This is a genomic window from Gordonia sp. OPL2, assembly GCF_003797825.1.
Taxonomy (GTDB): Bacteria; Actinomycetota; Actinomycetes; order Mycobacteriales; family Mycobacteriaceae; genus Gordonia.
On sequence record NZ_RKME01000014.1, the window covers coordinates 57,672 to 115,342 of the forward strand.

A 57,671-nucleotide genomic window follows, 5' to 3' on the forward strand; every position below is an offset into this window, starting at 1 on the left:
GAGGCCGCCCTCGACTGGGCCGTTGTCGGCGAGCGCGCCGAGATCGACGCGGCCGTCGCCGTCGGCTTCGATCTGGCCACGCAGTGCCCGATCCGGGTGCGGTTGTTCTCCGGTCCCGACGAGACGCACGTACTCGCCGTCGTGGTGCATCACATCGCCGCGGACGGCGAGTCGATCGCACCCCTCGTCCGCGACGTCATGACGGCCTATGGGGCCCGCACCCGCGGGCAGGACCCCGCGCTGCCCGACCTCGCCGTGCAGGTCGCCGACCACGCGCTGTGGCAGCGCCGCGAACTCGGCTCGCCCGACGACCCGACGTCGGTGATCGGCCGGCAGCTCGACTTCTGGGACACCGAACTCGCCGGGCTGCCCGACGTGCTGGAGATCCCCGCCGACCGTTCCCGTCCCGCGGTGGCGAGTGGGCGAGGTGCGTTGACGCGCTTCGAGATTCCCGAATCGGTGGCCGCGCGCACGGCGGGGCTCGCCCGTAGGCATTCCGCCACGCCGTTCATGGTGGTGCACGCCGCCCTGGCCACCCTGCTCGCCCGGCTGTCGGCGACCGACGACATCGTCATCGGCACACCGGTCGCGGGTCGCGGACAGCGCGCTCTCGACGACGTCGTCGGCATGTTCGTCAACACCGTGGTGCTGCGGACCCCCGTCGACACCGCCGCGCCGGTGGGGGATGTGCTGGAGACGGTCCGCACGGCCGATCTCGCGGCATTCGATCATTCCGATGTGCCGTTCGAGGCCGTCGTCGAGCGGCTCAACCCGGTGCGGTCCGAATCGTTCGCCCCGCTGTTCCAGGTGTCACTCAGCTTCGAGGCGTCCACCGTGCCGGACGTCGCCGCGTCGACGCTGACCGGCGGGGACGTCGACGGTGTCCGCATCACGCCGCTCGCGCCGCCCGCGGTGTCGGCCAAGGTCGACCTCACGGTGACCGTGTCCGCCACCGACGACGGTCCCTGGCACGGGTCGATCATCTACGCCACCGACATCTTCGACGAACCGACGGTCGAGGACCTCGGTCGGCGACTGATCGAGGTGCTGGACACGATGACCCGGACCCCGGAGGTCGTCGTCGGCGACATCGACCTGCTCGACGACGACGAGTACCGACGTCTCGTCCCGGTCGCCGGCGCGCCGTCGGCGACACCGCTGCTGCTGTCGGATCTGTTTGATCGCACGGCGCGGGAGCGACCCGACGCGGTCGCCGTCGTCGATGCCGACGGCCGGACGGCGACCTACGCGGAACTGGATCGTCGCTCGAATCGGTGGGCCCGGCAGCTGATCTCGGCGGGTGCAGGACCCGACCGTCCCGTAGCGGTGGCGATCGGCCGGTCGGTCGATCTGTTGACGGCGATCTGGGCGGTCACCCGCGCCGGCGGCGCCTTCGTGACCGTCGATCCGGACTATCCCGCTGACCGCGTGGAGATGATGATCGCCGACAGCGGCGCGGACATCGGGCTGACGAACGCCGACGCCGAGGGCGCACTCGACGCACACCCCGACGACTCCGGGCGACCGGCGGCCGGTATCGACTGGCTCCGGATCGATGACGCCGAGGTCGTTGCCGCACAACCGGATACCCTGCTGCGGCCGGATGAGCTCCGTGGTGTGACCCGGATCGACAACCTCGCCTACGTCATCTACACCTCCGGGTCCACGGGTCGTCCGAAGGGCGTCGCGGTGACACATCGCGGCCTGCACGACTTCGTGTCGACGTCCAACGGGCTGATGGGGATCGGCCCGGACGCACGGGTTCTCGGCTTCGCCTCCCCGAGTTTCGACGTGTCCGTCTCCGAGATGGTGTCGGCGATGGCGGCCGGTGCCACCCTCGTCTACCGGCCGCGCGACGCCGTCGGCGGCGACGAACTACACCGATACATGACCGGCCAACGGATCACGCACGCCATGCTGACGACCAGCGTGTTGGCGACGGTGCCGTCCCACGGCCTGCCCGATCTCGCCGCTCTCACCACCGGCGGCGAGGTCGTCGGGCAGGCACTGGCCGACGAATGGGCCGGTCGCACACCGACACTGAACGGATACGGCCCCACCGAGGCGACGATCGCCGCGACCCTGTCGGAGCCCATGGTGCCCGGCGCACCCGTGCGCATCGGTGATCCCCTGAGCGGGGTCCGGCTCGTCGTGCTCGACGACCGGCTGCGTCCCGTGCCCGTGGGCACGCTCGGCGAACTCCACATCATGGGTCCGTCGCTGGCCCGCGGCTACCTCGGCCGCCCCGCACAGACGGCGAGCAGTTTCGTCGCCGCACCGTTCGGGGCCCCCGGGGAGCTGATGTATCGCACCGGCGACGTCGCGCGGTGGACGATCTCCGGCACCGGCGATCTGGGTCTGGAGATCGACGGCCGCAGCGACGACCAGGTCAAGCTCCGCGGTCTGCGCATCGAGCTCGGCGAGATCGAGACGGTGCTCGCCGAACATCCCGAGGTGCGTCGGGCGGTGGTCCTCGGAGTCGGTGATCCGGTGTCGTCGCTGACGGCCTACATCGTCGGCGACGCCGACACCGATGTGGACGAGCTGCGCGCACACCTGGGACGCCATCTCCCACGGCACATGATCCCAACGTCGTTCACGGTGCTCGACACGCTGCCGGTGACCCCCGTCGGCAAGCTCGACAAGCGTGCGCTGCCGGCGCCGACCATCACCATCACCTCGCACGTGGAACCGGCGACGGACTCCGAGCGGCTCGTCGCCGAGACCTTCGCCGATGTCCTCGGACTCGACCGGGTCGGCGCGACGGACAGCTTCTTCGACGTCGGCGGCAACTCGCTGTCGGCGACCCGGGTGCTGGCCCGGCTCCGCGAGCGATCCGTCGAGATCGAACTCGCCTGGCTGTTCAGCGATCCCACGGTCCGCGGGATCGCGGCACGCATCGACGGTGATGAGACGGGTGCGGTCGTCGGGGACGTGGTGGTGCCGCTGCGGCGCGACGGCACGCGCGCACCACTGTTCTGCATCCACCCGGCCGGTGGTCTGGCCTGGTTCTATGGCGGACTGGCACCGCACCTGGCGGACCGGCCGATCTACGGGGTGCAGGATCCCCACGTGGTCACCGGTGAGCCGGCCGCCGAGTCGATCGAGGAACTCGCGCTGCGCTACGTCAAGGAGATCCGGCAGATCCGGCCGGAAGGGCCGTACCACCTGCTCGGGTGGTCACTCGGCGGCCAGATCGCCCACGCCATGGCGGTGATGCTGCAGCACGACGGCGACGAGGTCGCGTTCCTGGGCATCATGGACGCCGTCGCGCCGGCGATGTCATCGTCGGCCGACGGCGGGCCGTCCGCTGCCGGCGATGACCGGAGTCGTCTCGAATCCGCGGAGCCGAGCGGAGAGCAGGCGGGTGCACTGGCGAACGACCTGCTCGGCGGGTGGCGCGACCTGTTCGATCTCTCCGACGACGTCGCAGCGGCGACCCCCGAGGACGTGGCGGCGATCGTTCGGGAGCAGATCGCCGCGATGGGACTGCTGCGTGCGGACCAGGTCCAGTGGGTGATGGACAGCTTCGACGCGGCGAGCCGGATCGGGGCCGGTTACCGGCCCGATGTGTTCGACGGCCCGCTGTCGGTGGTGACCGCCACGGCCGACAAGATCGACCCGACGGGCGTCCGCACCTCCTGGCGCAGATACGTGACCGGTACGATCACCAATATCGATGTCGACGCCCACCACCTGGGACTGGCCGACGCGGTGGTCCTGGAGACCGTCGGACCGTGGCTCGACAGGCAGTTGGGGGACCGATGAGGATCGGCCGGTCGACGACCGGCAAGGCCACGCCGGTGGCGGCACACGACCGCCACCACCACAGAGAAGAGCGAGAGGAACGACCGAGCACATGACCAACCCGTTCGATGACGAGAACGGACGTTTCTACGTCCTGGTGAACGATGAGAATCAGCATTCGCTGTGGCCGACTTTTGCCGACATCCCAGCGGGGTGGACGAAGGTCTTCGGTGAGGATTCTCGGGCCGCGTGTCTGGAGTATGTGGAGAAGAACTGGACGGATCTGCGTCCGAAGAGCCTGATCGACGCCATGGAGGCCGACAAGGCCGCCTCCGGCGACGCCTGAGACAGCTCACGACCAGGCGGGCCGGTGGAGTTCGGGAATTCCTGATCTCCACTGGCCCGTTGCCGTGACAGCGGCCCCCACATCTGGGACGATTTCTCACACAGGGAGCTCGTAGGGTTCTCGTCGGTAGTCGCCCCGCCGCTCCCATGGATCTTCCGAGAGCGGGACTGACATGGTCGGTGACACCGGGCTATGGGGAAACGGGCCGTGGGGGAGCGGGCGGTTGCTCGCAACACAGCGGGAGGTCCGGCGTCGTGCCGAGATCACCCCCGGGCTCACCGCGGTCCGGTTCGGTGGCGAATCGGCCACCTACGGCGACCTCGCCGAGGCATTCACCGGATATGACACCGTCGCCGAGCGCAACGGACTGGGCATCGGGTCGTCGGTCGTCGCCTCGATCCTGCACTGTCTGCCCCGCATCGGGACGCTCGGTGAGCCGGGCGCCGTGGCCGGCGCGACCGGACAGGTCGTCGACTGGCTCGCCCGGGACATCGACGACGGATACGAGCAGATCGGCATCGTCGGCTGAGTGGGCCGATGGCGTTCACGGTGGTTCGGCTCGCGGTGGTTCGGCTGGCGGTGGTCCGGCTCGCGCGAATCCTTCGAGCCCGCGTGACCCGAGACGACCTGTGACTCAGCGGGCGGTCGCGGCCTTTCGATAGCCGCGCAGCGCCGGGTAGATGCACACCCCGATGATCACGATCGTCCAGATCGCGACTTTGATGGCGTCGTGACCGGCGGGTTCTCCGGTCGCGAGAGAACGCATCGCCTCGATCGTCGGCGTCATCGGCTGGTTCTCCACCACCGGTTGCAGCCACTCCGGATAGGCGTCGATCGGCGAGAAGCCGGAATTGAAGAACATCAGCACGCTCGAGACGAGCGACAGCAGCGGGACGAGGGGTGCCGACGGCTGCGCGCTGACCGCCAATGCCAGGACCAGGGTCGCGTAGGCGACGCCGAACATGAGCGAGACCCCGAAGATCCCGGCGACCGCGCCGACACCGCCGGTGATGTCGAAACCGATGGTCGTGCCGACCGCGATCAGCAGTGCGGTGACCACCACGATCCGGAAGACCTCACTGAGCAGGCGGGAGGTGAGGTCGGCGGCCCGGTTGATCGGCAGGACGTAGAGCCGCGCGAGGAGGCCGGTGCTGCGTTCCTGATTGAGACGGATGCCGGCCGCCACCGACCCGAACATGGCGCTGACAAGAATGACCAGGGGGACCGTGCCGTACGTGCTGTCCTCGCCGGTGGCGCTGCCGATGGCGTCGCCGAGGACCACCTTGAACATGATCAGGGTGAGGATCGGCACGATGATGAGCTGGATGAAGGTGCCCTTGTCGCGCACCATCACCGAGATCTGGCGCCATGCGAGCACCCCGCTCTGCGCCGCCCAGGCCCGGACCGATCGCTCGGCGGGTCCGGATGCCGGGTCGGTACCGGTCACGGTCAGGCTGGTCATCGGATCATCCTCCGCACACCGATGCCGGTGAGGACGATGCCGGCGACGGCCAGGCCGACGCACCACCAGATGGTCGGGGTCAGCACCTCGAGGGTCGCGGTACCGTCGCTGAGCGAACGCATCGAGGTGGCGAACTGCGAGATCGGCTGATTGCGGACGAACGGCTGAATCCAGTCGGGGAACTGACTCTCGGGCACGAATCCCGTCGACAGCATGCCCAGGATCAGGATCGGCAGCGACAGCGCCTGGCTGGTCGCCTCGGGGCTGTTCGACAGCAGGCCGATCGCGTCTGCGAGCACCGCGATCAGGATGCCGACCGCCATCACGACCGCGAACAACCCGACCGTGTCGAGCAGGCTGCCCTCCGGCCGCCATCCCATCACCAGCGACGTGGCCGCCGCGCAGACGACCGAGATCGCCAGCAGCACCGCGTTGGTGCCGAGACGCGCGAGCGTGGGTATCGCGGCGGGCATCGGCATGGTGCGGAAGCGGGTGTTGATCCCCTTCGTGGTGTCGACGGCGGCGCGCATGGCCGCCGACGACGCGACGAAGCTGACCGATTGCAGCGAGATGATCGGCATCAGGAACGCCGCGTAGTCCATCGACGGATCGGAGTCCATGATCGCTCGCAGCGGCAGATAGAAGCAGATCGCGAGCAGGATGGGCGCGACGAACGCGAAGATGATCTCGCCGTTGCGGATCATCGCGGCGAGGCCGCGGCTCGTCAGGGTCCACCACTGGACCGACGCGCGCGTCCTCGGGCGGTCGACGGAGACGGATTGCGTTGTCACGTCGTCGATTCCGGCCCGTCGGCGGCCGGTGCGGAGGTGGTGGCAGCGGTGTCGTCGACCCGCGGGGAGTCTGCCGTGGCGACCTCGGCACGAGCCGGATCGGTCAGTGCGAGGAAGACCTCGTCGAGGCTGGGACGCCGGAGCGCCACGTCCGACAGGCGGATGCCCGCGGTCGTGGTGCGCTGCACGATCTCCACCAGGGTGTCGGCACCGTCGGGGGCGGGCACGGCGACCGATGTCGCGGTGTCCGCCTCGGGACGTTCCGCCGGTCCCTCGGCGATCAGGTCGTCCAGGCAGGCCGTCAGCCGTGTCAGGTCGTGCGGGTCGGCCGGGGTCACCTCGTAGTGCGACGCGCCGGTCGCGGCCTTGAGTTCGTCGGCGGTACCCGAGGCGATCACCCGGCCGCGGTCGATGACCACGATGTGGTCGGACAGCGTGTCGGCCTCTTCGAGGTACTGGGTCGTGAGCAGGGTCGTCACGCCCTGATCGCGCAGTGATTCGACGAGATTCCACACCTCTTGGCGACTGCGCGGGTCGAGGCCGGTGGTGGGTTCGTCGAGGAACACGACCTCGGGTTGGGTGACGAGGCCGCACGCGATGTCGATCCTCCGGCGCATACCGCCGGAGTACTCGCCGACCTTGCGTTTGCCGGCAGCGGTGAGGTCGAAGGACGTCAGCAGTTCGTCCGCGCGGGCCCGGGCCGTCGCCTTCGGCAGCCCCATCAGCCGTCCGAAGAGGATGAGGTTGTCCCGGCCGCTGAGCGCCTCATCCAGTGCGGCGAACTGACCGGTCAGCATGATGGACCGGCGGACGCCTGCTGCATCGGACGCGACGTCGTGACCGGCGACGAGCGCTGTGCCGCCGTCGGGTTTGAGCAGCGTGCAGAGCATGTTGACCGTGGTGGTCTTGCCGGCGCCGTTCGGGCCGAGCAGGGCGAGGATCGACCCTTTGGCGACCGAGAAGCTCACACTGTGGACCGCGACGTGCTCACCGAACCGCTTCTGCAGGTCGACGGCCTGGATGGCGTACTCGGGGCCGGAGCCGTCCGAGCCGGGCACGTCGGCGGGGACGTCCTCGGCCCGATCGGGGGGCGTGTCGTCGGTGGCGGCGGCGGTCCCGGCGACGGTGTCGTCGGTTGCCCGCGATCGGTCGTCGACGACGGTGTCCGAATCGGTGAGCGCGCCGGTGACGGCGTCGGGTTCGGGAGTCATCTGCGCCGCGCGTGTCCTCGGGTCCGCGAGCGGGGCCCTCGGGCCGTGACCTGCATCGATGCCGCTGTCGGGGGACACGATCTGCCATCCGGTGGCCACGCTGGTGGGCGACGCCGGGCCGCCTTCGGGTACGGTCGGCAGAGGAATTGTGGGTGCATCGTCACCCGGCACGGCCGCATGTCGGGGTCGAGCCGGTCGGTCGACGCCCGCATTCTCGGTGGAATCTCTGTTGTGGTCGCGGGCACCGGCATCGTCGGGGCCGATCCGGTCAGGAGCGGGGTCGGGCGCGGCCTCGGAGTGACGGGCGGAAAACCGCGAGGGATCGACAGGAAGGTCGCCGGAGGTGAGCACATCCGGAACTGATGCCGACAGTGCGCTGTCGGCCGGTCCGCCGTGGGCCGGGCGCCGCGACGGCTGCGTGTCGGCGCGACGGCCGGTGGTCGACGCCGGGGTGGATGCGTTCGACCGGAACGTCGTCGTGGGTGCAGTCGTCCCGGATGCAGTCGAATCTCGTGCAGTCGTATCGCGTGCAGCGGTCGTCTCACGGGACTGCTCGGCCATCAACTACTCCTCTCGGGCCACCTCGGTTGCCGGAGCACACGGCCGGACGATCAAGACACGCGTACCTGGGCACCGGCGACGTACGGCCTGGCGTCACACCTCGGACTGGGGGAGAGCGTCCGTGTGGGCCAGGGTACCGAAATCATCGCCGATGTCCTCGCAGGACTGTCGTCGGAGGACACGAAATCATTACGACTGCGATCACAGTGTTCATACGTTTGGTCGACTCGGTCGACCGATCGGTAACGAACCGGGTGGCAGGATCGAATTCCTATCGTGAGCCAGTCCGTGATCAGCGATTTGCGTGGTCACTGAGGCGCACTGCCATTCAATCGAATCATGGTGAAGTTCGTTGTGGAAGGTGGATAATGACGCACACTGTTGCGAGGGAACAGCCTTCCCCCGGAACAGACAGCCCAACACGGTTCCGGTGTCGGTCGAACCGACCGATGCCTGATCGGGCTGGCCGATGACCTGGAAGAGAGAGGCAATGGGGTCAGTCGACAACTTCCACGACGGCACTGAGTCCGAGCTCGTACCTTTGGAGCTCACCGCTGCGCAGCGGGGTATGTGGTTCGCGGAGAATCTGTCGGCAGACTACTCCGTCACCGTTGCGCAATATCTCGATATCCGGGATCAGGATCGCCGATTGGATCGCGAGTTGTTTCGGCGCGCCGTCGTCGACAACGGCCGTGCGCAGGAGTCCGCGTTCACCAGGATCGTCGAGGTCAACGGCATCCCGATGCAGGTCGTCGACCAATCTCTCGACAATGATCTCGAATATCGTGATTTCCGTGGTCATTCCGATCCGGCGGCCGCCGCGATGCAGTGGATGAATGACGATTATCAGCGGCAAATGGATCTGCGAACCGACAAACTCGTCGTTTCCACACTTCTCCAGATCGCCGATGACCGCCATTTATGGTATGTGCGCGCCCACCATATTGCGCTCGACGGATATGCGGGATTGATGGCGGTTCAAGATGTCGTGAATCGATATAATGCCGCGGTCACCGGAACCGAATATTCTCCCAAGCCCGGCGCGTCATTGGCAGAACTCGTCGACGACGACAAGAAATACATCGAGGGCACCCGCCGCGTGTCGGACCGCGACTACTGGGTCGACCGCGTCCGCGACCTGCCCGAGCGGGTCACCCTGGCCGAGAGCTCGGTCGCCGCGGAGTTGTCCCCGCGCAACATCGTCGCGGGGTCCGAGTTGACCGCCACGCAGCAGGCCGACCTCGATCGCGTCGCCGCTGACCTCAACACCTCGGCCGCGGTCCTCCTCACCGCCGGGTTCTCCGCCTACCTCGCGCGGATGGCCGGCACCGACGACGTGGTCCTGAGCCTCCCCGTCACCGGCCGCGCGACCGCGAAGATCAAGCGGGCGAGCGGCATGCTCGCCAACATGCTGCCGGTGCGGGCGCGCGACATCTCGCATCTGTCGATGCGCACCCTCATCGATCAGGTCACCCTCGAGCTGACCGGCGCCCTGCGACACCAGCGGTACCGGTTCGAGGACATCCGCATCGACGCGGGACTGAACGACGCGAACACCGCCTCGTTCGGTCCGATCGTGAACCTCATGTTCTTCGACAAGCCCATCGAGATGGCCGGGGCGAGTGTCGATTACCAGATCCTGACGTCCGGCATCCTCGAGGATCTGCGGCTCAACGTCTACCAGGCGAGCCCCGGGGCGCGTCTGGTCGTCGACTTCCACGGCAACCCGAATCTCTATGCCGAGGACGAGCTCCGCGGACACCTCGAGCGGTTCCTGATCTTCCTCGACCGACTGTTCGCCGACCTCGACGCGCTCGTCGGCGCCGTCGACCTGCTGCGCCCCGACGAGAGTGCCGCGCTGACCCGCCTCGGTGAGGGGCCGGCGCTGGCCGAACCCGTCACCGACACCCATCTGCTCGCGGCCTTCGAGCGCACCGCGCGTGAGCATCCGGACGCGACGGCGGTCGTCTTCGAGGACCAGGTCTGGACCTATGCGCAGTTCGACCGGCTGCGACGCACGCTGGCCGATCACCTCGCGGACGCCGGGGCAGGCCGCGGCGACCACGTGGTGGTCGCGCTCGACCGTGGCGTCGCGCAGGTCGCCGCCATCTACGCCGTCCTGACCGTCGGTGCGGCCTACGTCCCCGTCGACCCGGCGCAGCCCGACGAGCGGCGCGCGCTGATCGTCGACACGGTCTCGGCGCGCGTCGTGCTCGATGCGGCGCGTCTGGCGTCCATCGGTTTCGACGTCCGCGGTGGCGACACCGAACCCGGTGACCATGCGGTCGTCGGCGGCGGAACCGAGGCGGCGTACGTCCTGTTCACCTCCGGCTCGACCGGCACCCCCAAGGGTGTCCAGGTCGCCCACGGGGCGGTCCTCAACCGCCTCGCCTGGATGCAGGAGAACTATCCGCTGACCGCGGGGGATCGGGTGCTGTACAAGACCCCGTTCACCTTCGACGTGTCGGTCTGGGAACTGTTGTGGCCGTTGGCCCGTGGCGCGTCGATGGTCATCGCCCGGCCGGACGGCCACCGCGATCCCGAGTACCTGCTCGACCTGATCACCTCCTGGAAGGTCGACGTCGCGCACTTCGTGCCGTCGATGCTCGACGTGTACACCGAGGTGCTCATCAACGACGGGCACCGGACCCTGCTCCCGCCCTCCGTGCGCCGCGTCTTCACCTCCGGTGAGGCGCTGCCGCGACTGCTGGCCGACCGGGTGCTCGGCGGGTCGTCGGCGGAGCTGGTCAACCTCTACGGCCCGACCGAGGCTGCCATCGACGTCACCGAGTACCGCGTCGTTCCCGGGGACGGCCCGGTCCCGATCGGTCGGCCGGTCGCGAACACCGACGTGCTGATCCTCGATCCGCGGCTGCAGCCGGTACCCGTGGGAGTGGCCGGCGAGCTCTATCTCGCCGGTTGTCAGCTCGCCGACGGGTACGTCGGGCGGGCCGATCTGAGCTCGGACCGGTTCGTCGCGAATCCGGCCGGAGGTCCGGGCGCTCGGATGTACCGCACCGGCGACCTCGTGCGCTGGGCCGACGACGGTCAGATCCACTACCTCGGCCGCACCGACTTCCAGGTCAAGATCCGCGGACAACGGATCGAGCCCGGCGAGATCGAGGCCGTTCTCGACGGCATGCCCGGTGTCGACGCGACCGCCGTGGTCGCTCGCACCGATCTCGGCCCGGGGCCGGTCCTGGTCGCCTACCTGCGCTCCGACGACGACTCCGTCAGCGAGGCCGCTGCACTGGCCTGGTGCCGACGGCACCTCCCGTCGCACATGGTCCCGTCGGCGGCGGTCCTGCTGGAGCAGTTCCCGATCAACGCGACCGGCAAGCTGGATCGCAAGCAGCTGCCGGCCCCGGAGTTGCGGCCCGTGGTGGGCTACGAGGCCCCACGCACCCCGGTCGAGCAGACGCTGGCCATGCTGGTCGGTGAGATGCTCGGCGTCGATCAGGTCGGCTTGCGCGACAACATCTTCAAGCTCGGCGGCGACTCGCTGATGGCGGCGCGTCTGGTCTCTCGCGCGCGCGTGGAGCACGACGTCCGGGTGGATCTGACCGACGTGTTCACCTCGGTGGACGTCGGCGAGATCGCCGAGCGGTCACGCGCCGGTGGCGCCGACGGCCGGCCCGCCCTGACGCGTGTGCACCCGCGCCCGGAGTCGATCCCGTTGTCGCACGCGCAGACCCGGCTGTGGTTCGTGAACCGGATGGATCCGGGTGCCGCGACCTACAACATGCCGGGCGCGGTGCGCCTCGGTCGCGACGTCGACGTCGCCGCTCTGCAGCAGGCACTCGTCGACCTGGTGGAGCGGCACGAGAGCCTGCGTACCCGGTTCGGGTCGCAGGGCGGTGAGCCGGTCCAGGAGATCCTCACGACCGAGGAGGCGGTGGCGTTCCTCGACATCGAGGTGGCCGCCGTCGACGATCGCCTCGACGAGGTCCTCGCGGGCGAGGCCGCCCGCGGCTTCGATCTCGCCCACGACATCCCGTTCCGTGCACGCATCCTGTCCGACCGGGACGGCGTCGTCGTGATGGTGGTGCTGCACCACATCGCCGGCGACGGGTTCTCGCTCATGCCGCTGATCCGGGATCTGTTCGCCGCGTACTCGTCTCGACGCGAGGGGGCGCAGGCCGGGCTCGCACCACTCGACGTGCAGTACGCGGACTTCGCGATGTGGCAGCAGCAGTTGCTCGGCGACACCGACAACCCGACCGGCGTGGCGGCCGAGGGGCTGTCGTTCTGGCAGGACGAACTCGCCGACCTGCCCGGCTTCCTGCCGCTGCCGACCGACCGACCGCGTCCCCATGTGGCAACCGGCGCCGGTGGCTATGTCGACACCGTCATCGACCCCGACCTCGCCGCCGCCGTCCGCACACTCGCGCGCGATCACAACGTCACGCCGTTCTCTGTGCTGCACGCGGCTTTCGCGGTGCTGCTGACCCGCTGGGCCGAGGTCGAGGAGGTCGCGATCGGTACCGCTGTCGCAGGCCGCGACGAGCCCGAGACCGTCGACCTGGTCGGCATGTTCGTCAACACGGTGGTGCTGCGGACCGCGTTGCGTCCCGACGACACGACCGCACAGCTCCTCGACCGCGCCCACACCACCCGGACGCGCGCGATGCGACACGCGTCGATCCCGTTCGAGCGGGTCGTCGAAGCAGTATCGCCGGAACGCTCGGCCGCCCACACCCCGCTGTTTCAGGTGTCGCTGACGATGCATCCGGGCCAGGCGGCCGCCCTCGACGAGTGGGTCGAGTCGGCCGAGTTGCTCGACACCCGCGTCCCTGCCGCCAAGTTCGACCTGTCGGTCACCGTGACCGATCAGGTCGGTGCGTCCGGGTTCGAGGTCGAATTGGCCTACGCATCAGATCTTTTCGATCACCGCACCATCGAACGGGTGGGCGCGCAGCTCATCACCGTGCTGCGGTCGATGATCGACGCACCCCACCGGCCGGTCGGCACCATCGACCTGCTCGACACCGGTGACGTCGCCGAGCTGACCGCGCCGGCCGAGTCCCGGGTGATCCCGGAAACCCTGCGCGACCTGCTGTTCAACGGTCTGGTCCAGTCGAACCCGGCGGCCGTCGCCATCAGCGGCACCTCCACCATCACCTGGTCCACGCTGGAGGCCAACTCGAATCAGCTCGCTCGCGAACTGGTGACGCGCGGGCTCGGCGCAGGCGACGTGGTGGCGATCTGCATCCCGCGGTCGCACCTGTCGGTCACCTCCATGATCGCCGTGGCGAAATCGGGTGCCGCGTTCGTCAGCATCGACCCCGGTCATCCGCCGGCTCGTCTGGCCGAGATCCTCGCGGACAGTGGCGCGTCGATGGGACTGACGTCGGCCGCGGTCCGTGCGCAGGCCCCGGCGGGCGTCGAGTGGCTGGCCGTCGACGACGAGGCGGTCGAACTGCAGCTCGCCGGACACAGCGGTGCGCGCCTGCACAGTGACGAACTCCGTCGTGTCCCGCGCGTCGACGACCTCGCCTATCTGATCTACACCTCCGGTTCGACCGGCCGTCCGAAGGCCGCCGCCGTCAGCCACGCCGGTCTGGCGAACCTGGTCGCCAACCAGAAGAAGATCCTGCGGCTCGATCAGCGCTCGCGCGTCTTGCACGTCGCATCACCGAGTTTCGATGCATCGATCTTCGAGATCCTGATGGCACTGGGTAACGGTGGCGAACTCGTCATCAGCCCGGCCGGTGTGTACGGCGGCGACGAGCTCGCATCGCTGATCGACCGGCAACGGGTGACCCATGCGGTGATGACCCCGTCGGCGCTGGGCACCCTGGAACCCGCCGCGGTCCCCAGTCTCGGACGCGTCATCAGCGTGGGCGAGGCATGCCCGCCGGATCTGATGCGCCGCTGGGCACGGGCAGGCCGGGCGTTCTTCAACCTGTATGGGCCCACCGAGGTCACCATCTGGGCCACCGCGGCGGGCCCCATGCACGAGGGCGACGAGGTCACCGTCGGCCGCGCAGTCCCGGGTGTCGGTGCGCTCGTCCTCGACCAGACGCTGCGCCCGGTTCCCGAGGGTGTCCCGGGTGAGCTGTATCTGTCGGGTATCCAGCTGGCACGCGCCTACCACCGCCGAAGCGACCTGACCGCAACACGATTCGTGGCCAGCCCGTTCGGTGACGGACAACGGATGTACCGGACCGGAGACCGCGTGGTGCGCACTGCCACCGGCAATCTGCGCTATGTGGGCCGGACCGACTTCCAATTGAAGATCCGCGGCCTGCGGATCGAGCCGGGCGAGGTCGACGCCGCGATCCTGCATCACCCCTTGGTCACCGAGGTCGTGAGTCTCGGGGTCCCCGGCCCGGGCGGTGAGGACGTCCTCGTCGCCTACGCGAAACTCGTCGACGGCGCCCCGGCCGAGCCCAAGCGCATCCTCGAGCAGGCGGCCACCCATCTGCCGGGATACATGGTTCCGCACGCCCTGGTGGTGGTGAAGGAGTTCCGCCTCACGACGTCCGGCAAGATCGATCGGAAATCCCTTCCGCCGGTGGACTTCACCGCATCGTTGCCCTATCGGGCGCCGAGTTCGCAGATGGAGGCGGTCGTCGCCGGGATCTTCGGTCAGGTGCTCGGTCAGGACCGGGTGAGCGCCGACGCGGATTTCTTCGACCTCGGCGGGAGTTCGCTGTCGGCCACGAAGGTGACGTCGCGGCTGTCGGCGTTGCTGGACCGTCAGGTCCCGGTGAAGCTGCTGTTCGAGCGGCCGACCGTGGCCACCCTCGCGCAGGCGCTGGCCGGCGGCCCGACCGGGCAGAGTGCCCCGCCGCTGCTGGCCCGTAGCCGTGCGGAACTGGTGCACGTCTCGGAGATGCAGCGCGGATTGTGGCTGGTCAATCGCGCCGATCCCGATTCGGCCGCCTACAACGTGGCGATGGCGTTGCGCCTCACCGGAGACCTGGACGTGGCCGCATTGCAGCTGGCCACCGCGGACATCGTGCGTCGCCACGAGTCGCTGCGCACCACCTACCCGATGATCAACGGCGAGCCGATCCAGGTGATCATGCCCGCCGACGTCGTCGAGAGCGATCTCACCGTCGAATTGCGCGAGGTGACAACGTCTCTCGAGGCCGCCATCGCGGAAGTCACGGGTGCGGGCTTCGACATCGCCTCCCGTCCGCCCGTACGGGCGGTGCTGCTGCGGGTCGCCTCCGACGAACACATCCTCGTCTTCGTGGTGCACCACATCAGTGCGGACGGCGCGTCGATGTCGCCGCTCGCGCGCGATCTGATGACCGCCTACGCCGCCCGCAGCAACGGTGCCGAGCCGGCGTGGAAGCCGCTGCCGGTCCAGTACGCCGACTTCAGTCTCTGGGTCTCCGAGCGGCTGGCCGTGCTCGACGCCGACGGCGTCACCGAGGGCGAGCGTCAGCTCGCCTACTGGGACGAGCGACTGGCCGGCGTTCCGGAGCGACTGGAACTGCCGCTGGACCACCCGCGGCCGAAGTCACCGAGCTTCGCCGGTGACGCGGTGAACTTCGAGATCCCCGCCGCGCTCGTCGGTCTGCTCGAGAACGTTGCCCGGCAACACCACACGACGCTGTTCATGGTCGTCCACGCCGCGTTCGCGGTCCTGCTCAACCGGATGTCGGGTCGCGACGACCTCGTCATCGGCACACCGTTCGCGGGCCGTGGTGAGCAGAGCCTCGACGACGTCGTCGGCATGTTCGTCAACACGCTGGCGCTGCGTACCCGGGTCAACCCCGGTGAGCAGTTCGTCGACCTCCTCGAACGTGTGCGCAACGACGACCTGGCCGACATGTCGCACACCGACGTGGCGTTCGACAACATCGTGTCGCGCACGCTGCCGAAGCCGCCGACCTCGTACAACCCGATCTATCAGGTGATGCTGGCGTTCCAGGACGTCGATTTCCCGACGTTGCAGTTCGATCGTCTGACGGTCGCACCGGTGCACGAGGAGCTGACGTCGGCGAAGGTCGATCTGCAGCTGACGTTGTTCCCCAACGACCCCGACCGGGACGAGCGCGGGGGAGCGATGCGGGCTCAGTTCCTCTTCGCCACAGATCTTTTCGAGCGCACCACGATCGAACGGCTGTCCGCACGCTACCTGCAGGTGCTCGAGACCGTCGCCGCCGATCCCGAACATGTCGTCGGCGACGTCAGCATCCGGCTGTCCGACGAGATCATGTCCGCGGCGCCGGAGTCCGACGCGGTCGAGGTCAGCCTGGCCGACCTCGTGTCGCAGGCGTCGGCGGCCGATCCCACCGCCATGGCCGTCAGCGGTGCCGCGACGTTGACCTTCGGTGACGTCGACATCATGGCGCAGGCGATGGGACCCACTGCGCCCGATGCGGATTCGGCGCTGACGATGGCACTGATGACCCTTGTGCCCGGCCTGGCCGAGGCTGGGCCGGAAGGCTTCGACGGTCTGCTCGGCGAGCTGCGGGACCGGGCCCGAAGCGTGGTGACACAGAACGAACATTCGACGGATTCGGTTGAGTCGGAAGGCAGCGAGCGAACGTGACGGAGATCGGCTTGGACGCAGTAGACATTTCTACGGGATGGGGGCGGCGTCCGCCGACGCGAGACCTGATCACCATTGCGGCCCAGCTCGAACCGGGGACTGTTGCGCTGCCCGGGGCGGCCTCGCCGGTGACATTCGCCGAACTCAACGGCCGCGTCGCTCCCACGGCATCGGTGTTCGCCTCGCGTGGCCTGGACACCGAGGCTGCCGTCAGCGCGATCGTGACCGCGTTGATCCCCAAGGACGGGCTCGATCCGGCAGGTATCGCCGCGGAGATCCAGACCGCGATCGACGACATCCGCGAACGCGCGTACGCCGTGGCCGGCACGTCCGACTGGGGTTCGCTGCCCGGCATCTTCCGATCGGCGGTGCACCGCTTCGCCGACCGGGTCGCGATCACCGACCTGTCGGGCGGCGCGCTCACCTACCGTGAGCTCGACGACCGCTCGGATGCCGTGGCCACCGGGCTTCTCGCCTCCGGGGTCACCACGGGCAGCGTCGTCGGTCTGGCCACCCCGCGCACCGTCGACGTGATGGTCGCGATCCTGGGCATCCTCAAAGCCGGCGCCACCTACCTGCCGCTGGACACCTCGCATCCTGCGGATCGACTCTCCTTCGTCGTCTCCGACGCCGACCCGGTTCTCGTCATCACCGACCACGACGGGCGCGAGGCACTGGGGTTCCTGGATGTCGAACGGCGCACGATCTCCGAGCTCCTCGCCGACGCCGACGGAGCGACCGTGTCGCTGCCGACGTCGGTCGACGCGCGCGGCGCCGCGTACATGATCTTCACCTCCGGGTCCACCGGACGCCCCAAAGGTGTTGTCGTCGAACACCGTAGCGTCGTGGCGCTGATGGCGGCGGCGCAGCAGCACTATGCGTTCACCGAGCACGACGTGTGGACGATGTTCCACTCCTACGCGTTCGACGTGTCGGTGTTCGAGATGTGGGGACCGCTGCTGTTCGGTGGCCGCCTCGTGGTCGTCGACTTCCTGACGACCCGGAGTCCCGACGAGTTCGCCGAGTTGCTCGCCGCCGAGCAGGCCACCGTCGTCTCCCAGACCCCGTCGGCCTACTACCAGCTGGCCGCCGCAGTCCGTCCGGCCACCCGCAACCGTCTCGCGGGCAGCGTCCGCTACATGGTCTTCGCCGGTGAGGCACTCGACTTCGCCCAGGTTCGGCGGTGGTACGAGGACCGGTTCGAGGCCGAGGGTGCGGTCGGGCCGGTACTGGTCAACATGTACGGCATCACCGAGACCACCGTGCACTCGACCTTCCGTGCTCTCGACCCCGACTTCGTGGCGTCCGCCAAGGGATCCGATGTCGGCCACGGTCTGCCCGATCTGACCATCCACCTGCTCGACGACCGCCTACGTCCCGTCCCGGACGGTGTGCCGGGTGAGATCTACGTGAGCGGAACCCAGGTCACCCGTGGATATCTCGGCCGCCCCGGCCTGTCGTCGAGCCGCTTCGTCGCGGACCCGTTCGCCGGCGATGGCCGCCGGATGTACCGCAGCGGTGACCTCGCGATCGCACGCGAGGGGAGTCTGGAATACCTCGGTCGCGGCGACGCACAGGTCAAGTTGCGTGGCTTCCGTATCGAACTGGGTGAGGTGGAGACCGCCCTGCTGGCCACCCCCGGGGTGGATGCGGCGGCCACCGCGGTCAAGCAGCGCGACGGCGGCGACGAGTTGCTCGTGGGTTACGTGGTGCTCGAAGAGGGGGCCGAGGTCAGTCCCTCGGATGTCCGCATCGCCGCCGCGGGCGCGCTGCCCGGGTACATGGTCCCCGACGTGGTCATGCTGATCGACGCGCTGCCGCTGACGGTCAACGGCAAACTCGACCGCCGCGGACTACCCGATCCCGAGATCGTCGGGGCCGCAGAGTATGTGGCACCGAGCACGGAGACCGAGAAGATCCTCGCCGAGATCGTCGCGGACGTCCTCGGGATCGAACGGATCAGCGTCGCCGAGTCGGTCTTCGACCTCGGCGGCAACTCACTGGCGGCGGCCCGCATCGTCGGCCGCGCCGGGGAGACCTTCAACGTCGACCTCTCGGTGCGCGATGTCTTCGATGCGCCGACGGTGCGAGGACTGGCCGGGGTCATCGGTGGCCGCGGCGTCGGTGTCGCGCCGGTCGTCGCGCTACCGACCCGTCCGGACCGGATCCCGCTGTCCTTCGCGCAGATGCGCATGTGGTTCATCAACCAGTTCGACACGTCCGCGTCGACCTACAACATCCCGGTCCTGCTGCGCCTCGCGGGTCCGCTGGATGTCGCGGCGTTGCGCGCTGCGCTGGCCGATGTCGTCGTTCGGCACGAGGTCCTGAGGACCGTGTTCCCGTCGGTCGACGGCTCCCCGGTCCAGGTCGTTTACCCGGCGGAAGATGTTGTCGCACAGCTCGACTGGGGGACCGTCGATTCGGAGTCGGAGTTCGCCGCCGCCGTCACCGCCGGTTTCGACGTCACCGCGCAGTGGCCGGTCCGTGCCCGCCTGTGGCCCCTCGGCACCGACGAGTACGTCTTCGGTCTCGTCGCCCACCACATCGCGGCCGACGGCGAGTCGATGGCACCGCTGGTGGCCGACATCGTCACCGCCTATGCGGCCCGCGTCGCCGGCACCGAACCCGAATTCGCGCCGCTGGACGTGCAGTTCGCCGACTTCGCCATCTGGCAGCACGAGGTGCTCGGATCGGCGGGCGACCCGGGCTCGATCGTCGGCCGACAGCTTGCGTACTGGTCGACGCAGTTGTCCGGACTCCCCGATGTCCTGGAGCTCCCCACCGACCGTGCTCGTCCGGCGGTCGCCTCCCAGCGTGGTGCCGAGGTCACCTTCGAGGTGCCGGCCTGGGTCGTGGACCGGATCGGGGTGGTCTCCCGTGAGCGCGGGGTCACCCCGTTCATGGTGGTGCACGCCGGACTCGCCGTGCTGCTCGCGCGGCTCTCGGCGACCGACGACATCTCCGTGGGTACGCCCATCGCGGGTCGTGGACAGCGAGTGCTGGATCCGCTGGTCGGCATGTTCGTCAACACCCTGGTCCTGCGGACCGGGGTCGATCCGGACATGACCTTCGACGATCTGCTCGACCGGGTGCGTGTCACCGACCTCGAGGCCTTCGCGCACGCCGATGTGCCGTTCGAGACCGTCGTCGAGCACCTCGACCCGGTGCGGTCCGAGGCATTCGCGCCGCTGACCCAGGTCCTGCTGTCCTTCGATCAGTCGGTGCTCGCCGAGTTCTCCGGAGGCGGTGTGCTGGCCGAGGATGTGGCCGGCGTCCACGTGAGTTCTGTTGCCGTCGAGGAGATCCCGGCCAAGGTCGACCTGACGGTCGGCATCACCGACGCGGGGGACCGCTGGTCGGGTTCGCTCATCTTCGCGACCGACATCTTCGACGCGCCGACCGCCGAACACATGGCGGCACAGCTGGTCCGGTTGCTCGATCAGTTGACCGCCGAGCCGGCCCGGCCGGTCGGGGATGCACACCTGCTCGACGACGAGGACGCGGCCGCACTGTTGCCGGTGTCGGGCCGGCCCGGTGCCGGCGCGCGTCTGCTCGCAGATGTGTTCACCGACGTCGCGGCAGCACACCCGGATCACATCGCCGTCTCGGACGGCGCCGGAGCCGTGCTGTCCTATGCCGAAGTGGACAAGCGGTCCAATCGGCTCGCGCGTTGGCTGATCTCGCAGGGTATCGGGACCGAATCCCTGGTCGCGCTGGCCATCGGACGCTCGGCCGACCTCCTCGTCGCGATGTGGGCGGTCGCCAAGACAGGAGCCGGCTATCTGCCGATCGATCCCGACTACCCGTCGGAGCGCATCGAGCACATGGTCACCGATTCCGGTGTGCGCGTGGGCCTCACCACGCGGGCACGGATCGCAGCGCTGCCGGCCGGGGTCGACTGGAGCGCCGTCGAGGACGTGGCCTCGCCCGATGCACTCGAGAGTTTCGACGGCGCGGCGGTGCGCGACGCCGACCTGCGCACCCCGCGGCACCTCGATGCCACCGCGTACGTGATCTACACATCCGGGTCGACCGGCACCCCCAAGGGCGTCTCGGTGACCTATCGCGGCATCCACAACTTCGCCGCCGCGGAGATCGATCGTTTCGGCGTCGACGAGAACGCACGGGTGCTGGGCTTCGCCTCCCCGAGCTTCGACGCCTCGATCCTGGAGTGGCTCCTGGCGTCGGGCAGCGGCGCCGCGCTGGTCTACCGTCCGGACGGGGTGCTCGGTGGAGACATGCTCGCGGACTTCGTCTCTGAACAGGAACTGACCCACGTCTTCCTCACCCCCACGGTGCTGGCCACGCTCGAACCGTCGTCGATCCCCGATGTGCGCGTGTTGATCTCGGGTGGCGAGGCCGTCTCCCAGACGCTCGTCGACCGCTGGGCGCCCGCGCTGCGGTTCTTCAACGCCTACGGACCCACCGAGGCCTCGGTCGCGGTGGCGATGAGTCACGCGCTGACACCCGGCGTCGGTGTCCACATCGGTGGCCCGGTCGACGGTGTGGGGCTGCTCGTCCTCGACGCGCGTCTGCACCCGGTCCCGGTCGGGGTGCCCGGAGACCTCTACGCGGCCGGGGTCGCCCTGGCCCGCGGATATCTCGATCGTCGCGGCCTGACGTCCGAGCGGTTCGTCGCCGACCCGTACGGTGTGCCGGGCGCGCGGATGTATCGCACGGGCGACGTCGTGCGCTGGCGCCGCGCTGAATCCGGGGACCTCGTCCTCGAATACGTGGGCCGCAGCGACGATCAGGTCAAGCTGCGCGGCCTGCGCATCGAACTCGGCGAGATCGAGGCGGCGCTGGAATCGCATCCGGCGGTGTCGTCGGCGGTGGTGATCGGGGTCGGTGGCTCGGTGGCCACGGCCCTCGCCGGATACGTGGTGGCCGAGGAGTCGACCGACGTCACGGCGCTGCGCGACTTCATCGCCGAACGGCTGCCGTCGCACATGGTCCCGGCCAGCCTGCAGGTTCTCGACGTGTTGCCGCTGACGCCGGCGGGCAAGCTGGATCGCCGCGCGCTGCCGGCACCGGTGATCGAGACGGAGACAACCGATCACGTCGATCCGACGTCGTCGACCGAACTCGCCCTGGCACAGGTCGTGGCAGGCGTCCTCGGCGTCGAGCGGGTGAGCGTGACCGAGTCGTTCTTCGCGCTCGGCGGGGACTCGATCAGTTCGATCCAGCTCTCGTCGGCCGCGCGCGCGGTGGGATTGTCTCTGACACCTCGCGACATCTTCGAGCACAAGACCGTGCGCGCGATGGCCCAGGCCGTCTCCTCCGGCGGCGAGAGGCTCCCGCTGCTCGACGACCCGTCCGGCGGCACGGGCGAGGTGGCGATCTCGCCGGTCGTGTCGTGGATGCTTGAATCCTCGGACACCGCAGCCGATTTCGCCGACTTCTCGCAGGCCGTGGCGCTGATCGCGCCGGACGGTCTCACCGCGGACGACCTCGCGCAGGTGCTCGGGGTGGTCGTCGATGCCCATCCGATGCTGTCGGCGCGGATCGCCGACGTCGACGGGCACCCGGTCCTGACCGCCGGCGTCGGGTCACGCCCCGTCGTCCGTGAGGTCTCGACCGACGCGGCCTCGGGGACGACCGAGTTCGCCGCCGCGATCTCCTCGGCGCATGCGGATGCGCTGGCCCGTCTCGATCCATCGGCCGGCGTACTCGTCTCCGCGGTGATCGTCCGCGGCGCCGACGCCGCACGCGTCGTCATGGCCGTACACCACCTCGGTGTGGACGCCGTCTCGTGGCCGATCCTGATCGAGGACGTCATCACGGTGTGGGGCCAGGTGCAGTCCGGGCAGGAGCCCCGGGTGCGTCCGGAGGTCACCTCCGCCCAGGCGTGGCACGGCGCGATCGTGGAGCAGACCGCGCACCATGCCGGCGAGGTCGCCCACTGGGATGCGCGCCTGGGGGAACCGACCGGTTTCGGAACGCCGTTCGACCGTGCTCGCGACCGTTTCTCGACTCTCGGCACGGTCCGGCACCGGGTCGGCGCCGACATCACCGAGGCGTTGGTCACGGTCGTCCCCGAGGCATTCGCCGGCCATGTCAACGACGCGTTGCTCGCCGCGCTGGCCCGTGCCGTGCGGTCGTGGCAACGGGCGAACGGGATCGCCGACGAGTCCCCGGTGGGGGTGCTCCTCGAGGGGCACGGCCGGTACGAGGAACTCGTCGCGTCCGGCCTGGACCCGCGACGCGCGGACCTGTCGCGCACCGTCGGGTGGTTCACCACGATCGCACCGATGAGTCTGGATCCGTCCGATGACGCGGTCCATGCCGTGAAGGCGGCCAAGGAGGAACGCCTCGGACAGCCCCACCGAGGCGTCGGATTCGGTCTGCTGCGCTTCGGTGGCGACGACCGGCTGGCCGGCCGGGCGCTGCCGTCGATCGGTTTCAACTTCTTCGGTGCCGGCGGTCGTGCCGCCTCCGACGACGATCTCGTGGTGCCGTTCATGGTCGATCCCGACGCCCCCGTCCTCCCGGCCACCGTGTCCGGAGCGATGGCGGCGATGAACGTCTTGACCGTCAACGTCGGCACCCGGCCGACGGCTGCGGGTCGCGAACTCTCCGCGGACTTCCTGTTCGCCGAGGGCATCCTCACCGTCGAGGACGTCGAGGGGATCGCCGACAGGTGGTCGGCCGAGTTGGCCGCGATCGTCGACGTCGTCGCGCACGGTGTCGTCGGACCGTCGCCGTCCGATGTGCCGGGAACCGGTGTGACACAGGCGGATCTGGATCGGATCGCCGCGGAGGCGCCGGGCGCGGCGATCTGGCCGCTGTCCCCGCTGCAGAACGGCCTGTACCTGCAGTCCGCGCTCGCCGGAGCCGACGCCGTCGACGTCTACGTGAGCCAGGCGGTGCTGCGTCTGCGCGGCGACGTCGACGAGTCACGCCTGAGGTCGGCGGTCGACGCGCTCGTCGCGCACCATCGGGTGTTGCGGTCGGGGTTCTCCCAGACCGAGAGCGGCGCGGTGGTCGCCGTGGTCCGCGACGAGGTCGACGTGCCCTGGCGGACGGTCGATCTGGGATCGGTGGCCGACGACGAACGCCGCACGCGTGTCGAGGAGATCACCGCCGCACAGCGCGTCGAGCCGTTCGACCTGGCGTCACCGCCGCTGCTGCGCGTGGTCCTGGTGCGCGACGACGCGGGTGTGAGTGTCGTGATCACGAACCACCACATCCTCTTCGACGGATGGTCCGGCCCGCTCGTCCTGGCCGACCTGCTCGCGCTGTATGCGTCCGGAGCGACCTACACCGCTCAGATCGCAACCGGCAGCGGTGATTTCGAGGACTACCTTCGACACATCGCGACCGCCGACGACGCCGCGGGACTCGCCGCGTGGCGGGAGGTGCTCGCGCCGGTGGAGGGCCCCACCCTGGTGGCCCCGGGGGTCGAGGCGACGCTGGATGCGTTGCCGCGCAACCACGCCGTCGTCGTCGACGCCGAGCTGACCGCGGCCATCGACTCGCTCGCGCGCGCCGAGGGCGCCACCGTGGCCACCGTCCTGCAGTTCGCCTGGGCGGTGCTGGTGTCACGTCTGACGGGCAACCGGGTCGTCACCTTCGGTGAGACGGTGTCCGGCCGTCCGGCCGATCTCGAGGGTGTCGAGTCGATGGTGGGCCTGTTCATCAACACGCTGCCCGCCGTGGTGGACGTCGACCCGAAGGCCTCGGTCGCCGAAGTGCTGCGTGCCCTGCAGGCGGCGAAGGTGTCGGTTCTCGACCACCAGCATCTGGGCCTGCCCGACCTGACCGCGCTCACGAACGTCCCGAGTCTGTTCGACACGCTGACCGTGCACGAGTCCTATCCGGTCGACACCGAGTCGCTCGCGACCACCGACGCCGCACTCACCGGTGGCCTCGACATCGCCGAGGCCGTCGTCAGCGACTCGACGCACTACCCGCTGAACATGATCACCTCGCCGATGGGCGACGAGCTGTCGATCACGCTGAAGTACCTGCCGGAGGCGTTCACCGACGAGCAGATCCGCGTGTTCGCGGACGCGGTGGTCGAGATCCTGCGTGCCGCGGCATCGGCGCCCGGGACACTTGTCGCCGACGTACCGCTGCTCACCGCCGACGCCCGAGCGGTGATCGCCGATCGCTCGGTCGGCGACGATGTCGCCGTGCCCGCCGGGTCGGTAGCCGATGCCGTTGCCGCACAGATTCTCCGGACGCCGGACGACGACGCGGTGCTGTTCGAGGGCCGAACCCTGACCTATCGCGAGTTCGGCGCGCGCATCTCCACACTGGCCCGAGAGCTCATCGGGGCCGGCGTCGCACCGGGAGTGGCCGTGGGTGTGTCGATGGACCGCTCGGTGGAACTCGTCGTTGCGATCCACGCGATCGTCGCCGCCGGCGGCCAGTATGTGCCGATCGATCCGACCGTGCCGGCCGATCGCGTGCAGTACATGGTCGAGACCGCGGATGTCGGTGTGGTGCTGGTCCGTTCGGGCGTGGTGCCGTCGTCGGTGGCCGACCTCGGTGACACGGTCCGGATCGTCGACGTCGACACCTCGGGTGACGTCGAGGAGTCGGCCGGTCCGGTGACCGACGCCGAACGTCTCGCGCCGCTGCGTCCGCAGGACGCCGTGTACACGCTGTTCACGTCCGGTTCGACGGGACGGCCGAAGGGCGTGACGGTGTCGCACGCGTCGGTGGCCAACCGGCTCTGGTGGGGCCTCGATCAGTACCCGTGGTCATCGGGTGATCGGGTCGTGCTCAAGACCCCGTTCACCTTCGACGTGTCGGTGCCGGAGCTGTTCGCGCCGGTGATGGCCGGCGCGACCATCGTCGTGGCGCGCGCGGGTGGTCACGCCGACCCCGTGTACATCGCCGATCTCGTGGCGTCCGAACGCGCGACGTCGGTGCACTTCGTGCCGTCGATGCTGTCGGTGTTCCTCGATGTCGTCCCGGCGGAGAAGATCTCGGCGCTGGATTCGGTGCGGTGGCTGTTCTGTTCGGGTGAGGCGCTGCCGCCGTCGGTCGTCGCGCATGCACACGAGTTGTTGCCGCAGGCGTCCATCGTCAACCTGTTCGGGCCGACGGAGGCGGCGGTCGAGGTGGCCTACGTCGATGTGACCGAGGCGGCCGACGTGGTGCCGATCGGTGTGCCGGTGTGGAACACGTCGACCTTTGTGCTCGATGCGCGACTGCGGCTCGTGCCGCCGGGCGTACCGGGTGAGTTGTACCTGGGCGGCGTGCAGGTGGCGCGTGGCTATGCCTCCCGGCCGGGCCTGACCGCCGAACGCTTCGTCGCGGATCCCTACGGCTCCGATGGGTCACGGTTGTACCGGACGGGTGATCTCGTCCGGTGGGACACCTCGGGATGGATCGAGTATCTCGGACGGACGGACTTTCAGGTCAAGCTACGCGGTCAGCGTATCGAGCTGGGTGAGATCGAGTCGGTCGTCGCGTCGGCGCCCGGTGTCGTGCACGCGGCCTGCACCGTCATCGAGACCCCCGGTGGGGGACAGCATCTGGTCGCCTACGTGGCGCCGTCGACGGTCGACGAGCAGGCCGTACGGGCCGCCGTCGCGGAGTCGTTGCCGGAGTACATGCGTCCGTCGGTGTGGATGTTGCTCGACGACATCGCCCTCAACAGTGCGGGCAAGCTCGACCGGCGGGCTTTGCCGGCCCCGGTCTTCGAGGCGGCGGAGTATGTCGCGCCGTCGACCGATGCGCAGGCGCGGGTGGCGGCGGTGGTCGCCGACGTGCTCGGTGTTGAGCGGGTCAGCGTGACGGAATCGTTCTTCGACATCGGCGGGAACTCGTTGTCGGCGATGCGCGTCGCCGCGCGGGTCGGCGAGGAGTTCGGTGCCGACGTGTCGGTGCGGGACATCTTCGGAGCGCCGACCGTGCGCGATCTGGCGGCCGTGGTCGTCGGACGTGAGGCGGGACTGCCGCCGCTCGTGGCGGTCTCACCGCGACCGGCGCCGATCCCGTTGTCGTTCGCGCAGACCCGGATGTGGTTCATCAACCGATTCGAGCCAGGGACGGCGACCTACAACATCCCGGTCGTCCTGCGCTTGAGCGGCGCACTCGATGTCGACGCCCTGCGGCAGGCGGTCGCGGACACGGTTGTGCGGCACGAGGTGCTGCGCACGACCTTCCCCGCCGTCGACGGGAGCCCGGTACAGGTGATCAGTCCGGCCGAGGACGTCGCCGATCAGCTGGACTGGGCGGTCGTCGGTGAGCCGGGAGAGCTGGAATCGGCCCTGACGACCGGCTTCGACGTCACCGCGCAGTGGCCGTTGCGGGTGCGACTGCTGCGCGAGTCCGACGGCGAACACCTGCTCGCCGTCGTCGCGCATCACATCGCGTCCGACGGTGAGTCGATGCTGCCGCTCGTCACCGACATGGTCGCCGCCTATCAGGCGCGCTCGGTTGGTGAGGAGCCGCAGTTCGCCCCGCTGGCAGTGCAATTCGCCGACTACGCGCTGTGGCAGCACACCGCACTCGGTTCGCCTGATGCGGCGGAGTCTGTGCTCGGGCGTCAGGTGGCGTACTGGCGGCAGCAGCTCGCCGGGGTCCCGGACGTGCTCGAGTTGCCCGCCGACCGGGAGCGACCGGCGGTCGCGTCGCACCAGGGTGCCCGCGTCCGGTTCACCCTTCCGGCAGAGCTCGGTGAGCGTGTGGGGGAGGTGGCCCGGCAGTACGGGGTCACCCCGTTCATGGTGGTGCACGCCGGACTCTCGGTGCTGCTCGCGCGCCTCTCGGCCACCGACGACATCACGATCGCCACCCCGATCGCCGGACGTGGCTCGGCAGCGCTCGACCCGCTCGTCGGCATGTTCGTCAACACCCTGGTCCTGCGGACCGGGGTCGCGCCGTCGACCAGCTTCGCCGAGGTGCTCGACGATGTCCGAGTGACCGATCTCGACGCCTTCGCCCACGCCGACATCCCGTTCGAGACGGTGGTCGAGGCGGTCAACCCGACACGGTCGGAGGGTTTCGCGCCGCTGGCGCAGGTCATGCTGTCGTTCGACCCGGCGGCATCCGCGGAGGACGCCGACATCGCGGTCGCCGGACTGTCCGTCCGGTCGATCGAACCGTCGTGGGTCCCCGCGCAACTCGACCTCTCGGTGACCGTCGGTTCCGCGCCCGCCGGCGAGGACTGGGCGTGTTCGATCGTGTACGCCACGGACCTGTTCGACGAGGCGACCGTCGAGACGCTCTCCGGCCGGTTCGTCACGCTCATGACGGACCTCGTGGCGAACCCGGCTGATCCGGTCGGGGACGCGGTACTCATCTCCGACGCCGAACGGGGCGTCGTCGACGGCTGGTCGACCGGAGCGGTTGTCGAGGTGCCCGAAGATCTCGTCCCCGATGTCGTCGTCGCGCAGGCGGCGCGGACGCCGGAGGAGGCCGCCCTGGTGTACGAGGGGCGCACCGTCTCCTATGCCGAGTTCGCCGCACGCATGTCGGCGCTGGCGACCCAGCTGATCGGTGCCGGAGTGGGTCCGGGTGTGGCCGTGGCCGTCTCGCTGGACCGCTCGGTGGAGATGGTGCTCGCGATCAACGCGGTGCTGGCTGCCGGTGCCCAGTACGTTCCCATCGATCCGGACACACCGCTCGACCGGGTCGAGTACATGCTCGAGACCGCCGACGTCGGCGTGGTGCTCATCGGGGCCGGACGCGCCGCGGTGGCCGCCACCGTCGACGGTGTCACGGTGATCGAGGTCGACTCGACCGGCACCGTCGACCTGTCGGTGCCGCCGGTGACCGACGCGACGCGCCGGACCCCGCTGCGTCTCGACGACGCCGCGTACACGTTGTTCACGTCGGGTTCGACGGGACGGCCGAAGGGTGTGACGGTGTCGCACCGGTCGCTGCTCAACCGGATGCGCTGGTGCGTCATCGAATTCGAGTGGGGCGTTGGCCAACGGGTCGTCCTGAAGACGCCCGTCACCTTCGACGTCTCGGTACCGGAACTGTTCGGTCCGCTGATGTGCGGCGCGACGATGGTCGTCGCCCGTGCGGGCGGACACATGGAGCCCGACTACATCGCCGACCTCCTCGCGCGGGAGGAGGCGACGTCCGTGCACTTCGTCCCGTCGATGCTCTCGGTCTTCCTCGATGTCGTGCCCGCCGAGAAGCTCGCGCGCCTCGACCGTCTGCGGTGGCTGCTCACCTCGGGTGAGGCTCTGCCGACGCCGATCGCCGCGCGGACGCACGAGGCGTTGCCGCACACCGAGATCATCAACCTCTACGGACCGACCGAGGCGACGGTCGACGTCACCTCCGTCAACGTGACCGGTACGGACAAGGTCACCATCGGCACACCGGAGTGGAACACCACGAGCTACGTCCTGGACGCGCGCCTGCGCCCGGTGCCGCCGGGCGTGCCCGGTGAGCTCTACCTCGGCGGCGTGCAGCTGGCGCGGGGCTACGCCTCGCGTTCGGCACTCACGGCCGAGCGGTTCGTCGCGGATCCGTTCGGGAGCGACGGTGCCCGGTTGTACCGCACGGGCGATCTGGTGCGGTGGGACCACCGTGGCGAGATCGATTACCTGGGCCGCACGGATTTCCAGGTGAAGCTGCGTGGTCAGCGCATCGAACTCGGCGAGATCGAGGCGGTGATCGCGTCCGCACCGGGCGTGGTGCACGTGGCGTGCACGGTTGCCGATTCACCGACCGGCGGACAGCATCTCATCGCCTATGTCGCGCCGGCGTCCGTCGACGAGTCCGCCGTCCGGGCGGTCGTCGCGGAGGCGTTGCCGGAATACATGCGTCCGTCGGTGTGGATGCTGCTCGACGACATCGAGCTCAACAGCTCCGGCAAGCTGAACCGGAAGGCGTTGCCGGCGCCGGTGTTCGAGATCGGGGACTACGTGGCCCCCGCGTCGGACGACGAGTTCGCGGTCGCCGCGGTGGTCGCCGACGTGCTGGGACTCGAGCAGGTCAGTGTCACCGAGTCGTTCTTCGACATCGGTGGTAACTCCCTGTCCGCCATGCGTGTTGCGGCACGGGTCGCCGAGGCTCTGGGTGTCGACGTGTCGGTGCGCGATCTGTTCGAGTCGCCGTCGGTGCGCGATCTGGTCGCGGCGGTGACCGGACGAGAGCAGACGGTGGCTCCGCTGGTCGCCTCTTCTCGCCCCGAGCGGCTGCCGTTGTCCATGGCGCAGGCCCGGATGTGGTTCATCAACCGTTTCGATCCGGCGTCGCCGGCCTACAACATCCCGATGGCGCTGCGGCTCACCGGGTCCCTCGATCTCGAGGCCCTTGCCCATGCGGTGGGCGACGTCGTGGCCCGTCACGAGGTGCTGCGCACCGTCTATCCGCTCGACACCGACGGACCCACGCAACGCATCCTCGATGCCGATGAGGCACGTGGTCTGCTGGATTGGCAGGTCGTCGACGACGAGACCGAACTGGCCGCCTCGGCGTCCCGCGGTTTCGACGTGACCGTCGACCTTCCGCTGCGCGGACGGGTCCGACGATCCGACGCCGACGCCGTTGACCTCGTCCTGACGGCCCATCACATCGCGTTCGACGGCTCGTCGACATCCGTGTTCGTCCGGGACCTGTTGAGCGCCTACATGGCTCGCGTCGACGATGCGGTACCGTCGGCGCCGGCGCTCGATGTGCAGTACGCCGATTATGCACTCTGGCAACGGGCCACGCTGGGCGCGGCCGACGATCCGACCAGCCGCATGGCGGCGCAGCTCGGTTACTGGCGTGAGCATCTGCGCTCGTTGCCGTCGGTGACCGACCTGCCGATGGACCGCGCGCGCCCGGCGGTCATGGAGACCACCGCCGGGGTGGTGTCGATGCCCGTCGACGACGGATTGGCCCGCCGGCTGGAGGAGTTCGCCCGCGCTCAGGGCGTCACCCCGTTCATGGCATCCCATGCCGCGCTGGCCATCCTGGTCTCGCGGCTGGCGTCGACGACAGACGTCGTGATCGGCACCCCGATCGCCGGACGGACCGATGCCGCACTGGGTGATCTCGTGGGCATGTTCGTCAACACCCTCGTATTGCGTACGCAGGTGGAGCCGTCGACGTCGGTGGCCGACTTCCTCGCCCGGGTGCGCGGCGAGGATCTCGAGGCGTTCGCTCATGCCGATGTGCAGTTCGAGGAGCTGATCGACGAACTCGCGCCCACGCGGTCGACGGCCTTCCCGCCGCTCGCGCAGATCGCCTTCACCCATGTGGACGGCGACCCGGGGGCCGCGGTGCTCGAGGCGGCCGGTCTCGTCGCACAGCCGCTCGATCTGCCCGACCAGGTGGCCAAGTTCGAGCTGTCGGTCGCGGTGACCGATCGGAGCGAGACCGCACCGATGACCGTCGACTTCGTCTACGCCCGTTCGCTGTTCGATGAGACGACCGTGCAGGGCTTCGTCCGGGCGTGGCTCCGCGTCGTCGAGTCGATGGTGGACGACCCGTCGGTGGCGGTCGGCGACATCGACCTGCTGACCTCGCAGGACGCGGCCGAACTGGCGCCCGTCCGGGGCGTTCCCGGCCGGCCGCCAAGCGTCCTGCGCGACATGTTCGCGGCGGTCGTCGACCGTCACGCCGAGGCGACGGCCGTCGTCGACGCGTCCGGTACCTCACTCACCTACGCCGAACTCGACGCGCGGTCGAACCGTCTGGCGCGGTGGCTGATCTCGCAGGGCGTCGGCGTGGAATCGTTGGTGGCACTGGCCATCGGCCGTTCCGCCGAGCTGTTGACCGCCATCTGGGCGGTCGCGAAGACCGGGGCCGGGTACCTGCCCGTCGACCCGGCCTATCCGGCCGAACGCATCGCCCACATGCTCACGGATTCGGGAGTCCGCGTCGGATTGACGACCCGGGCACACCGGCAGGAGTTCGGCCCCGAGGTGGACTGGACCGTCGTCGACTCCGACGGGTTCGCGTCGTACCTGGACGGTGTCGACGCCTCGCCCGTGCTCGCCGGCGAGCTGATCGGCGTTCCGTATCCGGACGCGGTGGCCTACGTGATCTACACCTCCGGGTCGACCGGCACACCGAAGGGTGTGCAGGTCACCGCGCGCGGACTGGAGAACTTCGCCGTCGCAGAGGTCGAGCGTTTCGCGGTGTCGCCGGGATCGCGGGTGCTCGGGTTCGCATCGCCGAGCTTCGATGCGTCGCTGTTGGAATGGCTGATGGCCGTCCGGGCCGGGGCCGCGCTGGTCTACCGTCCGGAGGACGCGCTCGGTGGCGAACCGTTGTCCGGGTTCCTGCGCGCGTCCCGGATCACCCACGCATTCCTCACCCCCACCGTGCTCGCGACCCTCGAACCGGAGACGCTGCCCGACCTCGAGGTGCTCGCCTCCGGCGGTGAGGCCGTACCCCCGTCGATGGTCGACCGGTGGGGTGCACGCGTGGCCTTCCACGACATGTACGGCCCGACCGAGACGTCCATCGTCGTCGCGATGAGTGGGGCGCTGCGACCGGGGACACCACCGACGCTGGGCGGACCGATCCCGGGAGTCGGCCTGCTGGTGCTGGATTCGCGCCTGCGGGTGGTGCCGGTCGGGGTCGCGGGCGAACTGTATGTGACCGGCGATGCGCTCGCCCGCGGATACGTCCGCCGCGCCGGACTGACCGCGGAACGGTTCGTCGCCGACCCCTTCGGCGACGACGGGGCCAGGCTGTACCGGACCGGTGACGTCGTCCGGTGGCGCCGCGGATCGACCGATGAGCTGTCCCTGGAGTACGTGGGACGCAGCGACGATCAGGTGAAGCTGCGCGGGCTGCGCATCGAGTTGGGTGAGATCGAGGCGGTCCTGGCCTCGCATCCGTCGGTGGAGTCGGCGGTCGTCGTCGGAGTCGGCGGATCGGTCGCCACCGCGCTGGCCGGGTACGTCGTCCTGCGCGACGACGTGGAGCCCGGCGCACTGCGGACATTCGTGGGGCAACGGTTGCCGTCGCACATGGTGCCGGCGAGTATCGCCGTGCTGGAGTCACTTCCGCTGACCCCGGTCGGCAAACTGGACAAGCAGGCGCTTCCCGAACCGGTCGTCGACCTCGCCGCCGAGTTCGTCGCCCCCGACACCGAGGCCGAGGAATCGGTCGCGCGTGTGTTCGGCGAGGTGCTCGGAGTCGAGCAGGTCAGCGTCGTCGACAGCTTCTTCGAGGTCGGCGGCAACTCGTTGTCGGCGACACGTGTCGCCGCCCGGGTGGCCGAGGTGTTCGGTGTGGACGTGTCCGTCCGCGACGTGTTCGAGGCGCCGTCCGTGCGTGCTCTCGCCGCGGCGGTGGCGGGCCGCGGAGCCGGCCTGGAGCCGGTGACGGCGGTCGTGCCCCGACCGGACCGGACGCCGGTCTCGTTCGCGCAGTTGCGGATGTGGTTCATCAACCAGTTCGACCCGTCGGCCTCCACCTACAACGTCCCGGTGCTCCTGCGCCTCGACGGAGACCTCGACGTGGCCGCGCTGCGTGCCGCTCTCGTCGACGTCGTTGTCCGCCATGAGGTCCTGCGCACGACGTTCCCGGCGGTCGACGGGACCCCGGTCCAGGTGATCGCCCCGGCCGCCGCGGTCGAGGAGACCCTCGACTGGGCCGAGGTCGACTCGTCGGCGGGCCTCGAGGGAGCGGTGACCGCGGGGTTCGACGTGACCGATCAGTGGCCGGTGCGCGCCCGCCTGTGGCGGGTCGCCGACGGTGAGTTCGTGTTCGCCATCGTCGCGCACCACATCGCCGCCGACGGCGAGTCCATGGCCCCGCTCGTCGCCGACCTCATGGCCGCCTACGCGGCCCGGTCGGCCGGGACCGAGCCGGCGTTCGCGCCGCTCGAGGTCCAGTTCGCCGACTTCGCTCTCTGGCAACACCGGGTGCTGGGCTCCGCCGCGGACGCCGATTCGGTGGTCGGACAGCAACTCTCGTACTGGTCGTCGGCGCTGCGTGGCCTGCCGGATGTGCTGGAGCTCCCGAGCGATCGCGCGCGACCGGTCGTCGCGTCCCAGCGTGGCGATCAGGTGGCGTTCGAGATCCCCGCCGAGGTCGTCGACGGGATCGCCGCGGTCGCCGCGGCGCGTGGGGTGACCCCGTTCATGGTGGTGCACGCCGCTCTGTCGGTGCTGCTCGCCCGACTGTCGGCCACCGACGACATCGCGATCGGTACACCGATCGCGGGCCGCGGCCGTCGCGAACTCGATGCCCTCGTCGGCATGTTCGTCAACACGCTGGTGCTCCGCGCCGACGTCGCTCCGGGAATGTCGTTCGCGGACATGCTCGATCAGGTGCGGGTGACCGACCTGGACGCCTTCGCACACGCCGACGTCCCGTTCGAGACGTTGGTGGAGCACCTGGATCCGGTGCGGTCGGAGGCGTTCGCCCCGCTGACGCAGATCCTGCTCACGTTCCATCAGTCGACGCTGCCCGAGTTCTCGACGGCGCTGGGGGAGTCCGCGGCGGGTGCGACGACCACCGTCGGCGGACTGTCGATCACGCCGGTCGAGGCGCCCGAGACGCCGGCGAAGGTGGATCTCACGTTCGCCGTCGCCGGCGGGACGAGCGGACAGGCGTGGCCGGCGCAGATCGTCTACGCAACCGACCTGTTCGACGAGGCGACGATCGTGGCGATGGCCCAGCGATTCGTCCGGGTGCTGACCGCGCTCGTCGACGAGCCGACGGCGCCGGTCGGCGATGTCGAGCTGCTCTCCACCACGGAGTCGAGTGATCTGGCGGCGCTGCCCGCGCCGGTGACGACGACGGCGAACACCGATCGCACCCTGCTCGATCTGTTCTCGGCGACCGTGGCCCGTCACGCAGCCCGCACTGCGGTCACGGCCGAGGGGACATCGCTGAGCTACCGCGATCTCGATGCGCGGTCGGATGCGGTGGCCGCGGGCCTGTATGCCCGCGGGGTCCGTACCGGTGACCTCGTGGGGATCGCGACCGCCCGGTCGGTGGATCTGGCGGTGTCGATCCTGGCGGTCCTCAAGGCCGGTGCCGGTTACCTCCCGCTGGACACCACGAATCCGGCGGATCGGTTGGCGTTCATCGTGTCCGATGCGTCGGTCGGCGTGGTGATCACCGATGCCGCCACCTCGGGACACGAACTGTTCGACTCACTGCCGGAGTCCGTGACCGCCGTCGACGTCGACGACCTGGCGACGACCGGTGCGGGTGCGGACGCACCGACACCGGCCGTGCGCCCGTCGTCGCGTGCCTACGTGATCTACACGTCCGGCTCGACCGGGCTGCCGAAGGGTGTGGAGATCACCCATCGCGATGTCATCACCCTGATGGACACCGCAGCAGGCGATTTCGACTTCGTCGAAACCGACGTGTGGACGATGTTCCACTCCTACGCCTTCGACTTCTCGGTGTGGGAGCTGTGGGGACCGTTCCTGTCCGGTGCACGGCTGGTCATCGTCGATCGCGGTCTCGCCCGCGATCCGGACGCCTTTGTCGAACTGCTGGCCGCCGAGGGCGTGACGGTCCTCAACCAGACGCCGTCCGCCTTCTATCAGCTGATCGACGCGCGCCGACGCAACACCGTCGCGTTGCCGTTGCGCTACATCGTGTTCGGCGGTGAGGCACTGGGCTTCGAGCAGGTGCGGCGATGGTTCGACGACCATCCCGCCGACACCGCGCAGCTGGTCAACATGTACGGGATCACCGAGACGACCGTGCACGTGAGCTATCGCCCGCTCGACCGCGCCCTCGTCGCGGACGGCGAGGCCTCCCTGATCGGCCGGCCGCTGCACTCGCTGGCGATCCACATCCTCGACGATCGGCTGCATCCGGTGCCGCCGGGTGTCGTCGGCGAGATGTACGTGACCGGTGGACAGCTCGCCCAGGGCTACCTGGGACGAGCGGGACTCTCGTCGACCAGGTTCGTCGCGAATCCGTTCGATCCGAACGGCACCCGCATGTACCGCACGGGCGACCTCGCCCGTCGCGTCGGCGACGACATCGAGTACCTGGGTCGTGGCGACTCACAGGTCCAGCTGCGCGGCTTCCGGATCGAGTACGGCGAGATCGAGGCCGCGCTCCTGGGCGTCGACGGCGTCACCGCGGCCGCCGCGAACGTCGTCGAGCTGCCCGGCCGCGGTGAGCAGCTGATCGGCTACGTCGTCATCGAGGCCGGTGCCGAGATCGATGCCCAGGTCGTGCGGGACACCGCAGCGCGAGCCGTGCCCGGGTACATGGTGCCCGGCCTGATCGTGCCGGTGGACCAGCTGCCGCTGACCGCGAACGGCAAACTCGACCGGCGGGCGCTTCCGCTGCCTGAACTCGACGCCGGCGGTGACGATTACGTGGCGCCGGAGACCTCGACGGAGGAGACCCTCGCCCGGGTCGTCGCCGGAGTTCTCGGTGTCGACCGGGTCAGCGTGGTCGAGTCGTTCTTCGCGCTCGGCGGCGACTCGATCCTGGCGATCCAGCTGTCGTCGGCGGCGCGGGCCGCCGGATTCGCGGTGTCACCGCGAGACATCTTCGAACACAAGACGGTCCGCGCGATGGCGGTGGCCGTGTCGACGGGAACCGACCGGCTGCCGCTGCTCCCCGAACCGGCCGGGAACGAGGTGACCATCCCGCCGGTGGCCGCGTGGATGCTCGAGCTGTCCTCGGCACCTGAGGATTTCGCGGACTTCTCGCAGTCCATGGTGCTGATGGCACCTGCGGGCCTCGATCTGGCGACCCTCACGACGGTGCTCGGCGCCGTCGTCCGGGCCCACCCGATCCTCTCGGCTCGACTGACCGCCACGCCGGACGGTTGGGCGTACGCACTCGGCGACGGATCCGGGTGCGTCGTGGGCGAGGTGACCACCGGTGCGGCCGTCGGAACCCCCGACTTCGACGAGACCCTGCGCACGGCGCATGCCGATGCGCTCGGGCGGCTCGATCCGGCCACCGGCGTGATCATCTCCGCGGCCCTCGTCGTCGGCGGCGACGGAGCGCGAGTGGTGCTCGCCGTCCATCACCTCGGCGTCGACGCGGTGTCCTGGCCGATCCTGATCGAGGACGTCATCACCGCGTGGGGCGCGGTGACGTCCGGCCAGGAGCCGGCCGTGCGCCGCGAGGTGACGTCGGCGCGGGCATGGCATGCGGCGCTGGCAGACCGGGCAACGGATCGCGACGACGAGATGGCCTGGTGGCAGGCCCGGGTGAACCGCGAGCCCACCGATTTCGGCGTGCCGTTGGATCCGCGGCGGGACACGTTCTCGACGGTCGGCTCCGTTCGGGTGCGCGTCGACGCCGACGTCACCGAGGCGTTGCTGACGTCGGTGCCGGAGGCCTACACGGGCCACGTCAACGATGCACTGGTGGCGGCGCTCGCACGTGCGGTGCGCTCGTGGCAACGGGATCGCGGCATCGTCGACGACGCGCCGGTCACGGTCCTCATGGAGGGCCACGGGCGCTACGAGGAGGTCGTGGGGCGCGGTGACGATCCGCACTCCGCCGATCTGTCGCGGACGGCCGGCTGGTTCACGACCATCGCACCGACGGCCCTCGATCCGGCCGACGACGTCGTGCGGGCGGTGAAGGCCGCCAAGGAGGAGCGGCTGGGACAACCGGACCGCGGCGTCGGCTTCGGCGTGTTGCGCTTCGGCGCGGATGCCCGCCTGGCCGGTACGTCGTTGCCGTCCATCGGGTTCAACTTCTTCGGCGCCGGCACCCGCTCGTCCGGTGAGGAGGTCGTCGTGCCGTTCATGGCCGATCCGTCGGCTCCCGTTCTGCCGGCGACGGTCTCGGGTGCGATGACGGCGATGAACACCCTCACGGTGAACGTCGGCACGCTGGCCGACCAGCACAGTCGCGAGTTGTCGGCGGACTTCCTGTTCGTGCGGTCGGTGCTCACCGACGACGACGCAGCCGACATCGCCTCGCGCTGGCGCGGCGAGCTGGCGGCGATCGTCGATCACCTGTCGACCGTCGGTGATCCCGGGCTGTCCCCGTCGGATGTCCCGGGAACCGGCGTCACCCAGGCCGATCTCGATGCCCTCGCCGAACGCTTCGGGGACTCGGACATCTGGCCGTTGTCGCCGCTGCAGAAGGGGCTGCACTTCGAGTCGGAGCTGGCGTCGACCGTCACCGGCGCATCGGTGGATGTCTATGTGGTCCAATCGATCCTGGAGCTCGGGGGCACCGTCGACCTCGACCGGCTGCACGGGGCCGCGCAGGCGTTGTTCGCACATCACCGCGCGCTGCGCTCCGGCTTCGTCCGGACGCCCGGTGGCGCCGTGGTGGCCGTGGTTCCGCCCACGGTCGAGGTGCCCTGGGAGGTACTCGACGCCGACGGCACCGACGAGGCGATCGCGGCACGCGTGCGCGAGGTCGCGGATCTGCAGCGGCGCACACCGTTCGATCTCGGACGTCCGCCGCTCATGCGCTTCGCCGTCGTGCGGCACGGCGACACCGCGCATCTCGTGGTGACCAACCATCACATCCTCATCGACGGATGGTCCGGCCCGCTGGTGCTCGCCGATCTGCTCGCGTTGTACGCCACCGGCCTCACCTACACCGGTCAGATCGGTTCCGGCGACGGCGATTTCGAGGACTACCTCCGACATCTCGCAGCCGCCGACGACACCGCCGGCCGGCAGGCCTGGCGTGCGGTGCTGGCACCGATCGAGGCGCCGACGCTCGTGGCGCCGGGTGCCGAGGCGACGGCTGACGCACTGCCGCAGGACCTCTCGGTCGTCCTCGACGCCGACCTGACGGCACGCATCGAGGCCGTGGCCCGGGCCGAGGGTGCGACAGTGGCGACGGTCCTGCAGTTCGCGTGGGCAGTGCTGTTGTCGCGGCTCACCGGCAACCGTGTCGTGTCGTTCGCCGAGACCGTGTCCGGTCGACCGGCCGATCTCGACGGCGTCGAGTCGATGGTGGGTCTGTTCATCAACACATTGCCCGCGGTGATCGACGTCGATCCCGAGGCCCCGATCTCGGCGGTCCTCGCGAGCGTCCAGGAGGCCAAGGTGTCGGTGCTCGACCATCAGCACCTCTCGCTGGCCGAACTGTCCGGGCTCGCCGGCGGTTCCGGGGTCGGTGGGCCGCTGTTCGACACCCTCACCGTGCACGAGTCGTACCCGGTCGACACCGATTCGTTGTCGACCACGGATGCCTCGCTCACCGGTGGACTGGAGATCCTCGACTTCGAGGGCTCCGACGCCACCCACTACCCGTTGAACATGTCGACGTCACCGATTGCGGGAGAGCGACTCTCGCTGACGGTGAAGTATCTGCCGAACGCGTTCGACGCCACGCAGGTCCAGGTGTTCATCGACTCGCTGGTGCAGATCCTGCGCACTGTCGCGGATGCTCCGGACACGCTCACCGCCGACATCGGGTTGATCGGTGGGGACGAGGCGGCGGCACTCACGTCGGTGTCGGGCGGATCGGGCACCGAAGCGCGACTGCTCGTCGACATGTTCGGTGAGGTGGCGGCACGGCATCCGGATCGCGTGGCCGTCGTCGACGGCCACGGCGCCTCGGTGACCTACCGCGAACTCGACGAACGATCGAATCGTCTGGCGCGCTGGCTGATCGGGCGGGGGATCGGTGTCGAATCGCTGGTCGCCCTCGCGATCGGGCGCTCGGTCGATCTCCTGACCGCGATCTGGGCGGTCACCAAGACCGGCGCGGGCTACGTACCGATCGACCCCGATTATCCGGCCGACCGTGTGGCGAACATGGTCGAGGACTCCGGCGCGATCCTGGGCCTGACGGTCCGGACCTCGGACCTGCCGGGCCGGGACTTCGACTGGGTCCACCTCGACGACGACGAGATCGCCGCGTCGGTGAGCGGACTGTCCGGCGCAACGATCACCGTCGGCGAGACCGCGGGGCCGGTACGTGTCGAGAACGTCGCGTACGTCATCTACACGTCGGGGTCGACGGGTAGGCCCAAGGGCGTCTCGGTGACCCACACGGGTCTGGCGAACTTCGCCGCCCAGGAGACGGCCCGACTCTCGGTGGCCGACGCACCGGTCGTCCTCGGCTTCGCCTCACCGAGTTTCGATGCGTCGGTGCTGGAGTACCTGCTGGCGACGGTCAACGGTGGCACCCTCGCCTACCGCCCGAGCGATGCCGTCGGCGGTCATGCGCTGCAGCAGTTCATGCAGGAACACCGGGTGACGCACACGTTCCTCACGCCGACGGTGTTGTCGACGCTGGATCCGGCCGAACTGCCGGATCTGGCCGCACTGATGGCCGGCGGTGAGGCGGTGCCGCCGTCGCTGGTGGACGTGTGGTCGCCGCATGTCCCGATCCACAACCTGTACGGGCCCACCGAGACGACGATCGGCATCACGCTCAGCGCACCCATGCGCGCGGGTGAGCCGGTCCGTCTCGGCCGGCCGCTGGCCGGGGTCGAGCTCCTCGTCCTCGACGGGCGGTTGCGACCCGTACCGGTCGGCGTGCCGGGCGAGCTGTATGCGGTGGGCCGGGCGCTGTCGCGCGGCTACCTCGATCGTCCGGGTCTGACCGCCGAACGCTTCGTCGTGAACCCGTTCGGGGCTGCCGGGGAGCGGATGTACCGGACCGGTGACGTGGTGCGCTGGCGCCGCGATGCCGACGGTGAACTGGTGCTGGAGTACGCGGGCCGTTCCGACGACCAGGTGAAACTGCGCGGTCTCCGGATCGAGCTCGGGGAGATCGAGGCCGTGTTGGCCGAGCATCCGTCCGTCGAGTCGGCGGTCGTGATCGGCGTCGGTGGCTCGGTCGCGACGGCGCTTGCCGGGTACGTGGTTGCCGAGGGTTCGCTCGATATCGGCGCACTGCGCGACTTCGTCGGGCAGCGGCTGCCCTCGCACATGGTGCCGTCGAGCATCATGGTCCTGGACTCGCTCCCGCTGACGCCCGTCGGCAAGCTCGACAAGCGGGCGCTGCCGGAGGCGATCATCGACAGCGGTGCCGACGAGTATGTCGCCCCGGAGTCCGAGGTCGAGGCGGCCGTCGCCGCGGTGTTCGCCGAGGTGCTCGACGCCGAGCGGGTCGGGGTGACCCAGAGCTTCTTCGATCTCGGCGGCAACTCGCTGTCGGCGACCCGCGTGCTGGCGGGCCTGCGCGAACGCGGGCATGATCTCGAGCTGTCCTGGCTGTTCAACGACCCCACCCCACGCGGGTTGGCGACCCGCATCGACGGGGGAGGCTCCGGTTCTGGCGAGGTCCTGATCACCCTCAACGCGCAGGGCTCACGGCCACCGCTGTTCTGTGTCCACCCGGCCGGTGGTCTGGCGTGGTTCTACGGCGGTTTCGTGCCGTTCCTCGCGGACCGGCCCGTGTACGGACTGCAGGACCCGCACGTGGTCGCCGGCGAGCCGAGCGCCCGGAGCGTCGAGGAGATGGCGACCCGCTACCTGGAGGAGATACGTCGGGTCTCACCGCACGGGCCGTATCACCTGCTCGGGTGGTCGTTGGGCGGCTATGTCGCCTACGCCATCGCCACCGCACTCCGCGCCGACGGTGAGGAGGTGGCGTTCCTGGGGGTCATGGACTCGTCGCCGGTGCCGGCGCAGAACGTGGACTCCGCCGGCGATCAGCCCGCCGGCGATCAGCCCGTCGGCGTGCAGCTCGGCGGGGAGTACGTCGGGGACTTCCTCGGCGGGTGGCGCGACCTGTTCGATCTCGACGAGAACGTCCACGCGGACAGTGCCGAGGAGGTCGCCGAGATCATCCGGCAGCAGATCGCCTCGATGGGCCTGCTCGACACCGACCAGGTCCAGGGCGTGATGGACAGCTTCGCGATCGGCGAATCACTCGTCGAGCAGTTCCGGCCCGCCCCGTACGACGGTTCTCTGCTGGTGTTCACGGCCACCAGGGACAAGGAGGATCCGAGCGCCGTCGCCCGTGGGTGGGAACCCTATGTCGATGGCACCGTGACGAACGTCGACGTGGACGCCGATCACCTCGGACTCGCCAACGCCGACGCCCTGCAGATCATCGGCCCGGAGCTGGACCGATGGCTGATGTCGCCGACGACCACACCGCACGACGAGAACCCACGATGAGAGAGGAGAAGGGATGACCAACCCCTTTGATGACGAGAACGGACGTTTCTACGTCCTGGTGAACGATGAGAATCAGCATTCGCTGTGGCCGACGTTTGCGGACGTCCCCGCGGGGTGGACGACGGTGTTCGGTGAGGATTCTCGGGCTGCGTGTCTGGAGTATGTGGAGAAGAACTGGACGGATCTGCGTCCGAAGAGCCTGATCGACGCGATGGCCGCTGACGCCGCGGCCCAGGGCGGATCCGCCCCGAGCGGGCCGTCGGCGGGATGAGTGAGGGGTAGTGACGGTGAGGCCGAGGAACGACGTCGCGGGGACATGTCACCGCGATAACGCTTCCACATCAAGCTCATACGCCACTCCTCTAACACGAGTCACGCAAGTAACATCGGGGACACGGCGAGGATCAGAAATTTTCTGTGTATTCGTCACAGAATCAGCGTCACCGGTTTCCAAAAGTCCGTTAGCAAGGCAAGCTATGTACAAGGACCCGGTGCCAGTTCAACTGGGAGGCAGAGTGGCCAGGGTCGAAGGATCGAGCTCGGGGGAGCGACGATGATTATGGAACTTGTAGAAGACATCCAGCGCCGGGCGGAGATCACGCCCCGTCTGACCGCAGTGCGTTTCGGCGAGGACGCCGTGACGTACGGAGCGCTCGACGAGAGCATCGCCTCCTATGAGTCGGTGACGGAACGTCACGGCTTGTCACGGGAAGCCGCGTTCCACGCCAGCCTCCTGCACTGCATGCCCTCGCTGACCCGCATCGACGGTCACGCCGAACGCAATCGCGTGCTCTCCGAGATCGTCGGCTGGTTGGGCCGCGACCTCGGCAACGGCAGCGGTCGCCTGCGCGCCGTCAGCTGACACGGACAACGACAGACCCCACCGGGTGTTCACACATCCGGTGGGGTCTGTTCGCGTCTGTGGACCGTGGGGCCGGCCGGATCAGAGGATGGCGGCGATCGCCAGGATGACGAGCAGGATGGGTGCGCCGACGACGATGCTGCCGGTGGCGAGCACCAACGAGGTGATCGCCCGCCCCGTCCCACGATGACGCGTCGATCCGACGACGGCATTGCGGCTGACCCCGATCTGGACGAGGGCCGTCACGCCCACGATCATCGCGATGAGTCCCAACACCGCTCCCACGCCGACCAGTGCGAGAGGCAGCGAGACGACGCTGGTGACGAGCGCTGCCGTGGCCACCATGGCGCTGCTCTCGCGCGGTCGTGGCGACATCATCGGCATGGACCCCGCCGTGATCGGAGCGGCGACCGGGGGCAGACGCGGCGACGTGACCGGCCCAGTGTACTCCCAGATCTCGGGCACGGCGGCCGGGATCGGTCGGTCCTCGATGTCGCGTCGGGTGATCGAGGCAGGGACGGGCGGCTGAACGGAGAACCGCTGCGACTGCGGTGTCATGACCGCCGCGTCCGGCGCGACAGCCCCGGATACGACGGCCCCGGATACGACCTCCGACGCGTGGTACTCGACGATCGGGGTACCGGGGTCACCCGCGGGCCAACGCCGGATCTCTTCGGTGACCGACGGCACGATCGGCTGTGTGGGATGCTCGCTCACCCGCATGGGAATCCTCCTGGCCCGACGACGCGCCCCCCGACATCGGCTCGGCTCGCCGGCCGAGGCACCAGGGGCCTGACGTCCATTCTGTCGTACTCCACTGCAGCGGACGAACGTCACGGATGCGTAACGCCGTCCAGAAGACCCCCGTGAACGACGGAACTCGCCACCCCCGGGATGCCCGGTGATGGCGAGTTCCGTCTGTGTGGATCGTCCGGCGTCGATCGTCCGGTGATCAGCCTCCGTGCTGGCCGCCCATCGAGGTCAGCTGGGTGACGGCGTCGCCGCTGAGCTTCCAGTCGCCGTCGACTTTCGTGTAGGCCAGGGTGATGTCGACCGGCTGCGGAGCGTGCGGGCTCTTGACCGCAACGGTCGCGACGGCCTTGTTGTCGCCCTCGTCCTTCACCTCTGTGACGGTGTAGACGTCGGGGGTGTAGCCGGCCATGTTCGAGCCCTTGGCGTAGGCGATCAGCGCGCCCTTGGTCACCGGGTTGGTGGTGTCGACGACGGCCTCGATCTCCTCCGACGACGTCGCGGGGTCGACCGCCTTGCGCAGGATGACCTGCGCGTCGTCGGAGCTCAGCCCGACGACGGCCTGCTTGGCGTCGCTCGCTGCCGATGCCACCGCGGCCGAGGCGTCGCTGGCGGCACTGCTCACGGTGTCCGACGTGTCATCGGAGCAGCCTGCGGCGACGAGCAGGGTCGCGGTCGCCAACAGCGCTGCGGCCAGGGACTTCCGAACGTTCATATCGATTCCTCCTCTTGGGTAAGCCCACACTAACCCACGCCTCTCCGTGGGAGAACCGGGCTCGGAATTAATCGGACCGTGGTCCGGTTAGACTGGATGACCACTCCGGCAACCCGGACATCTCAAGCCAGGAGGCGTGACATGCAGTTCGGACTCTTCAGCGTCAGCGACATCACCGTCGATCCGACCACCGGTGTCGAACCGACCGAACAGGAACGCATCAAGGCGATCGTCGCGATCGCCCGCAAGGCCGAGGACATCGGTCTCGACGTCTTCGCCCTCGGCGAGCATCACAACCGGCCGTTCTTCTCGTCGTCGCCGACGACCACTCTCGCCTACATCGCCGCGCAGACCGAGCGCCTGCAGCTGTCGACGGCGACGACCCTGATCACCACCAACGATCCGGTGAAGATCGCCGAGGACTTCGCCATGCTCCAGCATCTGTCCGACGGTCGCGTCGACCTGATGCTCGGCCGGGGCAACACCGGCCCGGTGTATCCGTGGTTCGGTCAGGACATCCGGCAGGGCATCCCGCTGGCCATCGAGAACTATCACCTGCTGCACCGGCTGTGGACCGAGGACGTCGTCGACTGGGAGGGCAAGTTCCGGACACCGCTGACCTCGTTCACGTCGACGCCGCGACCACTCGACGACGTCGCGCCGTTCGTCTGGCACGGGTCGATCCGTAGTCCGGAGATCGCCGAGCAGGCCGCCTACTACGGTGACGGGTTCTTCGCGAACAACATCTTCTGGCCCAATGAGCACTTCCAGCGCCTGATCGGGTTCTATCGCGAGCGTTACGAGCACTACGGCCACGGCACGGCGGCCCAGGCGATCGTCGGTCTCGGCGGACAGTTCTTCATCCGCAAGAACTCGCAGGACGCGGTGCGGGAGTTCCGCCCGTACTTCGACAACGCACCCGTCTACGGACACGGACCGTCACTCGAGGAGTTCAGCCGCGAGACGCCGCTGACCGTCGGCAGCCCGCAGGAGTTCGTCGACAAGACGCTCTCCTTCCGGGAGAGTTTCGGCGACTACCAGCGTCAGCTGTTCCTCGTCGACCACGCCGGTCTGCCGCTGAAGACGGTTCTCGAGCAGCTCGACCTGCTCGGTGAGGTTCTGCCGGATCTGCGGGCAGGATTTGCGGAAGGACGTCCCGCCGACGTGCCGGACGCCCCGACCCACGCCTCCCTCGTCGCGGCACGCGACGCACAGGTGCCCGAGACCGAGGCGGTGCAGGCATGACCGACTCCACGCTGTCGCTCGTGGCGGTGAACGCCGGACTCGGCGACCCGTCGTCGACCCGGCTGTTGATCGACCGGCTCGTCGACGCCGCCGTCGACGAGCTCGGTGCGGTGCGGGCCACCGTCGAGGTCGTGGATCTCCGCGACCTCGCGGTGGACATCGCCCGCTCGATGACCTCCGGATTCGCGCTCGGCGATGCCCGTGAGGCGATCGCCCGGGTGCACGACGCCGATGGTCTGATCGTCGCGACGCCGGTGTTCAATGCGTCCTACAGCGGACTGTTCAAGTCGTTCTTCGATCTCGTCGAGGTTGATCGGATGCAGGGCAAGCCGGTGCTGGTCGCCGCGACCGGTGGGAGCCCCCGGCACTCGATGGTGCTCGACCATGCGATCCGTCCATTGTTCTCCTATCTGCGTGCCGTGGTCGTCCCGACCGGGGTGTATGCGGCTGCCGAGGACTGGGCCGGCACCTCCGGTGACACGGCGCTGCTCTCGGACCGCGTCCGGCGTGCGGCCGCAGAACTCGCCGCGGCGATGCGCGCCGCTCGTCCGGATCTGCCCACGGATGGCGCGCCGGTCGGGGACCGGAGCACGGCGGCGGCGGGTGTCGACGTGACCCAGACCGCGCTCGAGGCCGCGGGCATCGCGAACTTCGCGAAGCTGTTGGGCGACAAGGGCTGACGGTCGTCCGGCGTCACGCCTGGCCCGGGACGTTGTGTCGCGGGCGCAGGCGTGTCGTCGGCAGGTCCGGGGCCGGCAGGTGTTGCGTCGAGCCCTCGTAACCCTGTACCTGGCCGAAGCGGTCACTGTGCTCGGTCCATTGCTCCCGGAACGCGACGATGTCGTCGTGGCTGCGGCCGAGGAAGTTCCACCACATGATGATCTCCTCGTCGAGAGGTGCACCCCCGAGCAGCACGAGTCGTCCACGTTCGTCGGAGTCGTTCGTCAGGGTCAGGTGGGTGGCGCCGACCCCGACGTAGCCGAGTTCGGTGCGCGCCAACGGTTCTGCCGCGGAGTTCGCGATACGAATCCGCCCCGCGTCGACGAGGATGCCGTGCTCGAAACCGGCGTCGACACTCAGGTCGATCCGGGCGCCGGGTGTCATCGTGAGCTCGGCGCCCAGCAGTGGGGTGAACGTGTGGACCGGTGATCGCCGACCCATGAGCTCGCCGAGGAACACCCGCACCTCGGAGCCGTCGCGTTCGACGACCGGTGGCACGTGATGGGCGAAGTCGCGTGGGGTGTCGACCGCGGATTCGGGCAGCGCGACCCAGAGCTGCACGCCGTGCAGCACCGTCGTGTCGGGAGTGGACACCTCGGTGTGTGCGATTCCGTGACCGGCCGTCATCAGGTTGAGCTCGCCGGGCCGCACCATCGCGTGGTTGCCCATGGTGTCGCGGTGTTCGATCTCGCCGGAGAACAGCCAGCTCACCGTCTGCAGGCCGGTGTGCGGGTGCGGCGGAACATCCATCCCGCCGGTCGCCGACACGTCATCGGGTCCGTAGTGGTCGGCGAAGCACCATGCGCCGATCAGTGACCGTCGTCGTTGCGGGAGTGTGCGGTGGACGGTCATCGCGCGCGGACCGCCGAGCGGGACGTCGTGCGCGGTGAGCACCTCCACCGCGACCAGATCGCCGTCGGCATCGTCGCCGCGGTGAACGGTTGAGCGGCAATCGATCTCGGCAGGCTCGGTTTCCAGATTGCTCATGGACGCACCACTCCACAGGGTTGATTCGGGGCTGTCCGGCCAGTCTAGTGACTCGCGACCCTCACCCAGCCCACGCGGATCAACCCAGGACGGTCGGATCCTCGAACGTCATCGTGAGGCGGTCGACCGACGACGTCATCAACGCATGGCGGCCCAGCTTCAGCGACCGGAGCTCCTCGGCGATCGGATGGTCGCCGAGGACCAGCTCGGCACCACCGATGCGGGTGCGGGTACCCGCCGTCGACGTCAGCTTCCACGGCGTGACGCGCAGCACTCCGTCGAGCTGGGAGTAGGCGTTGAGGACGGCGTCCTTGGTGTTGTCGGGGACCCGGATTCCGGGACGCACCGTCAGGTCGACGATCAGCTGATCGTCGGCGACCACCCGTCCGTGCCTGGTCGGGGAGTCGTGATCGGTGTCGAACTCGGCGAGCGTCTTCGGGAATCCCCAGATGCCGCGCCCGGCGGCGAGGGTGAAGTCGCCGTCGACGGGCAGTCGGTGGATCAGTGCGCGCGCGTCGCCACCGATGAGTGATCGCAGTGCCCGGATCCGCGAGGCGGGCGGGCGGCTCGGGTCCTCCACCAGGAAGCACACGCCGAACTCGTTGTACGGACCGAGATCGCCGTCGACGTAGTCGACGAAGACGATCATGCACATCGTCCGACCGGGTCGGATGCGCAGTGGTCGCGGGGTGGCGGCACCGTTCCCGCTGCTCTCGATCGCACGCGCGACGGCGTCGCTGTCGGCGGTGAAGCCCGCGACGAAGCAGCGTGCGTGGCGGATCTCGACCGGCATCGTGACGGTGCTGCCCAGGACCTCGTGCGTGGATGCGGCGGGGGCCATCGACTGATATCTCCCTCGGATCGGTGACGGGCTCGAATCGAACATGCGAAACGAGAACATGTTCTCGTTTCGCATCATGCCAGTTCCGTGTGCGACGAGCCACCGGATCCGTCTATCGCGGCTGCACAGACGTCGCGGTCGGCGCGATGCGGCGCCCGGTCGCCGGATAGGCTGAGGTGCGACGACGTCGATGAGGAGGTGGCCATGACACCGAACGCGCCGGCCGTGGTCCGCGTGGGGATGGTCGACGACCACCCGTCGCCGGTGTGGGGGGTCGAGCGGATCCTCGATCGCCAGCCCGACCTCGAACTCGTGTGTTCGTCGGCGACCGTCGGCGGGCTGCTCCAGCAGGGTGTGGCCATGGACATCGTCATCCTCGATCTGCGACTCGACGACGGCACGACGCCGGGGGAGAACGTCACCAGGCTCACCGAGGCGGGTGTCGGGACGGTGGTCTACACGTCCGGCGAGCATCCGTCGCTGCTGCGCTCGGCCGCTCGCGCGGGCACTCTGGGGGTGGTCCTGAAATCCGCGTCCGAACAGGAGATCGTCGACGCGATCCGCGCCGCGGCCGCGGGCCGCGAGGTGCTCACCACCGAATGGGCCGCCGCGATCGACGGAGATCCCGAACTCGAGGCCGTCGATCTGAGTCCCCAGTTGCAGCGGGTGCTCACCCTGTACGCGTCCGGTGAGACGTCGGCCGGCGTGGGCGCGGCGCTCGGCGTCACCGCCGAGACGGTCAACGAGTATCTGAAGCGAATCCGCCAGAAGTATGCGGCCGCCGGACGCCCGACCAGGACCAAACTCGACCTCTTCAAACGGGCCGTCGAAGACGGATGGCTACCGGTCCCGGGGCGCAACGCATCGTCGGCGCAGAACCGGTCCGTGCGCCGCGACGCCCCGCACGATCCGGGTGACTGACCGGTCGCCGGGCGCGACGGCCGACGTGTGGTCGTCGGGAGTGCTCGACCGCACTCCCGAACGCATCGCCCGATCCGACGCCCCCGGGTCGACCGGGGGTGGCGACCGCGAGGTCCAACGGGTCGTCCGCAGTCTCGCGCGGGTGATCGCATGTGGCTACCTCGCGTTCCTGATCACCTCGATCCCGGAGATCGGTCCGGCGAGTGCCATCGTGGCGGCCTGGTACACGCCGGTCGCGCTGATCCTCGCATTCGGTCCGGGGCTGGCCCTGCTGCCGGCCGGGCTGTGGCGCAGGGGTCGCTACATCGCGCTGTGCTGCCGGCTGGCCGTCGTCGGCTACTTCCTGGCCTCGGCCCTCTGGCTCGTCGCATGGAACGGCGCAGTCCTCGACGCCGAGCGGGCGACGTGGCTGGTGAGCTTCTCGGGACTTCCGGGAGTCGCTGCGGCACTGGCGATCCCCAGTCGCCGGGCGGCCGGCGTCGTCGTCGCCGGCACGATGATGGCCGCGGTCATCACCTACTTCGGGCGCACCGACGTCGAGGTCGGGTACCTCGTGCTGGAGACCGTCTTCGCCAGTGCATTCGCCTCGGTGTTCCTCGCGACGGCGCTGACGGTACTGCGCACGGGTCGTCTGCTCGATGCGACCCGGATCGACGCGTACCGTGCGGCAGCCGCGACCGCCGCGGCGAAGGCACGCGACATCCAACGCCGGCGATTCGACGCACTCGTCCACGATCACGTGCTCGCGACCCTGCTGGAGGCGTCCGCGGGTTCGTCGGGACCCGAACTCGCGGAGCAGGCGAGATCGGCGCTGTCCCGGCTGGACGATCTGGCGGCGGGACGCGCGCCGATGGCCCCGGATCAGACCGCTGCCGAGGTGATCACCGCGTTGCGGGCTGGGATCGCCGCGTCCGGCGAGGACGCCGGTGTGTTGCGCGACCGGGTCACCGAGCCGGCGGCGGTGTTTCCGGTCGACGTCGTGCTCGCGGTCGTGGACGCGACCGGTGAGGCGGTACGCAACGTGGTGCGTCACGCGGGGACCTCGGCGGCGTGCGTGGTCCTCGCCGACATCGCCGCGGATCGCATCGCCGTCACCGTCGCCGACGACGGAGTCGGGTTCCACCCGGAACGGGTCGATCCTGCACGAGTCGGCATCGAGGTCAGCCTGCGCCAGCGGGTGGAATCGGTCGGGGGAACCGCGGCGATCCGCAGCTCGCCCGGATCGGGGACCGTCGTGGAGGTGTCATGGTCCCGACGCTGAACCGCTCGAAGGACCCGGCACGCCCAGCGGAGACGACGGGCCCGCCGGCCGTCGTCGGCATCGCGAGTATCGGACTGCGCTCGGCCTCTGCGGCCCTCCTGATCGCGGGGTTCGTGCTCGTGTGTGTGACGATCACGATCGCGACCCCGGGGGTCGGCATCTGGCGCAGCGCCGCCGCCTACGCGCTGATGGTGGCCGCGGCCGCGATCGTGCTGCGGGTGACCGGCGAGCCACTCCGTCCTCGCGCGACCGCCGGGGTGGCCGTCACGCCGGCGCTGATGGTCCTGATCGGTGCACCGGGCCTGCCTGCCTCGCCGTTGCTACCGACCACCGCCCTCACCGCAGCGGTGGCCATGGTGGCGGCGTTTCTCTGTGTGCGCCACCGTGTTCGGGTCGCGATCGCTGCCTACCTCGGATCAGTGGCGACCGCCGTCGCCGTGCTCCCGCAGAGCGCAACCGTCGGGATCACCACGTCGACCTGGATCACCGTTGGGATGCCCGACCTCGCCGTGATGATCAGTGCCGTCGCCTTCGCCGTCTTCATCCGGCAGGCGGCGGTCCGTATCGGTGCGATGCGTGCCCGGACCGAACGCGAGATCGCCGGTCGCGCGGCCGTGGCCCAGGCCGATGAGAGCGTCGCCCAGATGGTCCGACTCGACGAACACGCTCGTGGCCTGTTGTCGCGGATCGCCGAAGGCCGGCGGCTCACGGACTCCGAGCGTGAACTGTGCCGACTCACCGAAGGGCGGTTGCGTGATGCGATCCGGGCGCCCGCCCTCGAGCGGCCCGACGTCGCCCGGGCGGTGTGGGCGGCCCGGCGCGCGGGCGTCTCGGTCACCCTCCTCGACGACTCGGACGCCGGCTCGTCCGGTTCGGTGCCCCCCGACGATCCGGCTCGGCACCAGGTGGTCGACGAGCTCTGCGTCGCTGCCGTCGAACTGTTGTCGACGATGCCGCGCGACTCCTCGGTCACCGTTCGCGTCCATCCTCGGGGTCGATCTCCGATCGGGACGATCGTGGCCAGAGACGCTCCTCACACTCTCCGACGGGAGTTCGGTGCAGATGCGCACCCGCGGGATATCCGCAGGTCACCGTAGCCGCTCGACATGTTCTCGACCGCGCCCGGCGGCGGTGTCCCCAGTTCTGGGTCTACTGATCCACTCGCGAAGTGCCTAACGTTCACGTACGTACCGTGCGGTCTTGTCGGGGGACCGGGGTGCCCGGAGGAACCCCGGCGAGGCATGTGACAGAGCGAAGGATGACAAGTGACCGCGAGTTCTCGACTGCCGATGCAGCGTCTGACCAGGACCGAGGCCCAGCCGTCACCACTGCCGGCCGGCCACGCCGTCGCGGGCCCCTCGGTGACCCGCATCTCCGACTATCGAAGCGGTGACGCCGCTGTGGTGGATCACCGACGACCCGTCCTCTCCTCTCGGGAGGTCGAGGTCCTGCTGGCCTGGCTGGCCGCGGAGTCCAAGGATGAGGCCGCCTCGGCACTGTTCATCTCCGCCTCGACCGTCAGCACCCATCTTGCGCGCATCCGGGCGAAATACTCGGCGGTCGGTCGGGACGCCCCGACGAAGACCCATCTGCTCGCCCGTGCCCTCCAAGACGGATACACCAGCCTCGATCGCTGGTAGGCGCCGTCTCGGCGGTTCACCTCGCGCCGGGTCGCGTTCCGTGGAACGCGACCCGATTGCTCATCGCAGGTCGCGCTCGATCGACGGCCAGGTCCGGTGCAGGTCGTCCTGCCAGTACCCCCAGGAATGGGTGCCGTTGGGCCGCAGGGTCACCTTCGCCGGGATACCGAGCTGTCCCAGGCGGGTGGTCATCTGACGGGTGCACTGGTCGATGGCGACCTCGATGAGTCCGCCCAGGGCGGCCTGATTGGCCAGGAAGAACGGATCGCCGTCGACGAACGGATCCTGCAGACGCTCGTGCGGACCGGGAGCGCCCGTACCCGAGGTCATGTAGATCTTGGTCCCGCGCAACTTCGCGGCGTTGATGTAGGGGTCGTTCGCACGCCAGCCGGGTCCGTTCAGCGGGCCCCACATATTGGTCAGTTCCGCTCCACCGCGGTCCTGGACGACGAAACGGATGTACTGCTGCCCGGCCGGGTCGCTGGTCCGCGCGCACCCGCTGAACGCCGCCACGGAGCGGTACAGCTTCGGTGCGGCGATCGCCAGATTGAACACCGTCGTACCGGCCATGGAGATGCCGGCCACCGCGTTGCGGCCCGTGGTGGTGAACTGCTGATCGATCAGCGGGGGCAGTTCCTTGGTGAGGAACGTCTGCCACTTGTTACGGCCCAGCTTGGGGTCGTCGCGTTCCCAGTCGGTGTAGTACGAGAACGCACCCCCGATGGGTGTGACGACGTACACGTTCTTGTCGGCGAAGAACTTCTTGTAGTCCGTGCGTGCGTCCCAGGTGGCCGAGTCCTCGCCACCACCGGCGCCGTTGAGGAGATAGAGGGTGGGACTCGGCTTCGAGCGATCGCGCGGCGTCAGCACCGTCACCGGGATGGTCCGCCCCATCGAGGCCGAGTAGACCATCAGTGTGACCTGCTGCGGATCGTCGTCCTGCACGCTTGTGACCGACGACTGCGGTGCCGCCGCAGCCGGTCCTGACACCCCCACGAGCAGTGCTGCGATGGTCGCCACCACGGTCATGATCGCGGCCACGAAGTGGCGCTGCTGTCTCCCCACGCTGTTCCCATCCATCTTCTGTTGATGACCCGGCTGCCCAGTCTAACGGCCGCCTCCGAGGATGGTCGACGGGTGTGAACCCGCGCGTACTCAGGGCGGGCTTGGTTACGGTGGGGGAATGACTGCGACCGGGGCGGCCAATGACTCCGACCTCCTACGATCTCTGCTCGCGGATTCCGCCGAAGGCGACCGGGGTGCCTTCGCGCATCTCTACGACCTGACCAGCGCCCGGATCTACGGGCTGGCGCTGCGGGTGGTCCGCGACCGCAACTACGCCGAAGAGGTCGTCCAGGAGGCCTATCTGCAGTTCTGGCAGAAGGCCGCGGAGTACCACCCCGCCCGCGGGTCGGTGATCAGCTGGATGATGACCATCGCTCACCGTCGCGCCGTGGATCGGGTCCGCACCGAGGAACTGCAGCATCGCAAGGTCTCCGAATACGAGTCGATGAACCGAGAGCCGGGAGGGCCGGTGCCGCTGGAGATCATCGTCGACCGCGAGGACGGAGACGAACTGCGGACGTGTCTGTCCCGTCTCACCGACCTGCAGCGCGATAGTATCGAGATGTCGTACTTCAGCGGCATGACCTATCCCGAGGTCGCCGAACACACTGCGACGCCGCTGCCGACCATCAAATCGCGGATCCGGGACGGGCTCCGCAAATTACGCCATTGCCTGAGGAGCCGGGACGATGCCTGATACCGACTGGCTCGACGATCACATCGAGCTCTATGCGGTCGACGTCCTGACACGTCCCGAGCACGATCGGGTGGATCGCGAACTGGAATCGCTGACCCCGGTGGAGCGACGGATCTATGACGGCCGCATCGCCGAGACACGTTCGGCCATGGCCGATCTCGCCAGCTCGTACGCCCTCGATGCTCCGATCACGTTGCGGGACCGCGTTCTCGATCACGTGTTCGCCGAGCCGCCGGCAGCAGTCGCCGGCACGGCTCCGGCGTTGCCCGAGCCGCAGCCGGAAGTGCCTGTGGCGGAGCCAGAATCACCGACCGTGGTGCCGATCGACTCCAAGCGAGGCAGCCGGCGGTGGGCCGGAATCGCGGTCGCTGCCGCCGCGGCCGTCGTGGTCGCACTGGGCGCCGGTGTGGTCATCGGCCGGAGCACGGCGCCAGAGCCCGCACAGCCGGCGGTGGCCTCGGATCAGCAGCAGGTGCTCGACGTGCTCTCCGCGCCGGACGCACAGCTGTCGATCGGCCGTCTCGACGACCGGCGCGGCACGATGTCGGTGGTCGCCTCGCGCGATCGCAACCAAGCGGTCGCCCTGTTGCGTGACCTGCGCAATCCGATAGCCACCGACCGTGACTTCCAGTTGTGGCTGGTGGGCAAGGCGGACAATCCGGTCTCGGCCGGGCTGATCCCGCCGTCGGGTGAGGGGTCGCCCGCGCTCGTCGACGGCCTCGACGGCTCGACGGTGCTCGCGGTGACGATCGAGCCGAAGGGTGGCTCGCAACAACCGACCACACCGATCCTGGCGCAGATCTCACTCTGATTGTGGGGGCGGTGATCTCGATACGCCGCCTCGCCTGGCGGCTCGGTGGCTACTCGATCAGCGGTGGGGTGTTGCCTCGTCGTTCGTTGGTCGAGTAGCCCAGCGCAGCCACCCCGATTGTCGAACACCACAATGGTTGTGAACCACGGTGGTTTCCTACATTCGGGGTGGCTGGTTGTGGCTTGCGAGCCCGGCCTATCGAGACTTCAGCTGGTCGAGCGTCGATACATGATGAGCGACACCGGGATGCAGATCGCCAGGATCGCGACGCTCGTCGCGATGGAGTAGCCGACGGCGTGCTCGGCCACCCAGCCGGTCGCGGCCGGGAAGTCCGGCGGCGAGGCGTTGCCGAACTTCTGCCGGCAGGCCGTCGCGACGGCGGTCACCGGGTTCCATTCCGCTATCGGGCGCAGGATGCCCGGCAGGCTCTGCGCCGAGATGAACGCGCTGGACAGGAACGTGACCGGGAACATCCACAGGAAGCCGATGCTCTGGGCCACTTCGACATTCGGCGCCGCCAGTCCGGTCACCGCCCCGACCCAGGCCATCGCGAGTGCGAACAGCAGGATGATTCCGAAGGCCACGAGGGCGTCGAGGGCACTGCCCCGAATACGCCAGCCGATGGCGAGACCGCAGGCCACCATGACGCCGAGTCCGATGATGCCGAGGAGCATGTCGGAGGTGACCCGGCCCGCGATGACGCCGAGCCTGGACATGGGTAGGGAGCGGAGTCGGTCGATGATGCCGTCGGACATGTCGTTGGCCAGTCCGACGGTCGTGATGGCGGCGTTGAAGACGACCGTCTGCGCGAAGATGCCCGCCATCAGGAACTCGCGATAGGAGCCGCCGCCGAAGGTCGCGCCGAAGACGTAGGCGAAGAGGAAAACGAACATGAGCGGCTGCACGGTCGCGCTCATCAGCAGGGTCGGGATACGCCGTACCGTCAACAGATTTCGTTCGACGATGACGGCGGTGTCGGTGAACATCACACGCGCTCCAATCGTTCGGTGGCGGACTCGTCCGGATCGCTCGCCGACACGTGCGGGGTCTCGGATCGTTCGGTCAACTGGAGGAAGACGTCGTCGAGGGTGGGGGAGGCGACGGTCGCGTCGAGTACATCGATGCCGACGTGTTCGCACGCCTTGACCGCATCGACCGCGCTCCGCGATCCTTCGGTCACCGCCACCGACCAGCGGACGTCGTCGAGTTGTTGGGGCATACCGAGGCCGATCTCGGCGAGGGTGGTCGCGACCAGGGTGGAGTCGGTGGCCCGGTGATCGAGTTCGACGGTCAGGATCGACTGTGCGGTGGTCGACTTCAGCTCGGCGGCGGTGCCCTGGGCGCGGATGGTGCCGTGATCGATGACGGTGATCTCGTCGGCCAGCGCATCGGCCTCTTCGAGGTACTGGGTGGTGAGCAGGACGGTGGTGCCGGCGGCCACCTGCTCGGAGATGACCTCCCACATCTGCCTGCGGCCACGGGGATCGAGCCCGGTCGTCGGCTCGTCGAGGATCACCAGTGTCGGTTCGTTGATCAAGGCACCGGCGAGATCGAGGCGGCGGCGCATGCCCCCCGAATAGGTCCGCATCGGACGGTCGGCCGCGTCGGACAATTTGAGATCCGCGATCATCGCACGGGCCCGCTCGGACGCCTCCTTGCGCCGGTGGCCGTAGAGCTGGGCGACCAGCCGCAGGTTCTCGAATCCGGTGAGTGTGCCGTCGACGGCCGCGTATTGGCCGGAGACGCCGATCATCTCGCGCGCGGTGTCGGGTTCGGCGAGCGCGTCGACTCCGTCGACGAGGACCGAACCCTCGTCGGGACGCATCAGCGTCGCGACGGCGCGCACGGTTGTCGTCTTGCCCGCGCCGTTCGGTCCGAGCAGGGCGTGGATGGTGCCGGACGGGACCGTCAGGTCGAGGTCGTTGAGTGCGTGCACCTTCCGGCCCCGGCCGAACAGGCCGGAGCGAAAGGTCTTGGAAACGCCGCGAAGCTCCAGTGCAGGTGTCTCGGTGGTGTCAGCCATGGTGTGTCGTCCCACGGTCCTCGCTCCCTTCCATGGCGCGTATCAGGCTGGCCGGGCGCATGTCGCGCCAGTTCTCCTCGACGTAGGCGAGGCAGTCGTCGTGTCCGGCAGGGCCGAACACTGTCGACCAGCCATCCGGTACTGCCGCGAACTGCGGCCACAATGAATGTTGGTTCTCCGCGTTGACGAGTACCAGGAACACGCCTTCGGTGTTGTCGAACGGGTTGGTCATCGGTCCTCCTCGTGTCTGTGTTCTCACCCTTCGTTCGTGCGACGAGGGCGCGCGGATCGGTCGATCGCGGAGGAATAGTCGGAGACGTTCTCCGGCAGCAGCATCCGGGCGTGACTGCAGTCCACGGTGAACTCCGTGACGGTGCCGGTGATGCGTCCGTCCCAGTCCTGGACCGCGGGGCCGCCGGGCGGCGGGTCCGCCGTCGCGGTCACGAACACCGCGTCGCCGTGATACGTGCGCGGTCGCCAATCGGCGGCCAGCGGCGTGGCGGACAGGAAGGCGCGATGCACCCTGCCGAACTCGGCCTCGGTGAGCCCACCGAGCGGACCCCCGGCCTCGCGGACCGCCTGCCACGCCTCGGTGATCGTCGGTTCGCCGCCGTGGTCGGTCTCGGCGGAAAGGCCGAACTCGGCCAGCAGCTCGGCGACGGACGGCGTCTCGTCGTAGCCGGGACGGTCGGCGACCACGAACGAGTCGAGCAGCACGAGCTCGTCGACATCGTCACCGGCGGCCTGCAGTTGGATCGCCATCTCTTGAGCGATCAGTCCGCCGAGGGACCAGCCGAGGAGGTGATAGGGGCCGGCCGGTGCGATCTCCCGCATCCGCTGGATGTAGTGCGCGGCGAGTTCGCTGATCGACTGCGGTTCCGTCCCTCCCGACAGCATCGGGTTCTGCAGGCCGTACACGGGCCGGTCGGGATCGATGTGCGGCAGCAGCGAGGTGAAGCTCCACGACAGCCCGATGGCGGGATGCACCACGAACAGTGGTGCGACCTGCTCGGCCGACGACCTCGCGCGTCGCAGCGGGAGGACCGTCGCGAACGGATCGACGACACCGCGCCCCTCGACACCCTCCGGCGTTCCATGGCCGTCGACGATCGCGGCCAGCTCGGCCGGTGTCGGAGCGGTGAACAGGATGCCGGCGTTGATGTCGCGGCCGGAGGTCTCCGACAGGCGTGTCGTCACGGCGGTCGCCATCAACGAGTTGCCGCCGAGGTCGAAGAACCCGTCGTCGGCGCCGACCTCGGTGACATCGACGTCGAGTACCTCGGCGAAGAGCGCGGCGACGGTCGACTCGGTGCCGGGCCGCGGCGCGCGAGACGGCGCGCGACGCGGCGGTTCGGGCAGTGCCCGGCGATCCAGCTTCCCGACCGGCGTCATCGGTATCTCGTCGAGGACGGTGATCGACGCCGGCACCATGTGCCGGGGGAGCAGTGCCGCGACGTCACGCCGCAACGCCTCCGGATCCGGATCGTGGCCGCGCGTCGCGGTGACGTAGCTGCGCACCGAGGCGGGACCGCTTCCACCGTCGGCCGACGGGTTGTCGACGACCGTGACCGCGAAGTCGACGGCAGGTT

General features: G+C 69.1%; 27 protein-coding genes (2 of these 27 cut by a window edge). 15 read left to right on the forward strand and 12 right to left on the reverse strand.

All coding sequences use genetic code 11. The features are described from left to right. The 3 genes from EEB19_RS14655 to EEB19_RS14665 form a co-directional block, all read left to right on the forward strand. A protein-coding gene (locus EEB19_RS14655; protein ID WP_187587475.1) for a non-ribosomal peptide synthase/polyketide synthase crosses the window boundary here: on the forward strand, positions 1–3,768 show its final stretch. The gene continues 51,228 nt to the left of window position 1, outside the view; only the last 3,768 of its 54,996 coding nucleotides appear in the window; the start codon falls outside the window, past its left edge; the stop codon is at positions 3,766–3,768. 91 nt (positions 3,769–3,859) lie between these two features. Continuing rightward, positions 3,860–4,093, forward strand: a complete 234-nt coding sequence (locus EEB19_RS14660; protein WP_187587478.1) for an MbtH family protein — start codon at positions 3,860–3,862, stop codon at positions 4,091–4,093. 223 nt (positions 4,094–4,316) lie between these two features. Further along, positions 4,317–4,622, forward strand: a complete 306-nt coding sequence (locus EEB19_RS14665) for a hypothetical protein (RefSeq protein ID WP_187587480.1) — start codon at positions 4,317–4,319, stop codon at positions 4,620–4,622. A 105-nt stretch (positions 4,623–4,727) separates the two neighbouring features. On the opposite strand, the gene EEB19_RS14670 is transcribed toward EEB19_RS14665, so the two are convergent. From EEB19_RS14670 to EEB19_RS26955, 3 genes are read right to left on the reverse strand one after another with little or no spacing between them, the layout of a single operon-like run. Then, positions 4,728–5,555: an ABC transporter permease gene (locus tag EEB19_RS14670; protein WP_187587482.1), complete on the reverse strand. Its 828-nt coding sequence runs from the start codon at positions 5,553–5,555 to the stop codon at positions 4,728–4,730. Next, positions 5,552–6,346, reverse strand: coding sequence for an ABC transporter permease (locus EEB19_RS14675; protein WP_187587484.1), 795 nt, complete (start codon positions 6,344–6,346; stop codon positions 5,552–5,554). Before EEB19_RS14675 ends, EEB19_RS14670 begins: the two co-directional genes overlap by 4 nt. Further along, a complete protein-coding gene (locus tag EEB19_RS26955) occupies positions 6,343–8,118 on the reverse strand; it encodes an ATP-binding cassette domain-containing protein (protein WP_262365676.1) in 1,776 nt (591 codons plus the stop codon). Before EEB19_RS26955 ends, EEB19_RS14675 begins: the two co-directional genes overlap by 4 nt. Positions 8,119–8,686: 568 nt before the next feature. On the opposite strand from EEB19_RS26955, the gene EEB19_RS14685 reads away from it, so the two are divergent. The 4 genes from EEB19_RS14685 to EEB19_RS14700 all read left to right on the forward strand — a co-directional run bounded on the left by EEB19_RS14685 (position 8,687) and on the right by EEB19_RS14700 (position 42,406). After that, positions 8,687–16,630: a non-ribosomal peptide synthetase gene (locus EEB19_RS14685; protein ID WP_316245474.1), complete on the forward strand. Its 7,944-nt coding sequence runs from the start codon at positions 8,687–8,689 to the stop codon at positions 16,628–16,630. A gap of 11 nt (positions 16,631–16,641) precedes the next feature. Beyond that, entirely contained in the window at positions 16,642–41,544 is a 24,903-nt protein-coding gene (locus tag EEB19_RS14690; protein WP_187587488.1) for a non-ribosomal peptide synthase/polyketide synthase, read from the forward strand. 13 nt (positions 41,545–41,557) lie between these two features. Further along, the gene (locus tag EEB19_RS14695) at positions 41,558–41,815 is read left to right on the forward strand and encodes an MbtH family protein (RefSeq protein WP_187587490.1); all 258 of its coding nucleotides are present in this window, start codon (positions 41,558–41,560) and stop codon (positions 41,813–41,815) included. 288 nt (positions 41,816–42,103) lie between these two features. Continuing rightward, positions 42,104–42,406, forward strand: a complete 303-nt coding sequence (locus EEB19_RS14700) for a hypothetical protein (RefSeq protein WP_262365678.1) — start codon at positions 42,104–42,106, stop codon at positions 42,404–42,406. A gap of 81 nt (positions 42,407–42,487) precedes the next feature. On the opposite strand, the gene EEB19_RS14705 is transcribed toward EEB19_RS14700, so the two are convergent. Together EEB19_RS14705 and EEB19_RS14710 are read right to left on the reverse strand one after the other, a co-directional pair. After that, the gene (locus tag EEB19_RS14705; protein WP_187587494.1) at positions 42,488–43,123 is read right to left on the reverse strand and encodes a hypothetical protein; all 636 of its coding nucleotides are present in this window, start codon (positions 43,121–43,123) and stop codon (positions 42,488–42,490) included. Positions 43,124–43,358: 235 nt separating this feature from the next. Next, complete coding sequence (locus EEB19_RS14710; protein WP_187587496.1) at positions 43,359–43,871, reverse strand: DUF4878 domain-containing protein; 513 nt, start codon at positions 43,869–43,871, stop codon at positions 43,359–43,361. Positions 43,872–44,012: 141 nt separating this feature from the next. On the opposite strand from EEB19_RS14710, the gene EEB19_RS14715 reads away from it, so the two are divergent. Both EEB19_RS14715 and EEB19_RS14720 read left to right on the forward strand, forming a co-directional pair. Further along, a complete protein-coding gene (locus tag EEB19_RS14715; RefSeq protein WP_187587498.1) occupies positions 44,013–45,116 on the forward strand; it encodes an LLM class flavin-dependent oxidoreductase in 1,104 nt (367 codons plus the stop codon). Further along, positions 45,113–45,796 carry a CE1759 family FMN reductase gene (locus EEB19_RS14720; protein ID WP_187587500.1) on the forward strand — a complete coding sequence of 228 codons (684 nt, stop codon included), beginning with the start codon at positions 45,113–45,115 and terminating at the stop codon, positions 45,794–45,796. Before EEB19_RS14715 ends, EEB19_RS14720 begins: the two co-directional genes overlap by 4 nt. A 13-nt stretch (positions 45,797–45,809) precedes the next feature. On the opposite strand, the gene EEB19_RS14725 is transcribed toward EEB19_RS14720, so the two are convergent. Beyond that, positions 45,810–46,823, reverse strand: coding sequence for a pirin family protein (locus tag EEB19_RS14725; protein ID WP_187587502.1), 1,014 nt, complete (start codon positions 46,821–46,823; stop codon positions 45,810–45,812). Between the two features lie 79 nt (positions 46,824–46,902). Further along, the gene (locus EEB19_RS14730) at positions 46,903–47,664 is read right to left on the reverse strand and encodes an acetoacetate decarboxylase family protein (protein WP_187587504.1); all 762 of its coding nucleotides are present in this window, start codon (positions 47,662–47,664) and stop codon (positions 46,903–46,905) included. A gap of 204 nt (positions 47,665–47,868) precedes the next feature. Between EEB19_RS14730 and EEB19_RS14735 the strand changes: the two genes are divergently transcribed. The 4 genes from EEB19_RS14735 (at position 47,869) to EEB19_RS14750 (ending at position 51,486) form a co-directional block, all read left to right on the forward strand. Beyond that, a complete protein-coding gene (locus tag EEB19_RS14735) occupies positions 47,869–48,585 on the forward strand; it encodes a response regulator transcription factor (RefSeq protein WP_187587505.1) in 717 nt (238 codons plus the stop codon). Continuing rightward, entirely contained in the window at positions 48,578–49,846 is a 1,269-nt protein-coding gene (locus tag EEB19_RS14740) for a sensor histidine kinase (RefSeq protein WP_187587507.1), read from the forward strand. The genes EEB19_RS14735 and EEB19_RS14740 overlap by 8 nt, the downstream gene beginning before the upstream one ends. Further along, positions 49,831–50,943, forward strand: coding sequence for a hypothetical protein (locus EEB19_RS14745; protein ID WP_187587509.1), 1,113 nt, complete (start codon positions 49,831–49,833; stop codon positions 50,941–50,943). The genes EEB19_RS14740 and EEB19_RS14745 overlap by 16 nt, the downstream gene beginning before the upstream one ends. 168 nt (positions 50,944–51,111) lie before the next feature. Next, positions 51,112–51,486 (forward strand): response regulator transcription factor, encoded by a 375-nt coding sequence (locus EEB19_RS14750; protein WP_262365679.1) that lies wholly within the window; start codon positions 51,112–51,114, stop codon positions 51,484–51,486. A 60-nt stretch (positions 51,487–51,546) separates the two neighbouring features. Here EEB19_RS14750 and EEB19_RS14755 read toward each other — a convergent pair whose 3' ends face one another. After that, positions 51,547–52,566 (reverse strand): alpha/beta hydrolase family protein, encoded by a 1,020-nt coding sequence (locus EEB19_RS14755; RefSeq protein ID WP_187587511.1) that lies wholly within the window; start codon positions 52,564–52,566, stop codon positions 51,547–51,549. Positions 52,567–52,669: 103 nt separating this feature from the next. Here EEB19_RS14755 and EEB19_RS14760 point away from each other — a divergent pair, with 103 nt between their 5' ends. Next, entirely contained in the window at positions 52,670–53,248 is a 579-nt protein-coding gene (locus tag EEB19_RS14760) for a sigma-70 family RNA polymerase sigma factor (protein ID WP_187587513.1), read from the forward strand. Then, complete coding sequence (locus EEB19_RS14765) at positions 53,241–54,059, forward strand: anti-sigma factor (protein WP_187587515.1); 819 nt, start codon at positions 53,241–53,243, stop codon at positions 54,057–54,059. Before EEB19_RS14760 ends, EEB19_RS14765 begins: the two co-directional genes overlap by 8 nt. Positions 54,060–54,265: 206 nt before the next feature. Here the strand turns inward: EEB19_RS14765 and EEB19_RS14770 are convergent, their stop codons facing one another. The 4 genes in view from EEB19_RS14770 to EEB19_RS14785 are tightly spaced (at most 23 nt apart) and all read right to left on the reverse strand, a layout consistent with a single transcriptional unit that may run on beyond the window. Next, on the reverse strand, positions 54,266–55,045 hold the full coding sequence (locus tag EEB19_RS14770) for an ABC transporter permease (RefSeq protein ID WP_187587517.1): 780 nt from the start codon (positions 55,043–55,045) through the stop codon (positions 54,266–54,268). After that, the gene (locus EEB19_RS14775) at positions 55,045–56,082 is read right to left on the reverse strand and encodes an ABC transporter ATP-binding protein (protein ID WP_187587519.1); all 1,038 of its coding nucleotides are present in this window, start codon (positions 56,080–56,082) and stop codon (positions 55,045–55,047) included. Before EEB19_RS14775 ends, EEB19_RS14770 begins: the two co-directional genes overlap by 1 nt. Then, positions 56,075–56,314 (reverse strand): MbtH family protein, encoded by a 240-nt coding sequence (locus EEB19_RS14780; RefSeq protein ID WP_187587521.1) that lies wholly within the window; start codon positions 56,312–56,314, stop codon positions 56,075–56,077. Before EEB19_RS14780 ends, EEB19_RS14775 begins: the two co-directional genes overlap by 8 nt. A 23-nt stretch (positions 56,315–56,337) precedes the next feature. Continuing rightward, positions 56,338–57,671: the 3' portion of an amino acid adenylation domain-containing protein gene (locus tag EEB19_RS14785; protein WP_187587558.1), read on the reverse strand. 12,403 nt of this gene lie beyond the right edge of the window; only the last 1,334 of its 13,737 coding nucleotides appear in the window; its start codon lies beyond the right edge, outside the window — the gene reads right to left on this strand; its stop codon occupies positions 56,338–56,340.

Bases quoted from the DNA above. Each gene is read 5' to 3' on its own strand.
- EEB19_RS14660 (WP_187587478.1), top strand. From the start codon at position 3,860: ATGACCAACCCGTTCGATGACGAGAACGGACGTTTCTACGTCCTGGTG.
- EEB19_RS14670 (WP_187587482.1), bottom strand. From the start codon at position 5,555: ATGACCAGCCTGACCGTGACCGGTACCGACCCGGCATCCGGACCCGCC.
- EEB19_RS26955 (WP_262365676.1), bottom strand. From the start codon at position 8,118: ATGGCCGAGCAGTCCCGTGAGACGACCGCTGCACGCGATACGACTGCA.
- EEB19_RS14685 (WP_316245474.1), top strand. From the start codon at position 8,687: ATGTGGTTCGCGGAGAATCTGTCGGCAGACTACTCCGTCACCGTTGCG.
- EEB19_RS14695 (WP_187587490.1), top strand. From the start codon at position 41,558: ATGACCAACCCCTTTGATGACGAGAACGGACGTTTCTACGTCCTGGTG.
- EEB19_RS14700 (WP_262365678.1), top strand. From the start codon at position 42,104: ATGGAACTTGTAGAAGACATCCAGCGCCGGGCGGAGATCACGCCCCGT.
- EEB19_RS14710 (WP_187587496.1), bottom strand. From the start codon at position 43,871: ATGAACGTTCGGAAGTCCCTGGCCGCAGCGCTGTTGGCGACCGCGACC.
- EEB19_RS14715 (WP_187587498.1), top strand. From the start codon at position 44,013: ATGCAGTTCGGACTCTTCAGCGTCAGCGACATCACCGTCGATCCGACC.
- EEB19_RS14720 (WP_187587500.1), top strand. From the start codon at position 45,113: ATGACCGACTCCACGCTGTCGCTCGTGGCGGTGAACGCCGGACTCGGC.
- EEB19_RS14725 (WP_187587502.1), bottom strand. From the start codon at position 46,823: ATGAGCAATCTGGAAACCGAGCCTGCCGAGATCGATTGCCGCTCAACC.
- EEB19_RS14730 (WP_187587504.1), bottom strand. From the start codon at position 47,664: ATGGCCCCCGCCGCATCCACGCACGAGGTCCTGGGCAGCACCGTCACG.
- EEB19_RS14735 (WP_187587505.1), top strand. From the start codon at position 47,869: ATGACACCGAACGCGCCGGCCGTGGTCCGCGTGGGGATGGTCGACGAC.
- EEB19_RS14745 (WP_187587509.1), top strand. From the start codon at position 49,831: ATGGTCCCGACGCTGAACCGCTCGAAGGACCCGGCACGCCCAGCGGAG.
- EEB19_RS14755 (WP_187587511.1), bottom strand. From the start codon at position 52,566: ATGGATGGGAACAGCGTGGGGAGACAGCAGCGCCACTTCGTGGCCGCG.
- EEB19_RS14760 (WP_187587513.1), top strand. From the start codon at position 52,670: ATGACTGCGACCGGGGCGGCCAATGACTCCGACCTCCTACGATCTCTG.
- EEB19_RS14765 (WP_187587515.1), top strand. From the start codon at position 53,241: ATGCCTGATACCGACTGGCTCGACGATCACATCGAGCTCTATGCGGTC.
- EEB19_RS14770 (WP_187587517.1), bottom strand. From the start codon at position 55,045: ATGTTCACCGACACCGCCGTCATCGTCGAACGAAATCTGTTGACGGTA.
- EEB19_RS14775 (WP_187587519.1), bottom strand. From the start codon at position 56,082: ATGGCTGACACCACCGAGACACCTGCACTGGAGCTTCGCGGCGTTTCC.
- EEB19_RS14780 (WP_187587521.1), bottom strand. From the start codon at position 56,314: ATGACCAACCCGTTCGACAACACCGAAGGCGTGTTCCTGGTACTCGTC.